We start from the raw sequence: 55775 nt of genomic DNA on the forward strand, positions 1-55775 counted from the left end.
GACCGTGCCGCCGGTGCCGGGTGTCGTTCTGGAAGAGTATTGCCAGCTCATCGAACGCCGCTTTTCCAATCCGAAGATTGGCGACACCGTTCGCCGGCTGTGCCTCGACGGCTCCAACAGGCAGCCGAAATTCATCATTCCGACCATCGCCGACCGGCTGAAAGCAGGAGCTGGCATAACGGGCCTCGCGCTCGAATCCGCGCTCTGGGCTCGCTATTGCTTCGGGACCACCGATTCAGGCGCGGCGATCGAACCAAACGACCCCAACTGGGATCGCTTGCATGCAACCGCAAAGGCAGCCCGAGGCGTGCCCGAGACCTGGCTCGCCATGGAAGACATCTACGGCGAGGTCGGCAAGTCGCCGATCTTCGGCAAGGCCTTCAGCCATAGTCTCGATACGCTTTGGAAGCTGGGGACCAAAGAGACGCTGACGCGTTACCTCGGCGACAGTCTGTGAGCCAAGTCCAAGCTGCCGCTGACCGCTGGAATTACCAATGACCCGCATATAGACTGCGCGTCATGGCTTTGATTTGCGCACTTTTACATCAGGTGAAATTGCGACCAACTCCGTCCGGCAGCAGCAGTCGGCACGGGCTTTGCAGGGCGTTGTCATCCTGATGGCGGCCTATCTTTGTGCCGTCGACGTGGGCACGGGCAGCGCGCGCGCCGGCATTTTCGATCCCGCAGGCAAGCTGCTCGGCCGCGCCGAACATCCCATCGCCATGAACCGCTCGATATCGGGCCAATGCGAGCACGATTCCGAAAACATCTGGCAGGCGGTCTGCGCGGCAGTGCGTCTTGCGCGCGCGACCGCTGACGTTGAGCCGGGCGCCGTTGCCGGCATCAGCTTCGACGCGACATGCTCGACGGTGTTCAGGGGCAAGGCTGGCGAGCAGGTTGGCGTGTCGGGCTGCGGTGAGGACCGCTGGGACACTATCGTCTGGCTCGACCATCGCGCCTTGGCGGAGGCCGACGAATGCACGGCGACCCGCAACGACGTGCTTGATTATGTCGGCGGCGTCATGTCACCGGAGATGGCGACGCCCAAGCTGATGTGGGTCAAGCGTCATCTGCCGGAAAGCTGGGCCCGCACCGGTCAGCTCTTCGACCTTGCCGATTTCCTCACTTACAAGGCATGCGGCTCGCTCGCCCGCTCGCAATGCACGCTGACCGCCAAATGGACCTATCTCGCCCACGAGCGCGAAGCATGGCGTCACGACTTCTTCGCAGCGGTTGGCCTTGCCGACCTCTTCGAGCATGCCGCATTGCCTGGGCGGGCAAGTCCTGTCGGCTCCGATCTCGGCCCGCTTACGCCAGCTGCCGCCTCGGCGCTGGGGCTCACGATTGCTTGCCGAGTCGGCGCTGGCATGATCGACGCATTTGCAGGTGCAGTTGGCGTCATCGGCGGCCGGCCCGGGATCGAACGCCATCTCGCCTTGATCGCCGGCACCTCGAGCTGCGTGATGGCCATGTCAGCGGAACCGCGCCCTTTTGCCGGCGTATGGGGGCCGTATTTCGGCGCGGCGCTGCCTGATCTTTGGCTGAGCGAAGGTGGCCAGTCGGCAACAGGCGCCCTGCTTGACCACATCATCCGCTGGCATGGTGCTGGCGGCGAGCCCGACGTTGCGATGCACCAGCGCATCACCGAACGCATCATGCAACTGCGCAGCGTCGAAGGGCTCGATCTGGCCGGACGTCTGCATGTGCTGCCCGATTTCCACGGCAATCGCTCGCCGCTGGCCGATCCGCATGCGCTGGGCGTGATCAGCGGGTTGACGCTGGATGCCTCCTTCGACAGCCTGTGCCGGCTCTACTGGCGCACGGCCGTTGCGATAGCACTTGGCCTTCGCCACGTGCTCGACGCGCTCAACGCCAATGGCTACGGCATCGACACGCTGCATGTCACAGGCGGCCACACCCGCAATCCGTTGCTGATGGAACTCTATGCCGACGCGACGGGCTGCACCGTCGTCGAGCCAATTGGCGGCGACGCCGTGCTTTTGGGCACGGCAATGGCTGCGGCAGCCGCGAGCGGCCTCTATCCAAGCCTCACCAAAGCTTGTGCGGCGATGCGCCAGGAGGGCCGCGCTCGGCGACCCAATCCAGCGGCTCAGCCGCGCTTCGACCGCGATTATCGCGTGTTCCTCGAAATGCACCGCCAGCGCCGATTGCTCGACGAGCTCAGCTAGATTCGAGTCCATTGTTCCCATTTCGATGGGACCTAAGTCGCTTCCCCACGCAACCTGACGCGCATATTGGTTGAAATGATGTGGAACGCCTGACGGGCGTTCCATCGCTGGGCTTGGGCTGGGTCAAACAGGGAGCAAGCGCTGTCATGATCCGTCTCGCAGTTGTCGACGACCACCCTCTCCTCCGCGAAGGCGTCGTGCGAAGCCTGACCGAGATCGGCGGGTTTGAAATCATCGGCGAAGGCGCGTCCTCAAACGACGCCCGCAAGCTCGCCCAGGAAGAGCCAGAGATCATCCTGATGGATATCAGCATGCCTGGCGGCGGCATGAATGCCGCACGTGACATCCTCGCCGAGCAGCCCGGTCTCAAAGTCGCTTTGTTGACGGTTTCGGAAGCCATCAGCGATCTTGTCGAAGCGCTGCAACTTGGCGTGCGCGGCTACATTCTCAAAGGTGTCGGATCGCGATCGCTGGCCGAGATATTGCACAGGATCGCCAGTGGCGAAATCTATGTGGCGCCGGTGCTTTCCGCGCGGCTTGTCGCCGATCTGGAGTCGCGGATAGCCAAGGACAGTGGCAGCAATCTGCTGCATCGATTGACCCGGCGCGAGGATCAGATCCTACGTCTCGTCGGCAATGGGCTCAGCAACAAGGAAGTGGCCATGCGACTGAGCCTGCACGAAAAGACGGTCAAGCATCACATGACCAAGGTCTTTGCCAAGCTGGGCGTTCGCAACCGGACCGAGGCGGCGATGATCATGCACGAAATGAGCGCAGGCGCCCGCTGAGATGAAGACCTCGACCGGCATGCCCGGCAAAAGCCGATTGTCCTTGAGCTCGGCAAGCTCCTTCACCGTCACCGCGACATCGGCGACTTCGGCGCCGCCGTATTACCGACGTCGCCTCGGCGATCTTGATCTTCGTGAGTATGAACTCCAGGTCGGCTTTGTTGACATTGAAGCTGGTCGGCATGATCGTTACTGCGAGACGTTCGTTTGTTGGGGGACATGCGACGGGATCCTCGCGCCATATGAACGCGGCGCAACCAGCATTTTCGTATTCGTTCAGTCGACCGGGCTTGGAATTCAGAAACCAGCTTCGGTCAGGATCGCAGGAATTCGCACCACCATATTCTCGCCGGGAAGGACGCCTTGGTAGATAACAAGGTCTCATCAAATGGGGACACCTTGGTCTCGCCCCGCCCACTGACTTTCGGTGGAGGGGAACACGCGACCAATGATCCGGCCGCTGGCGGGACCGATGGCCAGGAGCGCATAGGGCTTTGGGCTCGTCTCAAGGACCCTTTCAGCTACTGGCACAGGCTTAGCCTGACAGCGCAATTTCTGACTGTTGCAACGCTGATCGTTTGCGGTTCGATGGCCATTCTCGGCCAATGGCTGAGTTCCCAGATCGAGGCCGGGCAAGTTCGCAGCCGGGCCGAATCCGCCAGCCTGTATATGCAGGGGTTCCTCGCCCCCCACATCCGTCATCTCAACGAAAATCTGGAAATGTCCGAAGCGCATATTCAAGAGCTGGATCGGATGCTCGTAAGCACGGATCTCTCGGAGAGGGTCGAAGGAGCCAGGATCTGGCGCCAGGACGGCACAGTGGTCTACAGCACCGAAAAGTCGCTCATAGGCAAGTTGATGATGACGGCCGATGTCGAAAGCGCCTTTGCCGGCACCATCGTTGCGCAGCTTGAAAGGCACCCCGACGACGAGGACGGAGTGAACAGGTCTTACCCCCTGCTTGAAATCTACGCCCCCATCTACCGCACCGAAGAAGCCGGGGTTGTCGCGGTGGGCGAGTTCTACGAAGAAGCCGGCCCTTTCATGGAAAGCCTGGCGAGCGCGCAACGCCAGGCATGGGCAGTCGTCGGGCTCACCACAGCGGCCATGATGGCGCTGCTGTTCCTGATCGTCAGACGGGCAAACAGGCTGATCACGTGCCAGCAGCACACGCTCGCCAGCCAGCTGGCCAATGCACAGGAACTCGCCGAACAAAACAGTGCGCTCGGCGCCATGGCCGACAAGTTGCGAATAGCTGCCAGCCAGGCCAACGAGCGCCTGCTCAATCGCATCGGCGCGGACCTCCACGACGGTCCCGTGCAGCTGCTCAGCCTGCTGATATTGCGCCTCGGCCAGTCGCCCTACAAAATGCGCGGCACATCGGCCCAAGCGCAGCCGTCGCAAGACACAGGCCCCATCGACACTGGCGCCGAGGGATTGGCCAAGCAGATCTTGTCTGAACTTCGCGACCTGTCGGGCGGACTGGTTTTGCCCGAGATCGGGAGCCTCAGTCTCGAAGAGACGCTCAACCTTGCCATCGCGCGCCACGAACAAGCGACCGGAACGATGGTCGAGACAACGTTTGACGAGCTTCCGGAGCAGATAGATCCTTCCTTGAAGATCTGTCTCTTCCGCGTCATTCAAGAAGGGCTCAACAATGCATTCCGCCATGGCGAAGCGCAACAGCAGCACGTCTTAGCCCGCTCCAGCGACACGTCCATAACCGTGATCGTCTCGGATTCCGGACCTGGGCTAGCGGTGCGAACCGATCCGCAAGGACGGGTCAATCCGCTCGGACTTCAGGGCATACGCAACCGCGTCGAAGTGTTCGGTGGCCGGGTTCAGCTGCGCCCCCGGCAACCACGTGGCGCTGAACTGTTCGTGGAAATCCCGCTGGCCGCCCTTCCAGCTAGCGCGGTAGACCTGAAGGTATCGACGACGACTTGAGCACCGTGCGTCTGGACGCGCGCAAGAGTCCGACGCGTTAGTGAAATGCCGGCTCCCGGTCGCTCCGGCTCTCCGCTTCCATTTTTTGCGCGGCGATAACCACCTCAAGGCGGTTTCGCGCCTGCAGCTTCTGCATCAGCACGGTCATGTAGTGCTTGACCGTCTTTTCGCTGATCCCGAGCGAGACTGCGATTTCCTTGTTGGTTCGGCCCCTCAGCAGCAGACGGATGATCTGCTCCTCGCGAATGCTGAGCTTGATCGCCTGCGCTGCGATTTTCCGCAGCGACGCATTTCTCAAGGCTGAGATGACTTTGCTGGCAAAACCCTGCGTGATGTAGACCTCGCCGCCATAGACGGCGCGCACGCCCCTCAGCACCTCGTCGGAACTGCTGCCCTTGAGGATGTAACCACTTGCGCCCGCTTCGAGCGCCCGGACAGCCGCCTCAATGCCCGTCGATGCGGTGAAGGCCACCACTTTCGTGTTTTCCGACCTGGAAGCGATTGCCGCGATGGCATCGAAGGCATCGCCGGGCAGGCTTAGATCAAGGATCAGAACATTGGGCAGATGCCGAGCTACAATTTCGATGGCATCAGCCGCCGTCCCGCCGCATGCCACGACATCAAAGTCGCCTTCCATTTCGAACATTCGAGCAACGCCAGAAAGCAACAGCGGATGGTCATCGACCAACGCGATGGAGATCGTCATGTACGCAAACCCCTACCCCTTACGCCGCTTACGTAGTGTAAGCGCGTAGGCTCCTCGCGTAAACAGATGTATTAGCAATTAGTTAACCACCAGCGTTTCGGCGACGGCACCGGCACGATCAAGGTCGTTTCTGGCAGGAATCTTTGGCGAAACTAGACCGAAAACCCTATCCGTATTGGGTAGCTTCACCGTGTTGCCTAAGCACAATGGTGGAGGGTAGTGGGTGAAACTACCCCTTTTGGGGTACAAAGACGTGCCCTTGCCTGAGCCGAAATGGTGCAGCCAAGCGTGCTGCACCATCGCGGCGATCTCATGCCGTGCGGAAGCGACTTTGCCGCAAGCCTTTGCGGTTCAGCCACCAACTGCTGATCGTTGGAAGCGCATAAACCGAAAGCTGGACCGCGACGATCGCGATGCAAACAATGATCAGGTAAGCCAGTAGGATCGCCGAGGCGGGAACGGTGAAGTTGAACTGCACCAGCGCCCCCAGCGCCACCGGGACGTACCAGGAGGCGACCGAAATCGCTCCCGATGCCAAAAAGGCATGCCGCTGCCGATTGCTCATCGACAAAAACAGCGGCTTGCCGACCTGTTCTGCTATGCGCGGCAACACCACAGCGTGGATGAAGACGCCGTTGACGCTTAGCACCCAGACTATGGCGAGCTTGGCCCAGATCTTTTCATTGGTCAGCTTCACCGGCTCGCAAATTGCGTAAAGCACGAGAAATCCAAGTCCGGTCAGCCAGAGGATAAGCAGTCCGACATTGACCAATCTGGAGACGAACTTGAACACGATCCATTTTTCGGGCGTGATCTTTTCGCTGACAAAAAACCGCATCAGCATCAGGTCGAGCACCGTGGCGCCGCCCAGGCCAAGCGCCAAACCTATGAAATGAACGAACCGCAAGACCGTGCGGGTAGCCAAGACAACGTCGGCACAAAATGCTTGAAGTAGAAGGCTCATCGCGTTTCCCTCACAAAATGAGAAATCAGGAAAGCGCGCAGTCCCGCCGATGCCTCGAGCCTCTCATGGCAAAAGGCTTGCACGCAGCGTCAGGACAACGCGCACAAACCCCGCCCGATGAACTGTGAAGAATGGGCAATAGATGCCCTGAGACAGCCGAAACATGGCTGCCGTTGCCAAGCCGCCCGACGCCTGCCTTTCCAACTGACCACTGCCTGCGGCTCAGTCTGAATCGGCAATCCGACGACGCCCGGAAAGTGCAGCACGCAAAGCAGCGGTGAAACCGGCCCGCGACCTATGCTGCAGAAAGCGGGACTTTGTGAGGGAGGAGCCGGACCTTGGTCCGACACGGGCATATGGGGTCCTCGAAATGGCCTACCGCCTCGCCCTCGTCGAGAACGCAATCGCAAGGCTTTCATCGAAGAAATTGGCGCGGCGGCCCGCCAGGAGCGCCGCGCCAGGGCGCTTGGTTAAGCTGCCGCGAATCCGTCACGGCACAGGCCGTTGAGCTGTTCCAGCGACATCGAGTCGAGGTCCAGTGCTGCAAGAAGGTCGTTTTCGGCATTGAAGTCGCGGCCATACATTGCCGAGAAGATGCGCACGCCGGATTCGTGCAGCTCGGCGGGGTAGCCGGCGAGACGACCGATCTTGGCGGTCGCGACCAGGCCGAACGGCACGTCTTCGGTGACATAGCGGCTGTCGGCCGTGGTCGGGCCCTGTCCGCCATTTCCGGCTTCGTGCATCTCCTGGTTCATCTGCGAGATCGAGCTCATCGGCACGTGGAACGACAGGTGGAAGTGCTGGAAGATGTTGCGCACCTCAAGGCCGAGCTTGGTGGCGATGGCGATGCGTTCCTGGTCGAGGTCTTCGAGCAGACGGCCGACATTCGGCGTCACGTTCTGGCCCTGGCTCCAGGTCTCGCCACGCTCCATGCGCGTCATGTTGCCGAGCGCGATGCCCATGTGGTTCTGCGGGTTGAGGTTGGACAGCGCGATCGCCATCAGGCTGCCCCGGTCGACGAAACGGTCGCCAAACAGCGTCTGGCAGACAGCAAAGCCATCGGCACTGCGCGAGGCCGGCACGGTGGCGAGATCGACCTTCTTGCGCACGGTGTTGACGTTGACCAGCGTCGGGCTGAGCTGTCGACCCGACACCACTGTCGTGCCCCAGCCAACGATCGGCGCGACAACGCCGCGTGCCGCAAGCAGGCGCGACAGGTAGAGCGCGCCAAAAGAGGCATGCGAGGAGATGATGATCGTCTGGTCGGCCCTGATGTAAGGCGCGATGGCGTCGAGAACGGTCTTGTGGCCATAGGCCGGCAGCGCGATCACGATCGCCTCGGAACCGGCGACAAGCGCTTCGGCACTGGCCGCGGCCGAAGGATGGAAGGTGCCTTCGACGGCACCCTGGGCGACCAACGCCTCGCCCTTGGCCAGCGCCTTGGTACGCTCGCCCGATGGCGACCACAGCGTCGCGTGATGCCCCTGCTGTTCGAGAAACACCGCCGTTCCAAAGGCGATAGAACCCGCGCCGACAATACCTACCTGCATTCCAATATTCCTTTTTGGATCAATATCATTTCAGTTCCGGTGGCCCGCCACAGGCTGGTGCCGCCGGGGTCGTTTCATTTCGGGCGTATCAACGCCCGCGTTGTGCTGCTGCCGACCTCGCCCGATGCCACCACCAGGAAAGCCCGCGCTCCGACCGAGCTGGCGCTGGTCAGCGAATGCGGTACGTCGCCGGCGTAGCGCGCCGTCTCACCGGCACGCACGATCATTTCATTGCCCGCGCTGCGCACGACGATCTCACCTTCCGTACAGTGGAGATGCTCGATGGTTCCCGCACCATGCGGGTCGCTGATCAGCTTGCCCTCAGGCTCGAAGCTCAGCAGATACCATTCGATCAGCGGCACCATGCCAGCTGGCGACAATATCTGCAGCGTGCAGCTGCCATCGGCACTTCGGATGGTCGGCGTCAGGTTCTCCGGCTGCAGGTCGATGCGATCGCCACGCTCTTCGGAAGCGCCGCTGATCAGGTTGTTGAGGTCGATGTTGAGTGCCCGGGTCAGATGCCACAGCGTGCCGTAGGTTGGGTTGGCGTTGCCGCGCTCGATCTCGGACAGCATCGAGCGCGACACGCCCGACCTGGTCGCGAGGTCAGCAAGCGTGAGCTTTTGCTGTTTCCGGTACGCCTGCAGGCGCGGCCCGATTTCCGGCGGATTGACCGAATGCATGTTCATTCCGATGCTCCTTCCGACGCCTCGGGCAGTTTATTCGGCGAGCGGCTCTCCAAGCGTGTGCATGAGCCGGTTGGCCCAGCCGAATAGGGACGACGACAAGATCAGGTCGAGGATCTCGTCCTTGCCGAGGCCGGCATCGACCAGCGCCTGCATGTCCGAGGCATCAGCGTCGGAGGGGCACTTCGACAGCTTGACGGCGAAGTTGAAGATCGCCTTGAGCCGGGGGGCGATCTCAGCATCGACACCGTCGGCGAAGATCGCCGCAATGACGGTCTCGTCCTTGGTCAGCTGGTTGTAGCGGTTGGCGTGCACCGCTGCACAATAGATGCAGCGGTTGACGATCGAGGCACCGACGGCGCCGATCTCGCGCTCGGCGCGCGACAGCCCGCCCTTGTTGTACATCACGCCGTTGAACAGCGGCGAACGGTGCGTCAGCGTTTCGACGTCATGCGCCAGCACCAGAACATAGTCCGACACCTTGGTGTTGGACGGTGTGATCTTCAGCGCTTCGAGCTGTGCGGGGCTCGCCTCGGCAAGGTCGAGCGGCCTGACATAGGGCTTCCACTCGGGAATGGTGGTGGTGAATTCGTGGACAACCTTGCTCATGCCAATCCCCGCATCAGCCGCAGCCCGGCGGCGACCCTGATCTGATAGCTGACGAATGCGACAAGCTCCGACAGACGGACGATGTCGGCATCAGTGAGGCCCGCTTCCTGCAGCAATTCGATGTCGCGGCGCGTCGCATCCTTTGGGGCATGCGCAACCAGGTCGACATGCCGGATCAGGGCCTTGAGACGCGCATCGTTGCCACCGTCGAACCAGATGTCGGCGATGCGCGCGGTGTCGCCGGACGCGCCGGCCTTTTCGAGCAGGGCTTCGAAATGTTCCTCGAAGTCCTTGTCGTCGTTGATCTTGGCGATACGGCAAGCGAGAGCCGCGCGTTCGGCATGCGACAGCCCGCCTGGCTCGACCGGCGTCAATGCGCCGTCATGCGTCTGCTGCGTCAACGCCATGATGTCGGCGCGGCCAGCCACCACCTCGGCCAGCGCGCTGCCGGGTTCGATGCCGACGATCGCGGCGATCACGTCCTCGTTTTGTGCCATGCCGTTCTCCTATGCCTGCTTGCGGGCAGCCGCCCGCTCATCGTCCGGCAAGGGCGATGCCGTCCACTCGTCGCCACGCAGTTCGGGCGTGTCGTAGTCGAGCAGGCGCTGCCAGTACTGGCCGAAATTCTCGGTGTAGAGCTTGGCGGCGATCTCGCGCGCCAGCCACGCCGCACCTTCGCTGATACCTGGAATGTCGCCGCTCATCTTGCCAAGGCTTGCTGCGGCACCGGAATTGAAGCTGTGGATGTTGGCGAGCCATGGCGCCTGCCCAGGCTCGCGCTCCAGGAAGGTGAAGTCGCGCGCAAGGTAGGGATAATTGCCGAGCTCGCTGTTTTCCTGGCCCTCGGGCGGTGTGAAACGGTCCTGCCACAGCAGGATCTTGTCGGCGTAGCCGTCGAGTTCCTTGCGCGCCAGCGGATCGACACCGAAGCCGGTGCCGAGGATCAGGAAGTCGGCGCGAACGGCCTTGCCCTGCGATGTCGAAATGACGATCTCCTCGCCATCGAGCTCGGTCTGCTCGACCGCCGCATCAAAATGGAAAAAGGCATTCGGGTGCTGGCTGACGCGCATCGTCGAACCACGCGGCGCCGGCGTCTGCGTGCGCAGCGAGTAGTTCATGATCTGCCAGCGCCTGGCATCGCCCAACTGCGGGAATGCAGCGGTGAAGCCGAACGAGCCGATGCCCATCAGCTTGTTGATGCAGGGCATCTCCTTGCGGCGGATGAGGTGGCGCACTTCGGCCGCCCCTGCTTCCAGCGCCTCGGCGGCATTGTCGACGGCGGATGCCCCGACGCCGACCACCACCACTCGCTTGCCGCGCAGTGCGGCAAAGTCAATTTCATGCGAAGAATGCGCCCAGTATTTCTGGGGCAAATTGTCGACGAAGCCGGGAATGCTGGGATGTCCCATGCCGTCGCGGCCGGTCGCCATCACCACCTTGCGGGCAAGCACCGACGTTTCGCGCGCGCCCTCGCCAGCAAGCGTCAGCCGCATCAGCTTGCCTTCCGGCAGGATGGTCTTGACCTCAACGCCGTTTTCCACCGGCAATTCAAGCACCTTGCGGTACCAGCGCAGATATTCCATCCACATTGGGCGCGGGATCTTGTCCAGTTCCGCCCACGTCTCATTGCCGAACTGGGCGACATACCAGGCGCGGAAGGTCAGCGACGCCATGCCATAGGCCGGGCCGGTCAGCTGCTTGGGCGAACGCAGCGTTTCCATGCGCGCATAGGTCAGCCACGGCCCCTCGAACCCCGCCGGGCTGCGGTCGAAGATGCGGATATTCTGGATGCCGGCGCCGATCAGCGCGAAGCTTGCGACCAGGCCGCACATGCCACCGCCAATGACGACGACGTCGTGGACATGGTCTTCAGCAGCCGTCGGAACAACCCAGTTTGCCGGCGGATAGCACAGGCAGGCCAAGTCGTCGCGAACGCGCTGTTCGAGTTCTTCCAGTCCGCCGGCGGCGGACTGGAGCGGTGCGGATACGTCAAACGCCATGGTGATCTGCCTGTTGCCCACGCCAAGCGGCCCGGGCGTCCTTCCTCAGTTATGTGCGTGGCGGTCGGGAATGACCGTCGTGGTCTCGGGTTTCCAGCCGACCCAGACGTCGTCGCCGTTGAGCTGGTTGACATCGGAGGGGTGGACCAGCGCGTTGAGCATCGTGCCGTCGCCGACCTCGACCGAAAGCGAGGTGTGGTTGCCCTTGAACACGCGCTGGCGAATCTTGCCCTTGATGCGGTTGCCGGTCGTCGGCTCGTCGGCCGAGCAATGAATCGCCTCGGGACGCAGCACGACATAGAGATGGTCGCCGGCCTTGGGCGTCAGCCCGCCTTGGGTTGCCTTGATGGTGATGCCGTTCCAGCTCAACGCCGCATTGTCGCCCTCGGTGCCAACGACCGTGCTGCGCAAAAGGTTGGTCTCGCCGATGAAGTTGGCGACGAACACCGAGCCAGGACGCCCGTAGAGCGTGTTCGGATCGCCCATCTGCTCGATGCGGCCCTTGTTCATGACCACGATCGTGTCGGACATCGTCAGCGCCTCTTCCTGGTCGTGGGTCACGAACATGAAGGTCTTGCCGGTCTTTTCCTGGATCGACTTGAGCTCGATCTGCATCTGCTGGCGCAGCTTGGCGTCAAGTGCCGACAGCGGCTCGTCGAGCAGCAACACGTCCGGATCGGGTGCCAACGCACGCATCAGCGCTACGCGCTGGCGCTGGCCACCGGACAGTTCCGCTGGCAAGCGCTTGGCAAAGTCTTGCAGTTGGACCAGCTCGAGCAACTCGCTGACCCGGCGATGGATGTGCTGGTTGTCCAAACCCTTCAGCTCGAGGCCAAAGGCGATGTTCTTGGCGACGCTCATATGCGGGAAGAGCGCATAATCCTGGAACACGATGTTGACGTTGCGCTTGTTGGGCGGAACACGCGTGACGTCCTTGCCGCCAAGCAGGATGCGGCCGGAATTCGGCGTCTCAAAACCGCCGAGCATGCGCAGCGAAGTGGACTTGCCGCAGCCAGACGGGCCGAGCAGCGTGACGAACTTGCCGCCCTCGATGCTCAGGTTCAGGTTCTCGACGGCAACATGCTTGCCGTAGCTCTTGGTGACATTGTCGAACTGAACGACGGGTTGCATCAGCGGGTCCTCGCGCGGCGGGTAAGGTACTCGGCGTACAGTCCGACGGCGGCGGTAACCACCAGGACGAGTGTCGCCATTGCGTTGATTTCGGGAGACATGCCGCCCTGCACCTTGGCGAAGATCAGCATGGGAAGGGTCGGGCGATAGCCGCCCAGGAAGAAGGTGCGGACGAAGTCGTCGATCGACAAAAGCACGCAGAAGATCATGCCGCCCACAAGGGCCGGCCCAAGATAGGGCAACGTGACGCGGAAGAAGGCAACGACGCTGTCGGCGCCAAGATCACGCGCGGCATCGACGAGATTGCTTGGCATCGAGCGCAGGCGGGTCAATGCCATGACCACCACGAAAGGCACGGCATGCACCGTGTGGCCCAAGATGATGGCGGCGGTTCCCGTCGGCATGTCGATGGTCGAGATGAAGATGCGCAGCGAAATCGCGGAAATCATGCCGGGCACGACGGCCGGAAGACAGGCGAGCGCAAAGATGATGACCTGGCCCTTGATGCCTTCGGCAACGATCAGCATGGCAATCCATGTACCAAGCGTGGTCGCAGCCAGCGTCGAGGCGGCGGCGATCATGACCGAATACAGGCAAGCCTCCAGGAACTGCTTGTCCTGCATGACCTTGGCGTACCAATCGAACGTCCAGTCGCCGATCGGGAAAGCGACGAAATTGGCATCCTTGAAGCTCATCGCCATCATCAGCGTCAGCGGCAACAGCAGATAAAGCAGGAAGGCCCAGTAAATCGCGGTCAGCGTGGTGCGCGGGGCGTCGGAAAACATGTTGCGCATCAAAATGCACTCCTTTTCTTGCCGCCGACGAGGCGCATGAAGATACCCGCCGTGATCAAGGCGGTGACCAGCATGATCAGTGCGAAGGCAGCACCCACCGGCCACTTGTCGCTGGCACCATGGAAGAAGCCGCTGATCGTTTCGGGGAACAGCACGGTGTTGGGCCCGCCCAGCAGCATGGGGGTTGCGAAGACGCCGATGCAGGTCAAAAACACCAGCGAACAGCCCGACACGATGCCGTCCTTGGACAGCGGCAGGATGATCTTGCGGAACCGTGTGAACGGCCCCGCGCCGAGATCGGCAGCGGCATCCAGATACTGCGACGGAATCTTCTCGATCGCCGAATAGAGCGGCAAAAGCATGTACAAACAGATCAAGTAGACAAGGCCGAAGCCGAGCGAAAACGAGGTGTAGAGCATCGGGATCGGCTTATCGATCAACCCGACCTCGCGCAGCAGCACGTTGAGCGCACCGCGATTGGCCAAGAGCATGATCACCGAGAAGGTGCGGATCAGCTCGCCGGCCCAGAACGGCACCAGCAGCAGCAGCAGCGCTTTGGAGCGGCCCTCCGGCTTGACGATCTTGGCGACGTAGTAGGCGACCGGATAGACCACCACCAACGTGATAGCCGTCGCTGCCGTTGCAAAGATGAAGCTCTTGATCAGCGGCGTGAAATAGAGCGATTCACTGAAGAAGATCGCGTAGTTGTCGAAGGTGTAACGCGACTCCACGCCCGGCTGGACCGGGTAATGGGACATCAGGCTGATCTTCAGCATCTGGTAGATCGGCCCGACATGCAGCATGGCCAGCCAGATCAGCGGCACGCCGGCCAGAAGGATGACCCTGCCGATCCGCGACTCCACCGCAGCCCCCAGCGTGTGCCGGTAAAGTGCCGAATTGACCACCTTGGCTATGCCGGTCGAATATTTGGGCACGGACGCGTTGCGCACCGCCCCATATCCGGCTGTCGTGTTGCTACTCACCATCAAACAATCTCGGTTGGCGCAGCCCGACTGGTACCGCGCGGCGAGGCCGGCGGTCAGTCATTGCGCGTTGTGGGCTTGGACAAGCTTGGCTGCCTGTCCCGGAGATCGTCGCAGCGCTCCGGGACAGACTGCAGGCCGTGCGAGGCCTAGCCTCGTCAGGCCGCTTTGACCTCTGCGGTCGCGCGGTCGATCATCTCGTTCTTCATGTCGCGATTGACCGACGAGAAGAATACGATGCGCTCGAGCTCTTCCTGCGGCAGCGTCGCGGCGAGCTTCTCACGGTCGTTGAGCAGGTCGCCGACGCCGTTGATCGTCGAGCTGTAGCCCGACTGGCGGGTCATCGCGGCACCCACTTCTGGGCTTGCCAGCACTGCGTCGAGCAGCTTGTAGGCGTTCTCGGCGTTCGGCGCGTTGTTGACGACGTTGAGCGTGTAGCAGAAGCCGAACGTGCCTTCCTTCGGCACCGACAGCTGGATCGGATGACCGTCGAAGATCAGCTTGGCAGCGGGACCCGACCACGAATGGGCGAGGTAGATGTCCTCGTTGATGAACATCTGCTGCACTTCCGAGCCCGCTTCATAGTACTTGCGGACCATGTCCTTGTTCTTGATCAGGAAGTCGCGCGCTTCGTTGGTTGCCTTCAGGGCGACTTCAGGCTTGCCGGCATAGGTGACGAAGTCGCCGTCATGGCCGAGATACTGCATGACGATGGTCATGAAGTCGCTGACGATGTAGGAGGTCTGGCCCTTGTACTGCGGATCGAACATGATCTCCCAGCTCGGCGCTTCCTTCACATAGTCGACGTTGCGGGCGAGGCCCTCATAGCCGGCGAGGATCGGCAGGCCCCACAGATTGCCATCGACACGCGCCCAAGGAGCATCCTGATAGGCGGTGTTGAGGTTCTTCCAGTTGGAGATCTTGCCGGTGTCGAGCGGCTGCAGCAGCTTCGAGCTGATGAACTGCGTATAGCGGTGGCCGGCAACGGTGACGATGTCGGTCGAAGGATTGGCTCCCTCGGCGGTGAGCAGGTTGTACTGCTTGCCCTGGTCGTCGGTCAGCCGGATATTGACCTGAATTCCAGTGTCCTTCTGGAACTTGTCGAGGAATTCCTGCGGCAGGAATTTGTCATAGGTGGTGATGTTCAGCACGCCGCTCGCCCAGCTTTGGGTCGGGCGAATGACATAGGGCATCGCCAGAGCGGCAGCGCCACCACCAAGCAGCTTCAGCGCGGTACGGCGGTTTGGTACCAGAATATTGTTCATTATGTTCCCCATTGGATAATACGAAGCATGCTCGCGGAGTTGACCGCGCAATAAAACCCGCCCTCGCCCAGTCAAATGGACTGTGCGACCGACAAGCCGGCAAAAAAGTGTACTCGTAGAGATTTACAGACAGCTATGAACTGGCGCCAAGTCCTCCACTAAGCCAGCCACGAATTCCGACATTCCGTCCGCAAATTCCACTAAACTGGAATTTTTCTGTAAACCGGCCGATTGTCAAGCATTGTTAGAAAAAATCTGTTCGCCCACCAACATCTGATGGCGGTCTGGTTGGCCATAGCTGTGGATGAAGCCGGCTAAGCCTCGGTCGAGACGCTGAGTTCGACGCGATCCGCGACAAAGCGGGTTTCTGCATACTGAACTGGCACGCCTTCGGCATCGACATTGACCGCAACGGCGACAAGCACGATTGCGCCGGCCGACAGCTTGAGATCGGCCAGATCGGCGGTATCGGCATGCCGCGCCGAGACCAGCGTAGAACGGCGGAAATAGTCCTCGATTCCAAAATGCTGGAAACTGAGTGTGATCGAACCGGTTTCGGCATAGATCTTCTCGAAACTTGGGAAGCGTTTCGCCTCAAACCAGCTTGTCGCGCGCGAAACCGGCCTGCCGTCGGCCTCACTGAGCGTTTCCAGCCGGATCACCGCCGCTCCCGCGGCAAGGCGCAGCGATTCGGCGACCCGCGTGCCTGCTGGCTCAAGCGCGTGCGCCAGAAGCGTACTGCGGCGTTCGCGCGTTTGCTCGCGCAGTCCGGTCGAAAAGCGCGTGCGTGCCGAAATCGGATAAGACAGCTTCTGCCGGCTCTCGACAAAGGTGCCCCGTCCCTGCTCGGCGCGCAGGACGCCTTCCTGGACAAGTGCTGCAATGGCGCTGCGCAGCGTGTGGCGGTTGACGCCGAAACGCTCGGACAACGCCACTTCAGTCGGCAGTCGGCCATCGGCACCCAACGTGCCGGCTGATATCGCCTGCCTGATCTGGTCGGCGATCTGACGCCACAGCGCCACGCCGCTCTTCCGCGTTACCGTTGATTCCGGTTCGTTCAAATCCCCAGCCCCTGTCATGCACCCGTCACGGAGCCTCTCTACAAGCCCGTTGTATGTTGTTCGTTTGTATAGAACAATAGACAAATAAAGCGAACGGAGCGGCGATGAAAATGGATCGACGGCAAGAACGAGAAATGGAGGCAGCGCGCAAGGTCGCGATGGCAGCGCTGGCCATGGCCCCCACCGACGAGTTGAAGCGCCTGTGTGCGGCCGCGGGCGTGACCAACGACGCTGAATTGCTGCGCGGCCCCGAAACCGGGCTGGTGTCGGTGCGCGGCCGGATCGGCGGCGGCGGAGCACCCTTCAATTTCGGCGAAGCGACGGTGACGCGTGCGACCGTGCGCTTGCCAAGCGGCGAGATCGGCCATGCCTATGCGCTCGGCCGCGACAAGGAAAAAGCGAAGCTCTCGGCCATCACCGATGCTCTCTGGCAGAACCCGGGCCGGCGCGCCGACATCGAGCAGAAGATCATCGCACCTCTGCGCGCGGCACAAGTAGCCGCCGATACGACCCGTCGCGCAGAAACGGCGGCGACCAAGGTCGACTTCTTCACCATGGTGCGCGGAGAGGACTGATGGACCAGATGGACGTGATAGACGGCGGCTTTTCCGCTCCCGTATTCGACGCGCAGTTCGTGTTCCGCGCCGTGATGGACGCCATGGCGCGACCGGGTACCATTCAGCCTGTGCACGCCCTCGCGCAGCCACCCGCACCGCTTTCGCCAACCGCTGGTGCGGTCGCGCTGACCTTGTGCGACCACGACACCCCGCTTTGGCTCGACACCGGACTGCAGGTCTCGGCTGCGGTAAAATCCTGGCTCGGTTTCCACACGGGCGCACCGCATGCCGGAACACCGGCCGACGCGCATTTCGCACTCGTTGCCAACCCAGCCAACCTGATCGCGCTCGAAAACTTCGCGCAAGGGACGCAGGAATATCCCGATCGTTCAACAACGCTGATCCTGCAGGTCGAGAGCCTGACTTCGGGCGCGCCGCTTCGCCTCGAAGGTCCCGGCATCGAGACCTTTGCGACCATCGCGCCGACGCCGCTGCCGCGCCATTTCGTCGAGCAGTGGAAGCAGAACGGTGCGCGCTTCCCGCGCGGCGTCGACCTGATCCTTGCGGCTCCCGACGGCGTTGCCTGCCTGCCCCGCACCACCCGCATCAAGACGACGGAGGCCTGACATGTATGTGGCAGTCAAAGGTGGCGAAGCCGCCATCGCCAACGCCCACCGCCTGCTCGCCGACCGTCGCCGTGGCGACCGCTCGGTGCCTGCGCTGCGCATCGACCAGATCGTCGAGCAGCTGGCGCTCGGCATTGACCGCGTCATGGCCGAAGGCTCGCTCTACGACCGCGAACTCGCGGCCCTTGCGGTGATGCAATCGCGCGGCGACCTGATCGAGGCGATCTTCCTTGTCCGCGCCTATCGCACGACCTTGCCGCGCTTCGGCTACACCAAGCCGATCGACACCGCCGCCATGCAGGTCGAGCGTCGCGTTTCGGCGACCTACAAGGACCTGCCGGGCGGCCAGCTGCTCGGACCGACCTTCGACTACACGCACCGTTTGCTCGACCCCGAACTCGCCGGCGATCCAGTTGTCGCTGAGGCAGAACAACGCGAGTCGGACGACCAGCGTATGATGCGGGTATCGGAAATCCTCGCCCATGAGGGCCTGATCGAAGCCGACGGCGAACTGCCAGAGGATCATCTGACTGGCGACATCACCCGCGAACCCCTCGAATTCCCGCTGGCCCGCGACAGCCGCCTGCAAGCGCTGTCGCGCGGCGACGAAGGTTTTCTGCTCGCGCTCGGCTATTCCACGCAGCGCGGCTATGGCCGCAGCCATCCCTTCGTTGGCGAGGTTCGTATCGGCGAGGTCGAGCTTGAGCTCGACGTACCGGAACTGCCTTTCCCCGTAACCCTTGGCCGCATCCGCGTCACCGAGTGCCAGATGGTCAACCAGTTCAAGGGTTCGGCCAAGGCGCCGCCGCAATTCACACGCGGTTACGGCCTTGTCTTCGGCCAGTCCGAGCGCAAGGCGATGGCCATGTCGCTGTGCGACCGTGCGCTGCGCGCCGGCGAATTGGGCGAAGACATCACCGCACCCGCGCAGGACGAGGAGTTCGTGATTTCGCACTCCGACAACGTCCAGGCCACCGGCTTCGTCGAACACCTGAAGCTGCCGCACTATGTCGACTTCCAAGCCGAACTCGACCTCGTGCGGCGCATGCGCGGCGAGCATGAAAAGCGCAACCAGACGAACGAAACCGACCAGCGCGAGGCGGCAGAATGACCATCGCAGCACCAGAAATCGCAACCTACAACTTCGCTTATCTCGATGAGCAGACCAAGCGGATGATCCGCCGGGCGATCCTCAAGGGCATCGCCATCCCCGGCTATCAGGTGCCCTTCGCCAGCCGTGAAATGCCGATGCCTTATGGCTGGGGCACTGGCGGCGTGCAGGTGACCGCCGCGATCATCGGCCCTGACGACGTGCTCAAGGTCATCGACCAGGGCGCCGACGACACCACCAATGCGGTGTCGATCCGCGCCTTCTTCCAGAAGGTCGCCGATGTCGCCGTCACCACCGAAACGGCGAAGGCGACGATCATCCAGACCCGTCACCGCATCCCTGAACATCAGCTGACGGAAGGCCAGACGCTGGTCTACCAGGTGCCGATCCCCGAGCCGTTGCGTTTCCTCGAACCGCGCGAGACCGAAACGCGGAAAATGCACGCGCTTGAGGAATATGGGCTGATGCACGTCAAGCTCTACGAGGACATCGCCAAGCACGGCCGCATTGCCACGACCTATGCCTACCCGGTCAAGGTCGAGGGCCGTTACGTGATGGACCCTTCGCCGACGCCGAAATTCGACAATCCAAAGATGCACATGTCGCCGGCACTCCAGCTGTTCGGCGCAGGGCGCGAAAAGCGCATCTATGCCGTACCGCCCTTCACCAAAGTGGTCAGCCTCGATTTCGAGGACCATCCCTTCGAGATCCAGAGCTTCGACCAGCCTTGCGCCCTATGCGGCGCCGAGCAGGTCTATCTCGACGAGGTCATCCTCGATGACAAGGGCGGACACATGTTCGTCTGTTCCGACACCGACCATTGCGAGACACGCCAGGCCTGCGGCCATCGCGGCCACCTCTCTCCCGATATTCTGGAGCAAGCCCAATGACCGACGAACCGCTCCTGCGCGTCACAGCGCTGTCCAAATATTACGGCTCGCGCATCGGCTGCGAGGACATCTCCTTCGACCTCTGGCCGGGCGAAGTGCTGGCAGTCGTCGGCGAATCCGGCTCGGGCAAGACGACGCTGCTCAACTGCCTCGCCACCAGGCTTTTGCCAACCTCGGGCACCGCAAGCTACCGCATGCGCGATGGCCAGTGGCGCGACCTCTACCGCATGAGCGAGGCCGAGCGTCGTTTCCTGATGCGCACCGACTGGGGTTTTGTCCATCAGAACCCCGCCGATGGACTGCGCATGACCGTGTCTGCCGGCGCCAATGTCGGTGAGCGGCTGATGGCCGTCGGCGACCGCCACTATGGCAACATCCGCGCAACGGCCGTCGATTGGCTCAGCCGGGTCGAGATCGATGAGCAACGCATCGACGACGAGCCGCGCGCCTTTTCGGGCGGCATGCGCCAGCGCCTGCAGATCGCCCGCAATCTGGTCACCGGCCCGCGCCTGATATTCATGGACGAGCCGACCGGCGGCCTCGACGTTTCGGTGCAGGCGCGCCTGCTTGACCTGCTGCGCGGGCTGGTCACCGACCTCGGCCTAGCTGCCATCGTCGTCACCCACGACCTCGCAGTCGCCAGGCTTTTGTCGCAACGCATGATGGTGATGAAGGACGGCCATGTCGTCGAGGCTGGTCTCACCGACCGCGTGCTCGACGACCCGCGCGCGCCCTACACCCAGCTTCTCGTCTCCTCCATTTTGCAGGTCTGAGCATGATCCCGAAAAGTGGTTCCCGGTTTTCGGACAAGATCATGCTCACCAAGGAAAGACCCTAACATGGCCACCCCACTCATCGTCTCTGAGGTCGCCAAGGCCTTCATCATGCACTTGCGCGGCGGCATCCGCCTGCCCGTCGTCGCCAATGTGTCGTTTTCGGTCAGGGCGGGCGAATGCGCCGTGCTCGGAGGCCCTTCGGGTGCCGGCAAAAGCTCGATCCTGAAGATGGTCTACGGCAATTACGGCGTCGACCAGGGCCAGATCATCATCGAGCATCGTGGTGCGCTCGTTGATCTTGCCACTGCCAATCCGCGCACGGTGCTCGAAGTCCGCCGCGACACCATCGGTTATGTCAGCCAGTTCCTGCGCACCGTGCCGCGCGTTTCCGCCCTCGATGTCGTTGCCGAGCCCTTGGTGGCGCGCGGCATTGACCGCAAGCAGGCGCAGGACCGCGCCGCCGACCTGCTCGGTCGGCTCAATCTGCCGGAAAGGCTGTGGTCGCTGCCGCCGGCAACCTTCTCCGGCGGCGAACAGCAGCGCGTCAACATCGCGCGCGGCTTCATCACCGATCACCCAGTGCTGCTGCTCGACGAGCCGACAGCCTCGCTCGACGCGACCAACCGCGAGGTGGTGATCGGACTGATCGACGAAAAGAAGCTCGCCGGCGTAGCCCTGCTCGGCATCTTCCACGACGCCGACGTGCGCGAGGCGGTCGCCGACCGGATTGTCGACGTTACCGAATTCGCCACGGGAAAGGTCGCAGCATGAGCCGCAAACTCTCCGAACAGCCCTGGATCCACCCGACTGCCGAGGTGACGCAATCGACGCTTGGCCGCTGGACCGAAGTCTCCGAGCGCAGCCGCATCAGCGAAAGCGAACTCGGCGACTATTCCTACGTCATGCAGGATTGCAGTCTGTGGTGCGCCAAGGTTGGCAAGTTCTCAAACATCGCAGCTGCCGTGCGCATCAATGCCACCAACCACCCAACCTGGCGGCCGACGCTGCACCACTTCACCTATCGCGCCTCGGACTATTGGGACGACGCCAGCCACGAGACCGAGTTCTTCGAGTGGCGCCGTTCGAACGCGGTCACCGTCGGCCATGACAGCTGGCTCGGCCATGGCTCGACAGTGCTGCCCGGCGTCACCATCGGCGACGGCGCGGCGATCGGTTCGGGTGCAGTGGTCACCAAGGACGTCGCCCCCTACACCATTGTCGCCGGCGTGCCGGCCAAGCCGCTACGCGAACGCTTCGACCGCAGGACCGTTGAACGTTTCCAGGCACTTGCCTGGTGGGACTGGGACCACGCCAAATTGCGTATCGCCCTCGACGACTTCCGCAATCTGTCGGCGGAAGAGTTCCTGGAAAAGCACGGCGGGTAAAGCAGCCCTACCGCGCCAGGAAGAGCTGGATCGCCACCATATTGACCAGGTCGACGAAAAACGCAGAGACCAGCGGCAAAATGATGAAGGCGTTCGGTGACGGGCCATATTGTTTGGTCACCGCCGTCATCGAAGCAATCGCCGTTGGCGTCGCCCCCAGCGAAAGGCCGGTGAACCCCGCGCTCAGCACCGCCGCCTGATAGTCCCTGCCCAGAAGCGGGAAAAGCACGGGCAGGATGAAGGCGACCGCGAGAAGCGCCTGCATGACGACAACCACCAGCAACGGTCCCGCGACCCCGGCCAGCGTCCAAAGCTGCATGCTCATCAGCGAGATGGCGAGGAAGGCCGACAGCGAATAATCTGAGATCAGCGACATTGCCGGCGAGCGCGCCGGCCATGGCAGACGGGGAAAGATGTAGGGGATCGTGTTGGACAACACGACGCCCATGATCAGGCAAGGCACGAAGAGCGGTAGCTTGAAACCCATCGCACTGACCGGACCGTGAACCAGATAGCCGAGCACCACGGCAAAGTTGACCAGCAGCAATGCCTGCATGAAGTTCATCTTGTCGATCGGCGCGGCCTCCTTCTTGGCGGCGGCCCCCTCGCCCTCGGAATCTGCCACGTCGGCAGTCAGCTTGCCGCGCTCGATCAGGAATTTCGCCACCGGTCCGCCCAGCACGCTTGCCACGATGAGCCCGAGCGTCGCCGCTGCGGCGCCGACTTCCACGGCCGCTGGAAAACCATGCTCGGCGGCGATCGCCGGTGCCCACGCAATCGTGGTGCCGTGTCCACCGACAAAGGCGATCGATCCCATGATGATCCCTGCCGCCGAGGGTAGGTCGAACAGCCAGGCACCGAGCGTGCCCACGCCATTTTGCAAGAAGACAAAAAACACGGTCAGCACGCACAGCACGGCCAGTGCCCGCCCGCCGACCAACAGGTCGGATAGCCGCGCATTGACGCCGACGGTGGCAAAGAAGATGACCAGCAACCTGTCGCGGGTGGTCATCTCGAAGACGACTTCCATGCCCGACAGCTTGAAGAACACCCATATGGCGGCAGCGGCCAGAAACCCGCCGGTCACCGGTTCGGGGATGTTGTAGTTGCGCAGGAAAGAAACGTGGCGCGTCACGATCACGCCAATGAAGTAGACGATGATTCCGAGCGTAAGCGTCAAGAAATCAGGCGAAATGAGCGTGTTGGCTGCCGTCGTCATCCGAGCTTTTATGGTCGCGAGAAATGGAATCGCGGATCGGCGGACCCCAGCCTATCCAGGCCCTCAACCTTGCCTAGAATATCAAGCAGGGCAATCGTAATTCGGCCATGGCCGCTGCCCAAACAAAAACACCCGCCATCGTCCCTCAAAGGGGCGATGGCGGGTGCTGGAGAACTCAGTGGGAAGTAATCAGGCCTCCTGGATAGCCGACAGCTGCCAGTCGCCGCCGTCCTGTCGCACGAAGGTCCACAACTCGGTGGTCTCGGTCGGCTTGTCTGCGTCACCTTCGACGATCTCGCCCGTGGCGCGGTTGCGGGTCACGTCGATCGAGGAATACTGCAACGCCGCCGTGGCGTAGTCGCGGTCGCCTTCGTTCCAGCTCTCGGCGATGTCAGCCTGCAGCAGCTGAACGTCGGACACGTCGTTGCGCACGCCATTTTGGGCGTTGTCGGCGAGTTCTTCCGACAGATACGACACCATCTCAGGCGTCACCAGCCGGCGCAGCGCCTTGTGGTCCTCGCGGCCAAAAGCCTCCTGCACCTCGGTCAGCATGCGCTGGAAAGTGTCCAGGTCTTCACCGGATACGGTGATGTCGCGGCTCACCGGCTGCTTCGGTGCTGCCTCAGTGCGGCTGCCACCGATGCTCGGGATGCTGAACGAGCGGCTGCCACCATTGGTCTGGCCGGTTTGTTCAGGTGCCGCATCGCGATAGTTGAAGTTGCCACCACCGGCACCGGCTCCAGCCATCGCCGGACCGGAATTGACCGCCTGCCGTGAGCGGAAGAAGCGCAGGGCGAGCCAGATGGCGCCGCCGATCAGCAGCACCTGCATCAGCATGCCGAACATGCCGGCGAGGCCGCCGAAACCCTGGCCCATCATCATGCCGAGCAGGCCGCCCATCAACAGGCCGCCGATCATCGCGCCACCGAAGCCACCCATGAAGCCAGGGCGCTGCTGGGCTGCGGCGCCAGGGCGCGCGGCATTGGCGGCCGGGTTCGCGGCCTGGCCGGTGTTCGGCGTCATCGAGCGCTCGACCGGTGCAGCCGGCTGCGGCGCTGTGCGGGTCGGAGGCGCTGCCTGGAACGTGCGCGCGCCACGGCTGCCGAAGCTGCCGCCCCGGCGGGCGTCGGCCTGGTCCACGGCGACCATGGAGAATGCAAGGAACAACCCTGCGAAAAGCGTGGCAAATCGGGTCGTTCGGGACATTTTCATCAGCGGTTCCTCAAAGTGACGTCAGCCCTCATATAATGACTAACAAGTGTAGTGTCAGGGCTTGCAGGATTTTTTTCTTGGCACTGCGACATCTCATCAATTCAGGCATATCGGCGTTTCCTGGAATTGCCGATACACTGCCGCCAACCTTGCGCCCCGAACGACTGTTGGACGATGCAGATGATCGGCAGCACGATTCTCGGAATCGCCTTCATAGGCGGGACGATCCTCCTGACGCTGGGCTCTTATCTGGCCATGCGTTTCGTCACCGGTGGCGACCCCGAAGGCAAGGACCACGAACTGGCAGCGTCCGTCGTCGTGCGTATCGCCGCCTTGCATGGGCTGATCCTTGCGCTGGTGTTCGCGCAGGAAATGATCGAATACCAGCAGCTCAAGAACGAAAGCGCCATCGAAGCCGACGCTATCGCCGATGTCTATTATGACGCCGAACGCTACGGCCTGGAACAAGGTCTCGCCATCCAGCAGGCGCTATCTGGATATCTGCGCGTGGTGATCAACCAGGAATGGGCGGAGCTGGGTTCCACTGGCGAACTGTCACAGACCGCATGGGATCAATGGGACGTCGCCTATCGCGCGGTGCTCGATCTCGTTCCCGCAACCGGGCGCCAGACAAGCTTGCGCGATCATATGCTGAGGCAAATGCAGGCGATCGCCGAAGTTAGGGTCAAGCGTGACAATCATGGCCCCGATAGCATCAACGTGATGTTCTGGTTCGCCGCGGTGTCGGGCGTGGTCCTGGTTGCATTTGGCTATTACCCCTACGCGCCCGAGCGGCGCAGTCTCATGCTGCTGTCGGTCGTTGGAGCCTACACCGGCATCATCCTGTTTTTGATCTACGCGTTTTCCAATCCTTACAGTCCGCCGGGAGCGCTCAATCCGGGCGCCTACGAGCGGCTGCAAAAACAGATTGCAGCGCCACCGGAAGGTGGCTGAGGAGAGGAAATCGCATTTGCGATGGCCTGCGGCACTCGGCGGGATGCGCTTGAACAAAACGTACCCCGCCGAATACCTGGCATCGGGATGCGGTTCTGCACCCGACTATCAAGCGGAGTCTACTTCGCGCACACCTTCCAGACAGAGCCATTTGTGCTTGCTGTTCGGCCAGTGGAGCATGACCGGCGCCGGAAACTCCCGGTCCTCCAAACAGCCAGCCGACACCGAAAGCGCAGCCGTCAGCGCTTCTGCCCGCATGAAGACGACCGATCCGCAAGTGACGCAGAAAGTCTGCTCCAGCCATTGTCCCGACGAGCCGGCTCGTCGCCAGGATCTGGTCTCGCCTTCCTGGCTGACGACGGCGGCATCCGCATAGATGGCGCGGTAGGAGAATGCCGCCCCGGTGCACCGCTGGCACTCGGTGCAGCTGCATGCGTAAACGCGTCGCGGCTCCCCGGCGAGGACGAGTTTCACACTCCGGCATGAGCAGGTCGCGGTACGCCTCACCTCGCCGTCATGCATGCGCCGGCTCCCCGCAATGCTGTTCGGAGCCATTCCGAAACAGTGGGAAAAGCGATGCGAAATCGTCGGCCTCGTTCCCGAGCGATAGCGCCTTCTGGAAGATCCGGTCCATGGCGTGTGGCACGGAAGCGTTGAGGCCTTGCTCCTCACATGCCTCGAGCAGGTGCTTGAAGGCGCTGTAGTGGGCACCCAAAGAGGCGAGCGTTGCGTCGTCGCCGGCAAAACGGCGCGCCCTTGTGCGATCCACCACATCGAACAGCGCGCCGTCGACAACCGGCTTGAACGCCGAGAGATGGCTCCTGAACGTCTTCAGGTCGAGCCCCTCGGCTTCGGCGACAGCCATGCCCTGGAGCACGCCGAAAAGCCCACCCCACATCTGGGTGAGCAGCGCCGTGTCGAGCGCCGAGGCTTGGCCGGGCACTTCCCCGACATAGCTGGTACCGCCGCCGAGCGTAAGAAGCAGCGGCTTGTGCTTCTCGTAGACCTCGCGAGCGCCTGAATAGAGCAATGTTGTCTCTGGCTTGCCGATAAAATCCGGGGTCGCCATGATTGCCCCGTCCAGATAGCCGGCACCATGGGCCTCTACCCATTGCGCTTCATCCCGGGCCAGACGCGGCGAACCGGAGGTGAGCTGGATGATGGTCTTGCCGGCCAATGCCGAAGCGACATTGTCGGGCCTGAGCAAGGCCTCGCTTGCGGCATAGTCTAAGACATTGATGATCACGACGTCGGCCGCCCTGATAGCGTCCGCCACTGAAGCGGCGACCCTGGCGCCCAGGGCAGCCAAGGCTTCACTTTTTGCGGCCGTCCGGTTCCAGACCGATGTGGGGTAGCCCCGCTCGAGCAGGGTTCGAACAATGGACGAGCCCATGCGGCCCGCGCCGAGCACGCAGACATTTGATTTCACGATGATTTCTCCGACAAGCGAAATGCCCCTCGCAACGAGGGACCGGTTTATGTTTGGCGCGCGCTTGGTCCGAACATATTTACTGTCACCGCGTTGAGAAGTACGCACCTTGAAGTAAGCTACTGATATCATGACAGGAGTTGCCAGATGAGGCCCAAGGAACCAGACAGCTGCGGATTTGCCTCCGCGATGCAGGCCATCGGCGGCAAGTGGAAAACCTCGCTGCTGTGGGAACTGCACCTGCGGCCACACCGCTTTGCCGAACTTCGCCGGCAACTGCCCGGCATCAGCGAAAAGGTGCTGACGCAGCAATTGCGGCAGATGGAGGCTGACGGGCTCATCAGCCGGCACGCCTATGACGAGGTGCCGCCGCGCGTCGAATATTCGATCACACCGCTGGGTCTGAGCCTGAACGATGCCGTGACCGCGATGTCGGCATGGGGCAAGCGGCACGAGAGCTGGAAAGATCAGCGGCAGGCGGCCTGACGTAAGCTACGATGAAGGCCAGCCACAGCTGCAGTTAACGATACCCAGATTTCAGAAACGGGATTCCCGAAACAGCTATATCGGCCCGCAAAAGCCGCGTTTTTCGCACCTCACCCTGTGCATCGTAACAAAACTGACATGGTCCCGACATTGCAGCTTCATGTCCCGGGTCTAGGCCGATGCCTGAAAAGGGCGAAAGCCTTGACAGGACAGGGAAGCCACGATGCTCGAAATCCGCAACGTCACGCGCCGCTTTGGCAAGAGCGTCGCCGTCAACGGCGTCAACCTTCAGATCCAGCAGGGCCAGATGGTCGGCATCATCGGCCGCTCCGGTGCCGGCAAATCGACCTTGCTGAAAACCATCAACCGCCTGATCGACCCAAGCCAGGGCTCAATCGTCTTCGAAGGCACCGAAGTGTCGTCGCTGCGTGGGGTAGCCCTCCGTCGCTGGCAGCGCGACTGCGCCATGATCTTCCAGCAGTTCAACCTGGTGCCGCGCCTCGATGTTTTGACCAATGTGCTGCTCGGCCGCCTGAACCACCGCTCGACCGCGCTCAACCTGCTTTCGATCTTCTCCCGCGAAGAGCGCATCCGGGCAATCGCCGCACTTGAACGCCTTGACATCGCCCGCACGGCACTTCAGCCAGCCGGCACGCTGTCCGGTGGCCAGCAGCAGCGCGTCGCCATCGCGCGCGCCTTGATGCAGGAGCCGAAGCTCATTCTCGCCGACGAGCCGATTGCCTCGCTTGATCCGCTCAACGCCAAGGTGGTGATGGACGCGCTGCAGGACATCAACCAGCGCGAAGGCATCACGGTCATCACCAATTTGCACACGCTCGACACCGCGCGCACCTATTGCAACCGCATCATCGGCATGTCCGCCGGTGCGGTCGTCTTCGACGGCCCACCTGAAGAGCTCAACCGCGATGCCGTGCGCATGGTCTACGGCGCCGACAGCGACGGCGCTGAAATCTCCGAAGCCATCACCTCCACCAGCATCCGTCCGATGAGGGCGAAGGCTGCGATATCCGCCGCACCTCTCGAGCCCGCATACGCTTCGCTCTGAGGCCGTCCGCGTTCGCCTCGCCCGCGTCAAGGGCCCGCAATCAGCAACTGCAATGACCCAGCAAGATGCTGGGCCAACCTGGAGACTTGTCATGTTCAAGAAAGCACTTTTGAGCGCCGTTTCGCTCGCCGTCCTGGCGATCGGCTCGGCTCATGCCGCAGACCTCAAGGAATTCCGCATCGGTCTGATCGGTGGCGAAAACGAAGCCGACCGCCTGCGCAACTTCCAGTGCCTGACCGATCAGCTTCCGGCCGTTCTCGGCGTCGAGAAGGTGTCGCTGTTCCCGGCTGCCGACTATGACGGCACCATCCAGGGCCTGCTTGGCGGCACCCTCGATTACGCCGAACTCGGCGCGTCGGGCTATGCCAAGATCTACCTGCAGAACAAGGATGCGGTCGAGCCGATCCTGACCACCGTCCAGACCGACGGCGCCACCGGCTACTACTCGATCATGGTTGCCAAGAAGGATTCGGGCATCACCAAGCTCGAAGACCTCAAGGGCAAGAAGCTCGGCTTTGCCGATCCGGACTCGACCTCGGGCTATCTGATCCCGGTCACTTCGCTGCCAAAGTCGCTCGGCGGCACCGCCGTGAAGGACTATTTCGCCGAGACCGGCTTCGGTGGCGGCCACGAAAACCTGGTGCTTGAAGTGCTCAAGGGCACCTTCGACGCCGGCACGACCTTCGGTTCGGGCGTCGGCAACTTCAAGGACGGCTACACCTCGGGCAACCTCAAGAAGATGGTCGACAAGGGCATCCTCGACATGGACGACCTGGTCGAAGTCTGGAAGTCGCCGCTGATCCCGAACGGCCCGCTGGTCGTGCGCACTTCGCTCGACGCCGACATCAAGTCCAAGTTCAAGGACTATCTGATGAAGCTGCCGCAGACCGATCCGGCCTGCTTCTCGGCCATCCAGGGCGGCGACTTCAAGAGCTACACCGAAGTCACCCCGGAATTCTACCAGCCTGTCATCGACGCCCGTAAGGCGCAGATCGGCAGCTAAGCTCTCAGGCAGCATCGACGCGCCGCGGCCCCATCGCGGCGCGTCTTTTCTTGTATCCGGGACCGGACGAAAAATTCATGACAATGCCCCTCTCGGAAGCCGGCCTGACGGTCGAGCGCCACTGGCGCGAACTCGCCAGCCGCCGCCGCCTGCACACCATAGGTGGCTTGATCCTGCTGTTTATCGCCCTGTCGGGCTCGCTCTGGTTCGCCAACGAGAGCAATGCCGGCAAGTTCTTCGACCGGCTGCCGCATTTTTTCGACTTCACCGACCAGCTGATGCCGCGCGATCCCTATGAGATCGGCCGCGCGCTGTTCGACCTGCCTTCGCCCTATGCCGACGGCAGCCTGAAATTCGACTACCCCGAGGGCCGCGTCTACATCGCCGGCTCCTTCTACATGCCCGAATACGTCTACAAGATGCTGGAAACGATCAACATCGCGCTCGTCTCCACGATCATCGGCTTCACCTTCGGCTTTCTGCTTTGTTTCCTCGCTGCCTCCAATCTGGTGACCCAGCGCTGGCTGCGCTTTTTCGTCCGTCGTTTCCTCGAAATCCTGCGCGCCTTCCCCGAGATCGTCATTGCGGGCTTTTTCCTGGCCATCCTGTCGATGGGTGCGATCCCGGCGATCATCGCGGTATCGCTGCACACCATCGGCGCGCTCGGAAAGCTGTTCTTCGAGGTCGTAGAAAATGCCGACATGAAGGCCGACGAGGGCCTGCGCGCCGTCGGCGGCAACTGGCCCGAGCGCGTCTGGTTCGGCATCGTGCCGCAGGTCATGCCGAATTTCCTGAGCTACGGCCTGCTGCGGCTTGAAATCAACGTGCGTGCCTCGACCATCATCGGCGCGGTCGGCGGCGGCGGCATCGGCGAAGCGCTGCGCCTGTCGATCAGCCGCAACCACGAAGCCAAGACGCTGGCCATCATCTTCCTCTTGTTCTGCACCATCGTTGCCGTCGACCAGTTGTCGGCCTGGCTGCGCAAAAAACTGGTCGGCGAGCAGGCCTTTGCCTTCGGCCGTGGGAACTAAGACATGACCACTCTTTCCATGACCGAAATGCAGGCGATCTCCGACCGCCACCCCGAGCTTTTCGCCGGCTCTTGGCGCAAGAGCTTGACGGGTTGGGCGGTGGGCGCCGGCACCATTGCTTATCTCGCTTTCGCCTGGTGGTTCTTCGCCGTCGGCGCCGTGATCGCTGCGGGCAACTGGGGCATTGCCGGAACCTATGTCGCCGACTGGGTCAGCTACGAGATCCGGCCGCAGGTCACCTTCAGGCAGGATCGCCTCGACATCGGCTATCCGCGCTTCTCGTCCTACCGCGCCGACCGGCATCCTGAATGGCTGAGCTTCGACCAGCCCGCAGCAGCAGCGGCGGCACCTGCCGCCAACAAGGCATCGGCCAGCCGCGTCAGAGCCCATATCGGCCGCAACAACACGGTCGATGTCACTCCGACCAGCGTGACGGTGACGTACGGCGCAGAAACGCTCGAAGTCGCAGTCGTGCCCGAGACCAGCATCGCCGTCGTCGGCACCCTGCCCGCCTGGGCGACGCAGAAGGCGCCGGGCGAAAAAATCGTTGTCGATTTCGGCTTTGCCGGCAGCGTCCAGATCAACGCCGACGACGTCAAGATCCGCCACCGCTTCCTTGGCTGGCAGAATTTTGTCTTCGACGCCAATTCGCCCTACTGGGGCAAGTCGACGAGCGAGGTCCTGTCGCTGGTCATGTCCGACGCGCGCATCGATCCCAAAATGTCGAATGCCGCCCTTGCCTGGGACAACATCGTCAACAACTCCGAATGGCAGCATGGCGACGTCTGGGTGAAGCTTTTGCAGACCATCGTCATGGCCTTCGTCGGAACGCTGTTTGCCAGCGTGCTCGCCTTCCCGCTGGCCTTCCTTGCGGCCCGCAACATCACGCGCAACCGCCTCGTCAACCAGGTCGCCAAGCGTTTCTTCGACTTCCTGCGCTCGGTCGACATGCTGATCTGGGCTCTGTTTTTCACCCGCGCCTTCGGCCCCGGCCCCATTGCCGGCATGTCGGCAATCTTTTTCACCGACACCGGCACCTTCGGCAAGCTTTACTCCGAGGCGCTGGAAAACATCGACGACAAGCAGCGCGAAGGCATGCGTTCGGTCGGCGCCTCACCGGCATCCGTCCAGCGTTATGGCGTGGTGCCGCAGGTGCTGCCGGTACTGATCAGCCAGTCGCTCTATTTCTGGGAATCGAACACGCGCTCGGCCACCATCATCGGCGCGGTCGGCGCCGGCGGCATCGGCCTCAAGCTTTGGGAAGCGATGCGCACCAATTCCAACTGGGCAAACGTCGCCTATATGGTGCTCTTGATCCTGATTGTGGTGTTCATCTTCGACAATATTTCCACCGCATTGCGCCAGCGCCTGATCGGCGGGAAGGCCAGCCACTGAACATCTGCGGCCGGCCATTGCAAATCTTGAGAAGTCGGCCACTACTTCGTCAAACTGTCACGCAAATCATCTATCGGGCAATCGCCCTGGGGACTTCGCGCCATGCGCTACGCCATCTACTTCACGCCCGAACGTGACGACCCGCTGTGCCGCATCGCGGCCGGCTGGCTCGGGCGCGATGCGTTTGGCGGTGTTGCGACCCCCGCCAAGGCCTTCGGCGAATTGTCGGCAGCGGAAGTCGCGTTCCACGCGGCCGCAGCCCGCCGCTACGGCTTCCATGCCACGCTCAAGGCCCCGTTCCGCCTTGCCGACGGTGTTTCCGAGGCGGAGCTCATCGACGCGGTTTCAACTTTCGCAAGCGACGCTACGCCCTTCGATATCCCGCGCCTGAAGCTCGCGCAGATCGACGGCTTTTTCGCCCTGATCCCGGCGGAGCCCCTGCCCGAACTCGACCTCTTCGCAGGCGATGTGGTGAGGGCGTTCGAGCCTTTCCGTGCGCCGTTGAGCGACGCCGAGATCTCCCGCCGCAATCCTGAATCTCTGTCGCCGCAGGAACACAGCAACCTCAGCCGGTGGGGCTACCCCTACGTGTTCGACACCTTCCGTTTCCACATGACGCTGACCGGCCGCGTGGCGGCCGAGGAGGCACCGCGCGTACGCGCCGCAATCGAGGAATGCCTGGGCAACGTGCTCGACAAGCCTGTGCCGGTCGACGGGCTGGCGCTGTTTGTCGAGCCTTCGTCGGGCGCGCCGTTCGAGGTGCGGGCCTATAGCGCGCTGGGCAATCAAGCCGAAAGAAAGACCGCCTGAGATGACCGACCTTGTCTTGAGAAACGCCCGCCTGGTTCTGGCCGACACCGTCGTCGACGGTTCGATCGTCGTGCGCGACGGCAAGATCGCCGAAATCTCCACCGGTCCGAGCGCCGTTGGCGAGGACATGGGCGGCGACTTCGTCATTCCCGGCCTGGTCGAACTCCACACCGACCATCTCGAAGGCCACTACGCGCCACGCCCCCGCGTGCGCTGGAACCCCATTGCCGCCGTTTTGGCACACGACGCCCAGGTAGCCTCCGCCGGCATCACCACCGTCTTCGACGCCCTGCGCGTCGGCATGGACGAAGACGCCGACATGACCTCCACCGACATGCGCCTGCTCGCCGATGCGATCGAAGACAGCGTGCGCGCCGACCGCGTCCGTGCCGACCACTTCATCCATCTGCGCTGCGAAGTCTCGGCCGGCGACTGCCAGGACAGCTTCGCGGTTTTCGACGGCGACGACCGCGTCAAGATGGCCTCGCTGATGGATCACGCACCGGGCCAGCGCCAGTTCGTCGACCTCGAAACCTACGCCTATTACTACCAGCGCAAGCTGAAGCTGAACGACGTCGAATTCCAGGCCTTCTGCGACAAGCGCATGGGCGATTCCGCCCGCAACTCCAGGCCGAACCGCGATGTCATCTCGGCCGCCTGCCATGCGCGCGGCATCGTTTTGGCGAGCCATGACGACGCCACCACGGCCCATGTCGACGAAGCGATCGCCCAAGGCATTCGCGTCGCTGAATTCCCGACCACGCTCGAAGCCGCCAATGCATCCAAGGGGGCCGGGCTCGGCGTCTTGATGGGCGCGCCCAACGTGATGCGTGGCGCCTCGCATTCGGGCAATGTCTCCGCTCGCGCCCTTGCCGAGCACGGCCTGCTCGACATCCTGTCGTCGGACTACATCCCCTTCAGCCTGATCCAGTCGGCCTTTTTCCTCGGCGAAGTCGTTGAAGGCATCTCGTTGCCGCAGGCGATGGCGATGGTGTCGAAGAACCCGGCCGATGCCGTCGGCCTCACCGACCGTGGCGTCATCGAGGCCGGACGTAGGGGCGATCTGGTGCGCGTACGGGTCGACGAGCATGTGCCCGTCGTTCGCACCGTCTGGCGTGAAGGCCGCCGGGTCGCTTAGGCCTCGACCTTCTCTTCGTCGTTGAGGTTGATGAGCGTCATTTCCATATCGGGTTCGTCGCCCGAGCAGACGCACAGCATCTCGGCGTCGCCCTCGCCCACCGAGAGATAGGCGTGGCCCATGGTGGAATCGATGTAGACGCTTTCGCCTTGCTTGAGCCGCACCGGCGCATATTGCTCGGTGTGGACCTCGATCTCGCCTTTCAGCACGAACAGGAATTCCTCGCCGGCATGCTTTGTCAGCGGGCCGAATTGCTCCAGCGTGCGCGCCCGGGCATCGGCGACGATCGGCACCATGCGCTTCCGCACCAGATCGGTGGCGAGATAGTAGTAGTCATAGTTGCGCGTCAGCTGGCGCAGCGTCGTTGCCTTCGATGTGACCGAGCGCCGGGTGCGCGCCGAAGGCAGCTTGGAATCCCCGCTCAACAGCTCGGTGACGTGGATGCCAAGGCCGCCGCATATCTGCAGCAGCTTGTCATAGGTCAGCGACATCTGGTCGTTTTCGACCTTCGACAGCGTCGACACCGCCACGCCGGTAAGATGGCTGACGTCCTGAAGCGTCCAGCCATGCTGCTTTCTCAGATTTCGCAGGCAGTCGCCGAGATTCGGTTGTTCCGACATGGCTATCTCCATCACCCGTGATTCATTAGCTATTCTAACTCCCTCTGCGCCGCAAGATTCGCCAACATTTTTCCTATCCGCTAAATATTGACTGCATCAGAAAATGATTTTACGAATGGCCATGCATTCCAAATCCCGCACCCAAAAAGTCATCGTCATTGGTGGAGGCATCGCCGGCCTCTCGCTCGCAGCCGCCGTCCAGCAATGGGCTGAGGTCACCGTGATCGAACGCGAAACCCAGCTCGGCTATCACGCCAGCGGACGCTCCGCCGCCCTGTTTTCCGAGACCTATGGCAACGCGACCGTGCGTGCGCTTTCGGTGGCGAGCCGGCAGGCCATCATCGACGGCGGCTTCGTCGAGCATGTCAGAGGCGCCTTGCATTTCGGCGGCCCCGAAGACACCGATGCCATCGACCAGTTGGCCGAGGAACAAAAGGCCTTGGTGCCAAGTGTGCGGCGACTGTCGCCGGACGAGGTCGAGGCCATGGTTCCGGCCATCGCAGCGGAACGGACCTGCGGCGCGGTCTACGAACCCGGCGCGGTCGATATCGATACCGGCAAGATGGTCCAGGCCCAGGCATCAGCGCTCAAGGCTGCTGGCGGCAGTGTCGTCACCGGCGCGGAAGTGCTGGAGATTTCGCGTGGCGCCAACGGCTTCAGTGTCACGACCACTTCAGGCGTCTACGACGCCGACATCGTCGTCAATGCCGCCGGCGCCTGGGTCGACGTCATCGCTGAACGTGCTGGCTTGTCCGGACTGGGCTTCGCGCCCAAGCGGCGCACCGCCTTCCTGTTCGACCCGCCCGCAGGCACCGACGTCCGCAACTGGCCGCTGGTCGTCGACCTGCACGAGCGCTTCTATTTCAAGCCGGACGCCAGCCGTCTGATCGGCTCGCTCGCCGACGAGACCGATAGCGAGCCTTGCGACGCCTATCCCGAAGACATCGACGTCGCGACCGCCGCCTACAACATCGAGGAGGCGACAGGCCTGAATGTCGGCCGTCCCTCGACGCCATGGGCTGGCCTGCGCACATTCTCGCCCGATCGTACGCCGGTGGCGGGCTTCGATCCGCGCCTGCCCGGCTTCTTCTGGCTCGGCGGCCAGGGCGGCTACGGTTTCCAGGTATCGCTGACACTCGCGCGCCTCGGCTCGGCCTTGATGCGCGGTGAGCCGCTGCCTGCTGACCTTGTCCAACTCGGCGTGACCTATGGCGCGCTCGCGCCGGATCGTTTCGTGCAATCGGCCAACGCGCGCGCCGAGCACGCCATGAGCACGTAGACCTCAGAAGACGTAAGGCTGGCGTGGCGGGAGGAGAACCGGCGAACGTCAGCATCGACAATCAAAAATGGGAGCGATTGCAATGACATCTTCAGCCATGATTCTGCGGACGGCGCTTGTCGCCTCGACCATGCTGTTCGGCGGACAGGCCTACGCCAAGACGCTGGTTTACTGCTCGGAGGCCAGCCCCGAGACCTTCAACCCGATGCTCACCGTCGCCGACTCCACCATGGATGCGGCAGCCAAGACGATTTTCAATCGCCTCGTCGAGTTCAAGCCCGGCACAACTGAAGTCGGACCCGCTCTCGCGGAGAAGTGGGACGTTTCCGAAGACGGCAAGGTCTACACCTTCCATCTCCGCAAGGGCGTCAAGTTCCACTCCAACGAGACCTTCACCCCGTCGCGCGACTTCAACGCCGACGACGTGCTCTACACCTTCAATCGCCAGCGCGACTCCAGCAACCCGTACTACAAGCTCGGCAACGCCTCGTATGAGTATTTCAACGGCCTCGGCATGGGCTCGATGATTGCAAACATCGAGAAGGTCGACGACTACACGGTGCGCTTCACGCTACCGACGGCGAACGTCACCTTCCTGCCCGGCATCGCGCTCGACTATCTCTCGATCCTGTCGCTCGAGCAGACCGAAAAGATGGTTGCTGCCGGCACGCCCGAAGTCATCGACCAGAAGCCGGTCGGTACCGGCCCCTTCGTGCTCCAGGCCTACCAGCAGGACGCGCAGATCCGCTATTCCGCCAACAAGGACTACTGGAACGGCGCGCCGAAGATCGACACGCTTATCTTCGCGATCACGCCCGAACCTGTCGTCCGCGTCACCCGCGTCAAGGCCAACGAGTGCCAGGTGGCCGCCCCGCCGCCGGCTGCCGCCCTTGCCGAGCTCAAGGACAATCCCGACGTCGACATCCTCAGCCAGCCGGGCCAGAACATCGGCTCGGTCGGCTTCAACACCGAGCACAAACCGCTGGGCGACGTGCGCGTGCGCACTGCCCTTGCCAAGGCGATCAACCGCCAGGCGATCGTCGAGGCGGTCTATCAGGGCGCCGGCAGCCTTGCCGGCTCCGTCGTGCCGCCCATGCAGCTTGGCGCGGTTACGGACGCGGCAATCGACTACGACCCCGAAGGCGCCAAGAAGCTTCTTCAGGAAGCAGGCCTGGATGCCGGCACCAATATCAAGCTGTGGGCGATGCCGGTGTCGCGCCCCTACAACCCCAATGCCCGCCGCATGGCCGAGATGATCCAGGCCGACTGGGCCGCGGTCGGCGTCAAGTCGGAGGTCGTCACCTTCGAGTGGGGCGAGTACCTCACCCGCACCGGCAAGGGCGAGCACGACGCCTACCTGCTCGGCGGCTCGAGCGACAATGGCGACCCCGACAACATGCTCTCCTTCTCCTTCGCCTGCGACGGGGTGAAGGGTGGCTCGAACCGCTCGCGCTGGTGCAACGAGGAGTTCGACAAGCTGCTCGAAGCAGGCCGCGTCACCGCCGACCCCGAGAAACGCGCAGAGATCTATCGCAAGGCGCAGGCGATCCTGAAGGCCGAGGTGCCCGAGGCCCCGATCGCCCACTCGGTCGTCTCGATCCCGGTCCGCAAGAGCGTGCTCAACTATGTGATGGATCCGTTCGGCCGGCAGAATTTTGCTGCTGTCGACATCGCCGAATAAGACAAAATACGAGGAAGGCAGACAGTCATGCTCGAAGACCTGAACCGTCTGCTTGAAACCTACCGCACCGATGGCGCGGTAGGTGCTTCCCTTGCCTTCGCCCTTGGCGACGGCGAGGTTGTTACCGTCACGACAGGCCTGTCGGATAGGCCGCGCAATCTGCCCGTCACGCCAGACCAACTGTTCAAGATCGGCAGTTGCACCAAGACCTTTGTCGCCGCAGCCCTGATGAAGCTTGCCGAGGAAGGCAAGGTCGATCTCGGCGGCCCGTTTGCGGCCTGGTTCCCCGATCTGCCGCGCGCCAGCGAGATATCGGTGCGCCAGCTGGTCAATCATCGCGGCGGCCTGCCGGAGTTTGAATACGACATTCCAATGGACCCAACCTTGGTGTGGACGCCGGCCAAGCTTGTCGACCTCGCCTTCAGCGTCGGCGGCCAGACAGCACCGGGCGGTCCTGCCGTATACAACAACACCGGCTATGTGCTGGCCGGCATGCTGATCGAAGCCGCCTCGGGCCTCAGCCTCGGCGAGTATGTCAGGCGAAAAGTACTCGAACCGCTTGGCCTCAAGGACACCTGGTCACCGGCGACGGAAAGTTTCCCCACCGAGCGCATGGTGCGTGGCTACTACCACCGCCCGAAACCCGCACCCGACGCCGCGACTGGCCTCTCTGAGGGCGGCGAGATGTGGCGCATGGACGGCGTGCTACCCTACTCCGACGAGTTGCAGGATTCTTCGGAAAGCTTCCCCTTCTCGGGCGCTTATGGCTGCGGCGACATGGTTTCAACGCCGACCGACATGGTGAATTTCATGCGGGCGCTGTTTTCCGGTCGGCTGCTGCCCGCACCCCTGTTCCGCGAGATGAGCGAATCCCGCATCGCGGTCAGCTTTCCGGGAACGCGCATGCGCGAGACCGGTGCCGGCCTGTTCATGAGCAGCTATGCCGACCGCTTGGTCTTTGGTCATCAGGGCAGCATTCCAGGTTACGTCACCGTCATGCAGCATGAGCCCAAGTCGGACCTGACGATCGCCATGACCAGCAATGCCGGCGCTGGCAACCGGCTGTCTTTCTACGCCAGCGGGCTGCACCCGGTGGTCGACGAGGCAATGCGGATCATCCTGCGCGGATAACAGCCATCAGACGCCGAAGCGGGCGGCCATCTGGCGAAGGTCAACGCCAAGTTCGGACGTCACCTCCAGCGTGCGGTCGTCGTGCGCTGGAGCGTGATTTTCAGGCCGGTGGGCGGCGAGCACCCGGTCTCTTTCGCGGATCAACGTCCCGATTTCTTCGGAATAAAGCGCAAGCACCGTACTCAGCCAGCGATTGACCAGATAGGACGGCCTGGCGAAATGCAGGTCGAAGCGCGGCAACAGTTCGATCGTCGCCTCCGCATCCAGCCAGTTATCGCCGACAACCCACTGGTTGACCGTGAACAGTCGCAGCAGCCGGCCATAGGCATCGACACCGACGGCAACCAGGTGATGGATAGGCCCGTTAACGCCCTCGGGCCTGACGAAGCAATGGAAATGGCCATGTTCGGTCTGGCCCTCGGCCGGCGGATGGCTGTGATAATACCACTGCGCGCCTGTCTCGGTATCGAACACATCGCCTGATGGAAAATGTTCCCAGACGGCAACGGACTTGGCCTCGCGCAGCGTCTCGAGCAGGACGTTGCTGCCAGACTTCGCCAGCACCTGCTCGCAAAACAGCGCCTGGCGCACCGCATCTGCTTTTGCCTCGTCCATCTCAGGTCTCCTTGCGCCAGCTTGCGCTATTGCGGCTGGGCCGCGCAAGGCGAAGCGGCGGGTGCTGCGGCACAAGGCGAAGCCGCAGCGCACGGTGCCATCGCCGCGCATGGCGCGGGTGCAGCCGAACAGGGCGAAGCTGCCGCGCAAGGCGCGGACGCCGCCGCACACGGAGACGCCGCCGAACAGGGTGCAGATGCGGCGCATGGCGATGCTGCCGAGCAAGGCGATCCAGCAGCACAAGGCGACCCGGCAGAACAGGGCGTTGCCGGTGCGCTGGCGGCCGGCACGGGCTTGGGTGCCGCCGCGAAGCGATAATGATCGGCGGCGATGGCCGATGTGGCGGCGAGGAAAGCCGTGCCGAAGAGAAGCGTGTTGCGCGTGCTCATTTCGTCTTGAACCCATCGAGGCCAAACAGCGGGCGCAGCGCCACGCCACCGAGACTGCCCAAAAACGCCGAGGCAAACCACAGCCAGCCATGCACGCTGCCCGAGGCGATGCCGGAAAACAGCGCGCCGACATTGCAGCCGAAGGACAGCCGTGCGCCGTAGCCCATCAAAACGCCACCGATGGCGGCAGCGAGGAACGAGGCCAACGGCACCTTGACCTTGGGCGCGAATTTTCCGGCCAAGCCTGCGGCAAGGGCAGCGCCCAGGATGATGCCGAAATTCATCACCGAGGTGACGTCGGCGAGCACGCTGGAGCCTAGCGCCTTTGCCGGTCCGGGCCAGTTCCAGAACGCCCAGGTTTCGACCGGGACGCCAACCGCCTGCGCCACCTTCGCGCCCCACAAGCCAAAGCCGAAGGTGACAGACCAGGGATGGCCAGCAGTCAAAAGCGTCGCAATGTTGAGCCCGGCAAGAGCAAGCCCTGCGCCAACGAGCGGCCACGGACCATGCAACAGCCGGGCAAGCCCGCTGCGCGGCGCCGGCTTGGTCTTTTCGATACCGCCATGGGCGCGGCGCTCGACCAGAACGGTCGCCGCGGCCACAGCACCAAGGCCTACGAGCGTGACGATCACCCCGCCCGGCACACCGAGCGTCTTGCCGAGGCTGATCTCGGGCAGCGATGGCAGGGCCAGCCACCACGGCAGATGTGCCGTGCCGATGACGGCACCGACGATGAAGAAGATGAGCGTGACAAGCATGCGCGAGCTGCCGCCGCCGACGGTGAACAGCGTGCCCGAGCCGCAGCCGCCGCCGAGTTGCATGCCAAGGCCGAACATCGCAGCCCCCACCAGTACCGACACGCCGACCGGCGCGAAGGCTCCGACCAGTGGCTGGCCGTTGGCGCTGCCGAGCGCCAGAAGCGGGATGAAGACCACCGAAGCAGCAGCGATCATCAGCATCTGCGCGCGGATCGCATTGCCACGCTTTTCGACGACGAAACGCCGCCAGCCGCCAGTGAAGCCGAAGGAGGCGTGGTACAGCGTCAGGCCCAACAGGCCTCCGATGACAAACAGCACTGCCTGGCGGGGGCTGATCGCCTCGCCGATGGCAGGCGCTCCAAGCACAAGCGCCACCGCCACAAAGATGACGGGGCCCTTGTCGAGATAAACCGGCGCGGCAGAGGCAGGCGCGGTTGCAGCAATCTGGGTCATTTCAATTCAGTCGCAATTTGAATGAGAACATGCATCGCCCGTTCAACGAAAGATGTCCAGGATCGCTCCTGGACATCTCTAGTGTCGGACCTGCGCTCGCCGGCGATCAAGAGCCGGGCTGCACCGGGCGTGCCGGATCGGCAGCCCACTCGGCCATCGAGCCGTCATACATCTTGGTGTTCTTGTTGCCTTCGATCTCGCTCAGGCCGAACCAGACCACCGAAGCCCAGTGGCCGGTGTTGCAGAAGGCAATGTTCTTCTCATCGGTGCCGAGGCCAACGCCCTTGGAAAGGGCAGCGACTGCGTCCTTGGAGGCGAAGGAAGCCTTGTCGGCGTCGTAGAGCTTGGTGTTTTCGAGATTGGCAGCGCCTGGAATGGTGCCGGGAACGCGGACGACCGGGCTCTTGGCCTCGCCGCGGAACTGCGCTGCCGGGCGGCCGTCGATCAGCTTGGTGCCATCGGCGCGCGCCTTTTCAACGTCGGCGGTGGTCGCCAAAAGTTCTGTCTTAAGCTCGCCATTGAAGGCGGCAACAACCGGCGTGGCCGCTTCGGTCGAAACCTCGCCACCGGCTACTTCCCAAGCGCGCTCGCCGCCGTTCAGGATCGACACCGCGTCGTGGCCAAGCACCTTGAAGGTCCAGTAGACGCGGGTCGCAGCGCCGAATTCGGACGAGTCCGTACCCTGCGGCACGATCACCACATGGCTGTCATTGCTCACGCCCAGCGCGCCGATAGTCTTGGTGATCGTCTCCAGCGGCGGCAGCATGCCTGGCACGCCGTTCACCTCTGCACGCCAGCCGGCAGTCGAATAAGGCGCGCTGACCGCACCAGGCACATGGCCCTTGGCATAGGGGTTGTTGCCATCCTTGGCCGCGTCGCGAACGTCGAGCACAACGAGGCTCTTATTGCCGAGGTTCGACTTCAGCCAAGCGGCATCAACCAGCGGTTGGTCAGTCAGGCGTTCCGCCTGGGCGCCCGTGGCCAAGGCCAAGCCGGCAGTAATAACTGCGGCAAACAGAGAAAAACGCATCGGACAACTCCAGGAAAAAGATTCTAAAAACAGGCAGCGACCACATTTATAATCCAACAAGGACCGACGGACACGGCAAGCGAGCCCTAAATTAGCGCCAAGAACGGAAATCCATGCGCAAAAATGCCAATTGAGCGAAATTCCATTCCTCCGATCAAGTCGCATGTCCATATTCAGAATAAAGAATATAACCCCTTCACAAATCAGCGCTTTGCGACGATTTTCTGATCGACGCCGCAGTGCCGATGATATGGGCCGCAGCAAGACGGCTCATGAAGGGACGAAGGCATGCGTTTGCTCAAGGCGATGGCCGCAGCGATGGTCGGCGCGGTTCTTGCCGTCTCCGTCGCCTTTGCGAACACGCCGGCAAATACCCTCATCGTCGCCGACGCCATCGACGATGTCATGACGCTCGACCCCGGCGAGGTCGGCGAGGTCGGCGGCGTTCTCACCAGCAGCCAGATCTATCAGTCGCTGGTCAGCTTCGACGTCAACGATCCCACCAAGATCATCGGCGTGCTCGCCGAGAGCTGGACGATTTCGCCCGACGGCAAGACCTTCACCTTCAAGATGAACCCGAAGGCACGCTTCGCCTCGGGCAATCCGGTGACGGCGTGGGACGCCGAATTCTCGCTCAGGCGGGTGGTTCACCTCAAGTCGCGCTCGGCCTTCATCATCGGCCAGTTCGGCTTTTCGCCAGACAATGTCGACGACCGCATCAGGGCCCTCGACGACCAGACCCTGGTCATCGAGATCGCCGACACCTATGCGCCGAGCTTCCTGTTTTACTGCCTGTCGTCCTATATCGGCGGCATCGTCGACAGCAAGCTGGTCAAGCAGCATGAAATAGAGGGCGACTTCGGCAATGAATGGCTGAAGTCGGACAATTCCGCAGGCTCCGGGCCATTCGTGCTCAGCAAATGGCAGCCGAAAGAGTCGATCCTGCTCAAACGCAACGACAATTACTGGGGAGCGACACCCAAGATCGACAGCATCCTCATCCGCCATGTCGCCGAGAGCGCGGAACAGCGCAGATTGCTCCAGGCGGGTGAAGTCGACATCGCCAACAGGCTGGGACCGAACGATTTCGACAGCATTGCCAGCGACCCGAACCTTGCCATCGTCAACGGTCGCTCGGGCAACATCTACTATATGGGGCTGAACGTCCGGAACCAGTATCTGGCCAATCCCAAGGTGGTCGAGGCGATGAAATACCTCGTCGACTACCAGGGCATCGTCGACACCATCTCGCGCGGCACCATGGAAGTGCACCAGACGCTGGTGCCCAACGGTTTTCTCGGCGCCATTTCCTACAAGCCATTCACCTTCGACATTGAAAAAGCAAAGGCATTGCTGACTGAAGGCGGCGTCAGCGGCGAGTTCTCGCTCGACATGGTGGTCTGGGACACGCTGCCTTTCACCGACTTCGCCAAGGCGATCCAGGCATCCATGGCGCAGGCTGGCGTGCATCTCAACCTGCAGATCGTCGGCGGCCGCGAATGGCTCGACCGCTACCGCAATCACGACCTCGACATCTGGCTTGGCTTATGGGGACCCGATTATCCCGACCCGCATTCCAACGCCAAGGCGTTCGCCGTCAACAAGCAGGATGCGCCTGACGGTTCCGACAGCCTCGCCGACCGTTTCGGCTGGAACGCCGGCAAGCTGTCGCCGGATGCCATGGCCGCCGTGCGCGAACAGGATACGGGCAAGCGCAAGGCGATGTATGAGGCGATCCAGAAGGTGCACACCGACACCTCGCCGTTCATCTTGATGTTTCAGGAAGTCCGCAAGGTCGGCGTCAGCGCCCGGATCAAGGGCCTCGTCATGGGCACGACCTTCTCGGACGACCGCTATCAGGCGATTTCGAAATAGCTGAAAAGGCGGCTGCGGCCGTTCCAACGCTCACCGGGCGGCAACCAATCTGGATGCCACCCGGCGCCCTCGCCCCCACCCAACCTATTTGCGGCGAAAATTAACCGCCTTTGCCGCCACCGCCAGCGCCACCCCCAGCGCCGCCACCAGAACCACCACCTGCCCCACCGGAACCGCCGCCGGAACCACCACCAGCGCCACCGCCACCGGAGCTACTGGCCCCGCCACCGCCGGTGCCACCCCCTGCACCTCCACCATTACCGCCGCCGCCGGTGCTGCCGCCGCCGCCACCCCCTGCGCCGCCGCCATTGCCACCGCCAGCGGAGCTGCCGCCTCCGCCCCCACCTGCGCCGCCGCCGTTACCACCGCCAGCGGAGCTGCCGCCTCCTCCGCCACCGTCGCCTCCGCCATTGCCACCGCCGCCGGAGCCCCCGCCTCCGCCGCCACCGGATCCGCCACCAGCACCACCGCCGGCTCCACCGGAACCGCCGCCACCTGCTCCACCACTCCCACCACTGGAGCTACTGCCGCCGGCGCCACCGGAGCCACCAGATCCGCCGGAGCGTCCATTGGAGCCATTGCGGTCACTGCCGCTGCTGCGACCGTTGGCGCCATTGTGGTCGCTGCCAACCAACACCGAGGAGATCAGCGAAGTGGTTATCGGCGGGCATTGCGCCAACTGGTTAGACGACAAGATGCTGCCGCGATTGATCGCGATGCAGCAGAGCTTGTAGTTGCCTTGAGTGAGGGGCTGGCATTGCGCGGCCGTCATCCGCGGACGGATGCTGTTCTGGGCCGACGCCGGAGCGCTGAGGCCGATGGCCGCGAATGCTGAAGATACCAGCAGAATCGTCCTGATCCTGCTCGCGCAGATTGGGTACGTCGTCATTTCTTCCTCCTAAGGGAAAAAATGCGCCCGTCCCCAAACTGGCGCTATGGTGTGAGTGTTTCCGCCATTGGAAACATCACTTCAAGAATACGCGGATTTGAAATCAGCGAGAAGCTAGCTTCAGGGTGCCCGGGCATGCCCAATTTGGAGTAACCACAATCCGCCATTGTGATGCGCCTGCGGGCGCACGCCCCAATTCAATGCGGAAACGCATTGTCCTCGACGATCTTCCATATTTGCAAGTTGATGTCCCTGATCGCCTCGATCGATGCGCCGATGCGATGCATCTCATTGTCGTCGAGTTCCTCAAGCTTGCCGTATCGAACGGCATCCTTGCTGTCGAAGATGCGCATGAGCTGGGTGCTGGCACGGGTACCAGTCTCGTCGAACGAATAGATGCAGTGGCTGTATTTGTTGCGCAGCTTGCCTTGGTGCGTCAGCTGATCAGTCACCGAAAGTATCGCGTCCCGGCAGGCCTGGGGCGTCTTCGCCATCTTGGCGAGGCGTTCGACGAGGTCGAGCCGGGCGCGCGTCGTATTCAGCGTCAGGAAGATGATGATCGCTGTCTCCTTGTCGACCTTGGCCAGACCGGCGATCAGGTAGATGAGCAGGCTCTCAGTGTTGGTCCAGGTGTAGTTGAGCTGGCCAACGGTGAGCAGGACATCCTGGAAGCGCGGCATTGCCGTCTCATGCCAACGGCAGTTGGGTCGGCGAAACAGCCGAAGTGCTTGCACCTCGCCCGCTGACCGCGTCCCGCCGCCCATGATAGATCGCCGCTGCTTCGGTGCGATTGTGGGCGCCAAGCTTGGTGATGATGTTGTGAAGGTGGATCTTGACCGTGTGTTCGGAAAGCCCGAGTGCGGCGGCAATCAGCTTGTTTTGCAAGCCTCGGGCGACCATGCCCAGGATTTGCAATTCGCGGTCCGTCAGCTCGTCGAAATCGTCGGGATCGCTCTCTTGCTGGCGGTTTGCCTTGGCCGGCTCTTCGATGTCGGCCGCAACCGCTCCCCACTTTTGCCCCATGATCGGCTCGAACAGCGACAGCGGGAAATACTCCCCGCCCCGCAGCACCAGCCTGACCACCGACAGCCAGACGTCGAGCTTCAGGTTCATGGGCAGCACGCCGCGCATGTTTCGCACTGCGACCACATCACGGATCAAGACTTGTTGCTGCCCGTCTTCCTGGATCAGCATGATCTGCGCGCCCGGATGCATCTGCATCAATTGCTCGGAATGTCCGGCCACCGCCGGCAACTGCCCGGCCTCAAGCAGGATCAGCGCCACTGGGAAGTCTCGGCGCGCGCAGGCCTCCGCCAAGGTGGGCACCTGCTCCACAACGACCCAAGGGAACTCCCGCTCGATTGCAAAGACCAGGCTCTCCGACACGAAATCGTCAGGAGCAACGATCAGCAATGTCTTGCAGGCTTTCTGCGCGGAGCCATCTGCTCCGCCAGCGCGGCGCGCGCTGGGAATTGCCACCCGATACATGAGTTCTCCCGCCCACTGTTCGTAAACACGCAACATCCCCACTAGCCGCATCATGGGGCCTCATTCAGCAACCATACACCTGCCGTTAACGGTTCGGTATAAGCAAGACGGGCTATAGCGAGCTACGGCCTACTCCTCTTGGGGGGCTCCCCCAGCACGTTTGAGCTATCGTGCCGGAACTGCGGGCTGGCGATGGAAGCCGTCATACGAGCTATTGGCATTGCCGAGCCGAGCCTCGCGCAAGATTTCCCGCCCCACTGCCCGCTTCTGAAAATGCTTCGCAATTCTACATATATGGCATCTGCCTAATATATGAGTGAGCACCCACGCTGCTATATCTAGATCATCACAGGCAATGCTCGGCACGATCCACCGAACTGCCTAGCGCGAACTGCTAGCTTACAATTCTCAGGCCACAGCGAGAGACTTCACCGGTTCCATCAGCATGGGCGTGGCGCATACGGGGCTTCAACATTGGACATCGGGGGCCGTTTAAAAGGGCAAGATGTTCACGGCATTGTGAAGATTCCGACCGCCATCCCAGGCACAGCCAGGGAGGTACTCGGCCATTCAGACACGATGCAGGATCTTCAGCCAGTAGTCCCCTGGGCATGACGATCCAAACAATCTCAGCAAATGCAAATTGGCAAAGCGTCCGCGTGAAGCCCATGACCGTGTGAAAGATGAAAACGGTCCAGCTATCGCGGTCCCAACCGAGGACAAGACGATGTCTGATCGCAATTCCAACACTCTGAATCCGTTTGGCCTGCAATATGCAGGGAACGAGTACGATCCGCACAGCAAAGACGGCGACAACTCCAACAGTAATGAAAATACCAATACAACAGACAATACGAACGGAAACGATAATACGAGCAACAATACTAACGACGCGTACAACAGCAACGAAAACGAAAATAGCAACGAATCGGAAAACAAGAACGAGAATAAGAACGAAACCAAATCTGAGAACGAAAATAAAAACGAGTCCGAAAACAAGAACTCCAACGAAAACAAGAACGAGACCAAGGTCAACGTCGACGTCGGCGTCAAGGTCGACCTTCAGGCTGAAGGCCTCGGCCACGACGATCATTCCGACAACCGCTTTGCCGACATCAACAACACTGGTGGCACCATTCATGATCTGCTGTTCACCAAGGACGGCACCATCAGCTACCACACCGGCGATGAGGTAAATTTCAACGACGTTCTCAACAATTCGATGAACGGCGGAGGCAACAACAATGCCTTCGTCATGAACCAAAGTGCCAAACTGTCGGACAACGACACGCTGTCGAACGCAACCGTCTCAAACAACGCACCATTTACCCAGACCATGGACGCCAAGGGCGGCCACGCAACATCCGGTGACGGCGTCGTATCCGGCGGCGGCGGCGGCATTGGCGGCAATGCCAAGGCCGATGGCGGCGACGGCGGCAATGGCGGCGACGCCAAGGGCGGCAAGGCCGATGGCGGCGACGGCAATGGCGGTATTGCAACCAGCAGTGCTAACGGCGGCGACGCCACGGGCGACGTCAAGGCCAATGGCGGCGAAAGCGACGGCGGCGATGCCAAAAACGTAGCCGACGGCGGCAAGGGCGAAGGCGGCGACGGCGGCAATGGTGGCGCAGGCACGGGCCTCGGCCTCGGTCTCGGCCTCGGCCTGGGTGTCGGCTTGGGTGCGGGTCTTGGCGGCGACTCCAAGGCCGAAGGTGGCGATGCCAAGTCCGAAACCGGCGATGCCAAGGCCAACACCAGTGACGCCACGGCTCATAACGGCGACGCCGGAGACGGCTCGTCGGGTGGCGACAGCGGCCATTCGGAAGGTGGCAATGCTACTGGCGATGGCGGTAACGGCATCGACGCGTTCGTACCCATCCTGCCGATCCTGAATTTCGGCGCTGGCGGCGATGCCAATGGTGATGGCGGCAATTCCGGCAACACCGGCGATGGCGGCGGTGGCGGCGGCGGCGGCGGAGTCGGCCCGTCCACGGCGACGACTGGCGCAGCCGATGTGGCTAGCGGCGCAGCTGATGCAACTGGCGGCGGAGCTGCTTCGGCTGGCGGCGCTGGCACGGGCACTGGCACCGGCTCCGGCACGGGCTCCGGCTCGGGCACGGGCGCTGGTAACGGTGGTGGCGGCGGCGGTGGCGGCGACGGCACTGGCGGCCATGCGACGAATGGCGATGCGACTGGCGGCGCCAGCACCGGCGGCCTCGCCGGGGCATGGGGCGGCAACGGCGGCAGCGCCTTGAGCGGAGCCTGGGCTGACGGCCATGGCGGCGACGCCTTGGGCGGCACTGCATTCGCTGGCGCAGGCGGCATCGGCGGAGCGGGCGGCATTGCGACGGCCGGCGACGGCGGAGCAGGCGGCGACGGCGGCACCTGGGGCTCGAACAATGGCCATGACGGATACGTCACCGGCACGAGCACGGCGCATTCCGACGCCCTTATCGACCCGAGCTCGTTCAACCAGTCGATCGTGATGGGCGCAAACCTGCAAGGCAACACGGTCAACATGACCGTGGTGGGTGGCGACTACCACCACATTCTGACTGGCGAATCCTCTACCGACCACACAACGCTGTAACCGTCTACTCCCGAGGCCTCGTCAGATACGAGACCACTCAAGCTGGACTGCGCGGAGACCCCGCGCAGTCCTTCCATGGCCGGTGGAGCCCGTACTCAGCCTCACCGCGCCTGAACTCCGGGCGGAGGCGATACTATGTACACCGCGTATTTCGGTAAGGTCACCGAGGCGATCGTTCATTTCATCGGCTTGTTTGAGACGTCGGGAGAAGAGGCCCGTCTCAAGCTGGCCTATGACGAGTTCAGGGCAGCGCACAAGACTGATGAACAGCAGCCCGATCGCCCGACAGTCAACATCAAGGTCGACGTCACCCACAAACTGGAGGATTTCGATCCCTACGTGCCATATCTGCCGGTCAAGCCGGGCATCGAAATGGCCTCGGTATTGCCATACGTCCACCTCGCGCCGCCGGAAGTTCCCATTCCCGATAGCCAGTACATTTCACCACCAGACCATTACTTCCCGCGAGCAGTTCATGTTTATGAAGATGGTGATCAGGTCCACCTGCCGACGATCGACCCGCCAGGCTCGATCGCCTTCATCCTCAACCAGGAGATCCGCCTTTCAGACGACGACTATGTCAGCGTCGGTGGCAGCGGGTTGAAGTTCACACCGCCGCCGGTGGACAACAGTTTTCTGGACGCGCTGCACCAGGCAGCGTCCAACATCAGTCCGATCAACGATCTGACGCTTCCCGGCAGCGCTCACGAAATGGCGCAGTTCGTCACCACAGCGATTGCGCGGCTCGACAGCTTCAGCGCCGACGGCCATGGCGATGCGGAGATCTTCACCACAAAAGGCACCTCCATCGACGGCACCTACCTCAACGGCAAGCTCATCAACGAAGCCGATACGCCCAAGATGGAGGACTATGTTGATTACCTGAAGGTCAAGGATACGACCCAAGGCACCCCGAGCGCTCCGCTGAATACAACGGTTGCGCCCGACTCTGGCCAGTTTATGCATGGCTGGGGCGACGGAACGGTCAGTCCGAGCGTCAATATTACGACCGGCGGCAATACCGTCATCAACTCTGCCACGGTGATCAACAACTGGGCTTCGTCCAGCGTGATGGCCGTCATGGGCGACCACGTCTCGATTCACGCGATCGTCCAGGTCAACGCCATATCCAGCAGCGACAGCATCGGCACGTCGGTCGGCGGCTGGCAGGCCAATCAAAGCCCTGACCAGAGCTTCAACATCGCGATGTTCAAGCACATCGATCCGACCGCCGATCACGCCCCGGCCGCAGCTCCCGCAGACTTCCCGGCCTACTATGTGGTGACGCAGATTACCGGCGATCTGTTGATGATGAACTGGATCAACCAGGTCAGCTTCGTCTCCGACAACGACGTCATTATCGCGGCTTCGTCAGGCGTTCACACGGCTGTATCGACTGGCTCCAACACCTCGTTCAACAGCGTCGACCTCAACGAACTCGGCCACAACTACGATCTCATCATCGTCGGCGGCAGTGTCTATGACGCCAGCCTCATTCAGCAATCCAACGTGCTGGTCAGCAACAACATAATCGGTGCCGTCTCGGACTTTCAAACGACGGGGCATGGCTCGGTATCGACCGGCGGAAACCTGACATGGAACCAGGCAAACATCGTCAACGTCGGTAACGGCACCTACCAGACGCTGCCGGATGGCTACAACCAGTCGGCGAGCGATCTTGCGGCGGGCAAGCACGACCTTGCCACGTCGATCCTGCACGATCCTGCCTTCGCCGGCGCTGGCCTGCTGCGCGTCCTCTACATTTCGGGCGACGTCTACAATCTGCAATACATCAAGCAGACGACGGTCATGGGCGACAGCGATCAGCTGGCACTCGCCATGAGCAAGCTCGCTCCCGACCCCAATGCCACCTGGTCAATCACCACAGGCCACGACCAACTGGCCAACCAGGCAACCATCGTCAGTGTCGATGGCGCCAACAAGATCTACGTCGGCGGCAACCACTACTCCGATGAAGTCCTGATCCAGGCCAACCTCGTTTCGAGCGCTCCCGACCATTTGGGCGCGCAGAACCCCGACACGCTCGTCAACGAGGCTGTCGCCTTTTTGACCGACACCACCCACGACACGAGCAGTACGCCTCATCAGGACCATATCACGCCGCAACCAGCCGATTCCGCATCGGGCGACGTCATGCAGCACATGCTGGGCTAAGCCCTCCAGAGGATTTCGAACATGACTGACGACCGCGAGCAGGGCTGGGGTGTCTTCCACACTGCGCCAGATGACGACTACCAGGGGGAAAGCCCCCGGCCGCGTCCGACGCCAGTGCAGGCCAAGCCCCTACCGGAAGAAAAAGAGAAGTTGTCGAGTGCCGTCGCGTCCCAGGAAGAGGCTCTCGACCGCCTCGAACGCTACATCGACAACGTCATCGGCGAATTGCACGAGGCAGTCGACAATAAGGCTGCAACCGCAACGGCGCACCCGCAAGCTGATGTCGTCGTCCCGGCCTCCGCGCCGCCCGCGCGCCCATCGGCCGCCGCGCCATTCGTGACATCTGCCGAGCGGATCATTCCAGCACAAGGCGCCTCCCAGCCCCCTGCTGAAGTCGTGCCGCCGTCCCAGCTTCAACCGGCCCAGCGCGCAAATTCCGAAACTCAGGCCGCTGAACGGCAGGGCCCTGTTTCGCCCCGCCCGATACCCGTCGAGCCAGCGCGCGAGACACAGGCCGCACCAGAAAAGACCCCTCCTCCCGAAATGCGCATTGCCGAGCCGCAAGCCAAGACCGAGATGAAGGGCAAGCCCGCAACGCCGGTCGGCAAGGTGATCGATGCCGACAACGGGCCGATCAAAGCCAAGGAGAAACTGCCCGACACCAACGGTCCGACAGGGGGCAACGTCGATGGCGGCGGTGGCGGTGGTGGGGGCGGCGGAGGTGGCGGGGGCGTCTTTCACAAGCGCCTGGGACCGGTCGATTTTTCCGCCTCGCTCAAGACTGGCCTCCAGGTTGTCAGGCGCAACCTCTTGATCGTCATGCTCTTCACCTTGGCGAGCAACGTCCTGGTCCTGGCGATACCGCTCTATCTCTTCCAGATTTCCGACCGCGTGCTGACCAGCCGCTCGGTCGACACGCTGATCATGCTGACCATCGTGATCGTCGGCGCGGTGGTGCTACAGACAATCTTCGATGCCATCCGGCGTCTGATCCTGATGCGCACCGCCGTTGAGGTCGCAGCCCAACTCGGCGCGCCGATCCTGAGCGCTGCCGCGCGTGCGGCGCTGCATTCGAACGGGCGCGAATACCAAACCCTGAGCGACCTCCAGCAGCTCCGCACATTCCTCGTCTCGGGTACGCTTCTGACGCTGCTCGACGCACCGCTGGCGCCGTTCTTTGTGCTCGCCGTGTTCCTGGTGCATCCGCATCTCGGCTTCATCGTCGTTGCGACGTCGCTGATCCTGCTGGTCATCACCATCATCAACCAGCGCGCGACCGAAGCGCCTTTCAGCGAAGCCAACACCTTCAACAGCAAGGCCAACCTGCATCTCGACTCGATGGCGCGGAATTCGCAGATCATCAATGCGCTCGCCATGATCCCCGAGGCGGTCCGCATCTGGGGCAAGGACACGGCAAGCTCGCTGCGCGCGCAGGTCATCGCCCAGGACCGCAACATCGCCTTTGCCTCGGCGTCCAAGGCAACCCGTTTGCTCACCCAGATCGCGATGCTCGGTTGGGGCGCGCATCTGGCGCTCGACGGGCAACTGAGCGGCGGCATGGTGATTGCGGCATCGATCATCGCCAGCCGTGCGCTTGGCCCCATCGAAGGCGCCATCGAAGGCTGGAACCAGGTCATCCAGTCGCGCGCCGCCTATGGCCGCATCGCCAGCCTGCTCGAGGCCTCTCCGCTCAATTTCGAGCGGCTCAACCTGCCGCGCCCCGAAGGGCGCCTCGACGTCGAGCGGCTGCTGTTTGTGCCACAAGGCACCAAGCGGGTTGTGCTCAACGGCATCACTTTCGCGCTGGCACCAGGAGATTCCCTGGCCGTCATCGGCAATTCGGGCGCCGGCAAGACCACGCTTGGCAAGATGCTGGTCGGGTCGATCCTGCCGACGTCGGGCAACGTCCGCCTCGACCTGATGGATCTCCGCAACTGGGACCAGCGCCAGTTCGGTGAAAACATCGGCTACCTGCCGCAGGACGTGCAGCTGTTCCCCGCCTCGATCAAGGCCAACATCGCCCGTATGCGCGACGATGCCACCGACGCCGAAATCTACCAGGCAGCCCAACTCGCAGACGTGCATGAGATGATCGCCACCTTGCCGCATGGCTACGAGACATTTGTCGCGGCCGACGGAGCCCCGTTATCAGGCGGCCAGAAGCAGCGCATCGCGCTTGCTCGCGCCTTCTTCGGCAACCCGCGCATGGTCGTGCTGGACGAGCCGAACTCCAATCTCGACGCGGCCGGCGACGTCGCCCTTGCGCGGGCGCTCCAGCACGCCAAGGAAAACAAGATCACCGTCATCACCATCACCCAGCGGCCGGCACTGCTGCAGAGCGTCGACAAGATCCTGCTGCTGGTCAACGGCACGGTGGCGTTGTTTGGCGCGCGGCAGGACGTCCTCCAGGCTCTCGCCCAGCGCGGCCTGAGCATTGAAGGCGGTTCCTTCGGCCATCAGATCCAATAGGCGGGCAATGCAATGAGCGACTCGGCAATCGTAAAGGTCCACGATCTCGAATGGTACGCAGACGTGCCGCGCTCGATCAGCAAGCAGACCAAGGTCGGCCTGCTGCTCATTGCCCTTACCTTCGGCGGCTTCGGCACCTGGGCTTTCACCGCCCCGCTCGCTGCGGCCATCATCGCCCAGGGTTCATTCGTGGCTTCGGGCCAAAACAAGATCGTTCAACATCTGGAGGGCGGCATCATCAAGGACCTTCTGGTCAATGAAGGCGACCGCGTCCGCTACGACCAGCCATTGATCCGACTCGACGAAACGGCAGCGAAGGCGACCGAGCGGCAGTTGTTCCTGCGCCAGGTGCGCCTGGATGCCATCGCCGCCCGCTTGACGGCCGAGGTCACCCAAGCCCTGCAAATATCGTATCCAAAAGACGTCACCGACAACATGGACGATCCCGAGATCAAACCAATCGTCGACAGCCAGCAATTGAATTTCGACGCGGCTCGCAACAAGCTCCAGAGCGAGATTGACCTTCTGCAACAAAACATCTCCGGCTACCGTTACCGTTCCGACGGCTATCAGCAGCAGCACGACGCGGTCGTGCGACAACTGGAGTTGATGAAGGAAGAGTTTGCCGGCAAGAAGACGCTGGCCGACAAGGGCCTTCTCAGGGCGACCGAGCTCAAGTCGATCCAGCGCGCCATGGCCGATGCCGACGGCCAGATCGGCCGGCTCGCAGCCCAGGTGGCAGAGACCGGTGCCGAGATCATCAAGCTCGACCAGCAGATCAAGCAGGCACAAGAGGCCTACAAGCAGGCCGCGCTCGACCAACTTCAGAATCTTGAAGGTGATCTCGACACGGTTCGCGAGCAGCTGCGCCAGGCGCAGAGCGTACTCAACCGCGTCACCATCAACGCACCGGTAGCCGGCACAATCGTGCGGATGTACTACCACACCTCAGGCGGCGTCATCGAAAGTGGCAAACCGATCCTGGAAATCCTGCCATCGGACGTTCCGCTGGTGATCGAAGCGCTGATTTCCCGCGGCGACATCGACAATGTGCGCGTCGGCCAGAGCGCGGCGGTGCGGCTTTCCGCACTCAACCGGCGCACCACGCCGGTCCTCAACGGCCAAGTGATTTATGTCTCCGCCGATGCCCTGCCCGATAGTTCGAGCCCCGTGGCGCGGGAAGTCTATCTTGCCCGCGTGAGCCTGCCGGCGAGCGAACTCAGCCGGGTACATGGCTTCACGCCAACACCCGGCATGCCAGCCGAGGTGCTGGTCCAGACCCAGTCGCGCACCTTCTTCAGGTATCTCACCAAGCCGATCGCCGACTCCATGTCGCGCGCATTCATGGAGCGGTGAGCGAGAGCAAGGCAACGAGTTGGGGGCCATCATGCAGATCGACGTCATCACCGACCCAGCCAAGCTCGACGAGATCAGGGAAAACTGGGATCGGGTCTACGACGAAGACCCGGAAGCCCAGTTCTTCCTGTCCTGGACCTGGCTTTCCCGGCACCTGCGGCTTTATGACGGCACATGGTTCGTTCTCGCTGCCCGCGAAGGGGGACCGGGAACGCCCTATGCCGGCTTCATGCCATTGCGCCTGCGTATCCGCATGGACACCCAGACAGGGCAATTCTCCAACGAGATCAACATGGCCGGCAACTATGCCGCCGACTACACCGGCGCCATCTGCATGCCAACCTCGGCGTTGCAGGCGATGCAGGCCTTCGCCCGACACGTGCGCGACATGGCTTGGACAAACATCCACCTCGAAAACGTCCGCATGTCGGACGAGCGGCTGCTGGCCTTCCTGGGCCAGTTCCCACGCGAGACGTTGGCGTTGCGCGAGTACAGCCGCATCAATACCGATGACAACGTCAACAACTGCCGTTGCTTTGCAGCCAGCCTGCCCGACAGTTTCGCCAGCTACCTGGACAATGTGCTGAGCACCAACACGCGCCAGAAGCTGCGGCGCTTCCTGCGCAAGGTCGACGCAGGCGAATTGCGCATCACGCATGCCAACGCCGAAACGCTTGATCACGATATCGACATGATGCTCGATTTCTGGCGGATCCGCTGGGGCGCGCGCAAGGGCAACAGGCTGCAGTCGATCATTCGCCACAACAAGGTGGTGCTTCAGACCAGCTTCGAGACCGGTTCGCTTTTCATGCCCTTGCTGTGGCAGGGCGACCGGCCGCTCGGTGCGCTGGCAAGCTTCATCGACCCGGTCAAGCAACAGATGCTGTTCTATATCTCCGGTCGCGATGAGACGGCAACGTCAATACCTGTCGGCCTGATCCTGCATGGTCATAGCATCCAATCTGCCATCGAACGCGGCATCGGCACATACGACTTCCTGCGCGGCGACGAGCCCTACAAATTTGCCTTCGGCGTCACCGAGAGCAAGATCCGTTGCGCCATCATCTACACCAAGGACGGACTGAACGTCGGCAACCGGCTCGATCCGCGTTCGCTCGACGGAATCTTCGCCCAGGTGACGCGCTTCCATCGAGAGGGCCAATTGGCGCGTGCCGAAAGCGGCTATCGCCAGATTCTCGGCACCGATCCGCTGCAC

The 55775-nt window shown here is 62.4% G+C and carries 53 protein-coding genes (2 of these 53 only partly in view); 30 read left to right on the top strand and 23 right to left on the bottom strand.

The window, feature by feature from the left end; all coding sequences use genetic code 11:
• From AC1DLV_RS19335 to AC1DLV_RS19355, 5 genes are all read left to right on the top strand, one after another.
• Positions 1-457, top strand: partial view of a mannitol dehydrogenase family protein gene (locus tag AC1DLV_RS19335; RefSeq protein WP_476801544.1) — the 3' portion only. Its footprint begins 1022 nt before the window's first position; the window shows 457 of its 1479 coding nt (coding positions 1023-1479); the start codon falls outside the window, past its left edge; its stop codon occupies positions 455-457.
• A gap of 160 nt (positions 458-617) precedes the next feature.
• Positions 618-2189, top strand: a complete 1572-nt coding sequence (locus tag AC1DLV_RS19340; RefSeq protein WP_476801545.1) for an FGGY-family carbohydrate kinase — start codon at positions 618-620, stop codon at positions 2187-2189.
• A 146-nt stretch (positions 2190-2335) separates the two neighbouring features.
• Positions 2336-2977, top strand: coding sequence for a LuxR C-terminal-related transcriptional regulator (locus AC1DLV_RS19345; protein WP_476801546.1), 642 nt, complete (start codon positions 2336-2338; stop codon positions 2975-2977).
• A 1-nt stretch (position 2978) separates the two neighbouring features.
• Positions 2979-3347, top strand: coding sequence for a hypothetical protein (locus tag AC1DLV_RS19350; RefSeq protein ID WP_476801547.1), 369 nt, complete (start codon positions 2979-2981; stop codon positions 3345-3347).
• 218 nt (positions 3348-3565) lie between these two features.
• A complete protein-coding gene (locus AC1DLV_RS19355) occupies positions 3566-4924 on the top strand; it encodes a sensor histidine kinase (RefSeq protein WP_476801548.1) in 1359 nt (452 codons plus the stop codon).
• Between the two features lie 37 nt (positions 4925-4961).
• On the opposite strand, the gene AC1DLV_RS19360 is transcribed toward AC1DLV_RS19355, so the two are convergent.
• The 12 genes from AC1DLV_RS19360 to phnF all read right to left on the bottom strand — a co-directional run bounded on the left by AC1DLV_RS19360 (position 4962) and on the right by phnF (position 16691).
• Positions 4962-5630: a response regulator gene (locus tag AC1DLV_RS19360; RefSeq protein WP_476801549.1), complete on the bottom strand. Its 669-nt coding sequence runs from the start codon at positions 5628-5630 to the stop codon at positions 4962-4964.
• A 310-nt stretch (positions 5631-5940) separates the two neighbouring features.
• A complete protein-coding gene (locus tag AC1DLV_RS19365; protein ID WP_476801550.1) occupies positions 5941-6594 on the bottom strand; it encodes a hypothetical protein in 654 nt (217 codons plus the stop codon).
• Positions 6595-7064: 470 nt separating this feature from the next.
• Positions 7065-8144 (bottom strand): NAD/NADP octopine/nopaline dehydrogenase family protein, encoded by a 1080-nt coding sequence (locus AC1DLV_RS19370; protein ID WP_476801551.1) that lies wholly within the window; start codon positions 8142-8144, stop codon positions 7065-7067.
• Between the two features lie 74 nt (positions 8145-8218).
• Positions 8219-8833 carry a helix-turn-helix domain-containing protein gene (locus tag AC1DLV_RS19375; RefSeq protein ID WP_476801552.1) on the bottom strand — a complete coding sequence of 205 codons (615 nt, stop codon included), beginning with the start codon at positions 8831-8833 and terminating at the stop codon, positions 8219-8221.
• A 30-nt stretch (positions 8834-8863) separates the two neighbouring features.
• Positions 8864-9439, bottom strand: a complete 576-nt coding sequence (locus AC1DLV_RS19380) for a peroxidase-related enzyme (protein ID WP_476801553.1) — start codon at positions 9437-9439, stop codon at positions 8864-8866.
• The gene (locus AC1DLV_RS19385; protein ID WP_476801554.1) at positions 9436-9936 is read right to left on the bottom strand and encodes a CMD domain-containing protein; all 501 of its coding nucleotides are present in this window, start codon (positions 9934-9936) and stop codon (positions 9436-9438) included. The genes AC1DLV_RS19380 and AC1DLV_RS19385 overlap by 4 nt, the downstream gene beginning before the upstream one ends.
• Positions 9937-9945: 9 nt before the next feature.
• The gene (locus AC1DLV_RS19390) at positions 9946-11439 is read right to left on the bottom strand and encodes an NAD(P)-binding domain-containing protein (protein ID WP_476801555.1); all 1494 of its coding nucleotides are present in this window, start codon (positions 11437-11439) and stop codon (positions 9946-9948) included.
• A gap of 45 nt (positions 11440-11484) precedes the next feature.
• Positions 11485-12570, bottom strand: coding sequence for an ABC transporter ATP-binding protein (locus AC1DLV_RS19395; protein ID WP_476801556.1), 1086 nt, complete (start codon positions 12568-12570; stop codon positions 11485-11487).
• Complete coding sequence (locus AC1DLV_RS19400; RefSeq protein WP_476801557.1) at positions 12570-13364, bottom strand: ABC transporter permease; 795 nt, start codon at positions 13362-13364, stop codon at positions 12570-12572. The genes AC1DLV_RS19395 and AC1DLV_RS19400 overlap by 1 nt, the downstream gene beginning before the upstream one ends.
• Positions 13364-14350 (bottom strand): ABC transporter permease, encoded by a 987-nt coding sequence (locus AC1DLV_RS19405; protein WP_476801558.1) that lies wholly within the window; start codon positions 14348-14350, stop codon positions 13364-13366. The genes AC1DLV_RS19400 and AC1DLV_RS19405 overlap by 1 nt, the downstream gene beginning before the upstream one ends.
• 155 nt (positions 14351-14505) lie before the next feature.
• Entirely contained in the window at positions 14506-15612 is a 1107-nt protein-coding gene (locus AC1DLV_RS19410; protein WP_476801559.1) for an extracellular solute-binding protein, read from the bottom strand.
• Between the two features lie 314 nt (positions 15613-15926).
• Positions 15927-16691: a phosphonate metabolism transcriptional regulator PhnF gene (phnF, locus tag AC1DLV_RS19415; RefSeq protein ID WP_476801560.1), complete on the bottom strand. Its 765-nt coding sequence runs from the start codon at positions 16689-16691 to the stop codon at positions 15927-15929.
• Between the two features lie 86 nt (positions 16692-16777).
• Between phnF and phnG the strand changes: the two genes are divergently transcribed.
• The 7 genes from phnG (at position 16778) to AC1DLV_RS19450 (ending at position 22018) form a co-directional block, all read left to right on the top strand.
• Positions 16778-17248 carry a phosphonate C-P lyase system protein PhnG gene (gene phnG, locus AC1DLV_RS19420; protein WP_476801561.1) on the top strand — a complete coding sequence of 157 codons (471 nt, stop codon included), beginning with the start codon at positions 16778-16780 and terminating at the stop codon, positions 17246-17248.
• Positions 17248-17856, top strand: a complete 609-nt coding sequence (gene phnH / locus AC1DLV_RS19425) for a phosphonate C-P lyase system protein PhnH (RefSeq protein WP_476801562.1) — start codon at positions 17248-17250, stop codon at positions 17854-17856. The genes phnG and phnH overlap by 1 nt, the downstream gene beginning before the upstream one ends.
• A 1-nt stretch (position 17857) precedes the next feature.
• Positions 17858-18967, top strand: a complete 1110-nt coding sequence (locus AC1DLV_RS19430) for a carbon-phosphorus lyase complex subunit (protein ID WP_476801563.1) — start codon at positions 17858-17860, stop codon at positions 18965-18967.
• Positions 18964-19857: an alpha-D-ribose 1-methylphosphonate 5-phosphate C-P-lyase PhnJ gene (locus tag AC1DLV_RS19435; RefSeq protein WP_476801564.1), complete on the top strand. Its 894-nt coding sequence runs from the start codon at positions 18964-18966 to the stop codon at positions 19855-19857. The genes AC1DLV_RS19430 and AC1DLV_RS19435 overlap by 4 nt, the downstream gene beginning before the upstream one ends.
• The gene (gene phnK, locus AC1DLV_RS19440) at positions 19854-20630 is read left to right on the top strand and encodes a phosphonate C-P lyase system protein PhnK (protein WP_476801565.1); all 777 of its coding nucleotides are present in this window, start codon (positions 19854-19856) and stop codon (positions 20628-20630) included. The genes AC1DLV_RS19435 and phnK overlap by 4 nt, the downstream gene beginning before the upstream one ends.
• A gap of 66 nt (positions 20631-20696) precedes the next feature.
• The gene (phnL, locus tag AC1DLV_RS19445; protein ID WP_476801566.1) at positions 20697-21404 is read left to right on the top strand and encodes a phosphonate C-P lyase system protein PhnL; all 708 of its coding nucleotides are present in this window, start codon (positions 20697-20699) and stop codon (positions 21402-21404) included.
• A complete protein-coding gene (locus tag AC1DLV_RS19450; RefSeq protein WP_476836213.1) occupies positions 21401-22018 on the top strand; it encodes a DapH/DapD/GlmU-related protein in 618 nt (205 codons plus the stop codon). The genes phnL and AC1DLV_RS19450 overlap by 4 nt, the downstream gene beginning before the upstream one ends.
• 7 nt (positions 22019-22025) lie before the next feature.
• Here the strand turns inward: AC1DLV_RS19450 and gltS are convergent, their stop codons facing one another.
• Positions 22026-23237, bottom strand: coding sequence for a sodium/glutamate symporter (gene gltS / locus AC1DLV_RS19455; RefSeq protein WP_476801568.1), 1212 nt, complete (start codon positions 23235-23237; stop codon positions 22026-22028).
• Between the two features lie 189 nt (positions 23238-23426).
• Positions 23427-24449, bottom strand: a complete 1023-nt coding sequence (locus AC1DLV_RS19460) for a Tim44 domain-containing protein (RefSeq protein WP_476801569.1) — start codon at positions 24447-24449, stop codon at positions 23427-23429.
• A gap of 180 nt (positions 24450-24629) precedes the next feature.
• Between AC1DLV_RS19460 and AC1DLV_RS19465 the strand changes: the two genes are divergently transcribed.
• Positions 24630-25403 carry a bestrophin-like domain gene (locus tag AC1DLV_RS19465; RefSeq protein WP_476801570.1) on the top strand — a complete coding sequence of 258 codons (774 nt, stop codon included), beginning with the start codon at positions 24630-24632 and terminating at the stop codon, positions 25401-25403.
• 108 nt (positions 25404-25511) lie between these two features.
• On the opposite strand, the gene AC1DLV_RS19470 is transcribed toward AC1DLV_RS19465, so the two are convergent.
• The gene (locus AC1DLV_RS19470) at positions 25512-25925 is read right to left on the bottom strand and encodes a GFA family protein (RefSeq protein WP_476801571.1); all 414 of its coding nucleotides are present in this window, start codon (positions 25923-25925) and stop codon (positions 25512-25514) included.
• Positions 25918-26964 (bottom strand): NAD(P)-dependent oxidoreductase, encoded by a 1047-nt coding sequence (locus AC1DLV_RS19475; protein ID WP_476801572.1) that lies wholly within the window; start codon positions 26962-26964, stop codon positions 25918-25920. Before AC1DLV_RS19475 ends, AC1DLV_RS19470 begins: the two co-directional genes overlap by 8 nt.
• A 57-nt stretch (positions 26965-27021) precedes the next feature.
• Between AC1DLV_RS19475 and AC1DLV_RS19480 the strand changes: the two genes are divergently transcribed.
• The 7 genes from AC1DLV_RS19480 (at position 27022) to AC1DLV_RS19510 (ending at position 33761) form a co-directional block, all read left to right on the top strand.
• Complete coding sequence (locus AC1DLV_RS19480; RefSeq protein ID WP_476801573.1) at positions 27022-27318, top strand: winged helix-turn-helix transcriptional regulator; 297 nt, start codon at positions 27022-27024, stop codon at positions 27316-27318.
• A gap of 223 nt (positions 27319-27541) precedes the next feature.
• Positions 27542-28384, top strand: coding sequence for a phosphonate ABC transporter ATP-binding protein (gene phnC, locus AC1DLV_RS19485; RefSeq protein WP_476801574.1), 843 nt, complete (start codon positions 27542-27544; stop codon positions 28382-28384).
• 91 nt (positions 28385-28475) lie between these two features.
• Positions 28476-29387 (top strand): phosphonate ABC transporter substrate-binding protein, encoded by a 912-nt coding sequence (phnD, locus tag AC1DLV_RS19490; protein ID WP_476801575.1) that lies wholly within the window; start codon positions 28476-28478, stop codon positions 29385-29387.
• Positions 29388-29464: 77 nt separating this feature from the next.
• Positions 29465-30418, top strand: coding sequence for a phosphonate ABC transporter, permease protein PhnE (gene phnE, locus AC1DLV_RS19495; protein ID WP_476801576.1), 954 nt, complete (start codon positions 29465-29467; stop codon positions 30416-30418).
• Positions 30419-30421: 3 nt separating this feature from the next.
• Entirely contained in the window at positions 30422-31813 is a 1392-nt protein-coding gene (phnE, locus tag AC1DLV_RS19500; RefSeq protein ID WP_476801577.1) for a phosphonate ABC transporter, permease protein PhnE, read from the top strand.
• 102 nt (positions 31814-31915) lie between these two features.
• Positions 31916-32623, top strand: coding sequence for a DUF1045 domain-containing protein (locus AC1DLV_RS19505; protein WP_476801578.1), 708 nt, complete (start codon positions 31916-31918; stop codon positions 32621-32623).
• 1 nt (position 32624) lies between these two features.
• Positions 32625-33761, top strand: a complete 1137-nt coding sequence (locus tag AC1DLV_RS19510) for an alpha-D-ribose 1-methylphosphonate 5-triphosphate diphosphatase (protein WP_476801579.1) — start codon at positions 32625-32627, stop codon at positions 33759-33761.
• Here AC1DLV_RS19510 and AC1DLV_RS19515 read toward each other — a convergent pair.
• Positions 33758-34381: a helix-turn-helix domain-containing protein gene (locus AC1DLV_RS19515; RefSeq protein ID WP_476801580.1), complete on the bottom strand. Its 624-nt coding sequence runs from the start codon at positions 34379-34381 to the stop codon at positions 33758-33760. The genes AC1DLV_RS19510 and AC1DLV_RS19515 overlap by 4 nt on opposite strands.
• 115 nt (positions 34382-34496) lie before the next feature.
• Between AC1DLV_RS19515 and AC1DLV_RS19520 the strand changes: the two genes are divergently transcribed.
• The 3 genes from AC1DLV_RS19520 (at position 34497) to AC1DLV_RS19530 (ending at position 38472) form a co-directional block, all read left to right on the top strand.
• Positions 34497-35660: an NAD(P)/FAD-dependent oxidoreductase gene (locus AC1DLV_RS19520; protein WP_476801581.1), complete on the top strand. Its 1164-nt coding sequence runs from the start codon at positions 34497-34499 to the stop codon at positions 35658-35660.
• Positions 35661-35742: 82 nt separating this feature from the next.
• Positions 35743-37341, top strand: a complete 1599-nt coding sequence (locus AC1DLV_RS19525) for an ABC transporter substrate-binding protein (protein ID WP_476801582.1) — start codon at positions 35743-35745, stop codon at positions 37339-37341.
• Positions 37342-37368: 27 nt separating this feature from the next.
• On the top strand, positions 37369-38472 hold the full coding sequence (locus tag AC1DLV_RS19530; protein ID WP_476801583.1) for a serine hydrolase domain-containing protein: 1104 nt from the start codon (positions 37369-37371) through the stop codon (positions 38470-38472).
• 6 nt (positions 38473-38478) lie between these two features.
• Here the strand turns inward: AC1DLV_RS19530 and AC1DLV_RS19535 are convergent, their stop codons facing one another.
• A complete protein-coding gene (locus AC1DLV_RS19535; protein ID WP_476801584.1) occupies positions 38479-39087 on the bottom strand; it encodes a DUF6969 family protein in 609 nt (202 codons plus the stop codon).
• A 21-nt stretch (positions 39088-39108) separates the two neighbouring features.
• Here AC1DLV_RS19535 and AC1DLV_RS19540 point away from each other — a divergent pair, with 21 nt between their 5' ends.
• The gene (locus AC1DLV_RS19540; protein WP_476801585.1) at positions 39109-39405 is read left to right on the top strand and encodes a hypothetical protein; all 297 of its coding nucleotides are present in this window, start codon (positions 39109-39111) and stop codon (positions 39403-39405) included.
• A 67-nt stretch (positions 39406-39472) separates the two neighbouring features.
• Here AC1DLV_RS19540 and AC1DLV_RS19545 read toward each other — a convergent pair whose 3' ends face one another.
• On the bottom strand, positions 39473-40687 hold the full coding sequence (locus tag AC1DLV_RS19545) for a YeeE/YedE family protein (RefSeq protein WP_476801586.1): 1215 nt from the start codon (positions 40685-40687) through the stop codon (positions 39473-39475).
• A 106-nt stretch (positions 40688-40793) separates the two neighbouring features.
• Complete coding sequence (locus AC1DLV_RS19550) at positions 40794-41717, bottom strand: sulfurtransferase (RefSeq protein ID WP_476801587.1); 924 nt, start codon at positions 41715-41717, stop codon at positions 40794-40796.
• Between the two features lie 288 nt (positions 41718-42005).
• Between AC1DLV_RS19550 and AC1DLV_RS19555 the strand changes: the two genes are divergently transcribed.
• Positions 42006-43592, top strand: a complete 1587-nt coding sequence (locus tag AC1DLV_RS19555; protein WP_476801588.1) for an ABC transporter substrate-binding protein — start codon at positions 42006-42008, stop codon at positions 43590-43592.
• A gap of 84 nt (positions 43593-43676) precedes the next feature.
• On the opposite strand, the gene AC1DLV_RS19560 is transcribed toward AC1DLV_RS19555, so the two are convergent.
• From AC1DLV_RS19560 to AC1DLV_RS19570, 3 genes are all read right to left on the bottom strand, one after another.
• Entirely contained in the window at positions 43677-44162 is a 486-nt protein-coding gene (locus AC1DLV_RS19560; protein ID WP_476801589.1) for a hypothetical protein, read from the bottom strand.
• A 516-nt stretch (positions 44163-44678) separates the two neighbouring features.
• Complete coding sequence (locus tag AC1DLV_RS19565; protein WP_476801590.1) at positions 44679-45161, bottom strand: hypothetical protein; 483 nt, start codon at positions 45159-45161, stop codon at positions 44679-44681.
• 7 nt (positions 45162-45168) lie between these two features.
• On the bottom strand, positions 45169-45969 hold the full coding sequence (locus AC1DLV_RS19570) for a helix-turn-helix transcriptional regulator (RefSeq protein WP_476801591.1): 801 nt from the start codon (positions 45967-45969) through the stop codon (positions 45169-45171).
• 727 nt (positions 45970-46696) lie between these two features.
• On the opposite strand from AC1DLV_RS19570, the gene AC1DLV_RS19575 reads away from it, so the two are divergent.
• From AC1DLV_RS19575 to AC1DLV_RS19595, 5 genes are all read left to right on the top strand, one after another.
• Complete coding sequence (locus AC1DLV_RS19575) at positions 46697-48559, top strand: hypothetical protein (RefSeq protein WP_476801592.1); 1863 nt, start codon at positions 46697-46699, stop codon at positions 48557-48559.
• A 135-nt stretch (positions 48560-48694) separates the two neighbouring features.
• Positions 48695-50734 carry a type I secretion protein gene (locus tag AC1DLV_RS19580; protein WP_476836214.1) on the top strand — a complete coding sequence of 680 codons (2040 nt, stop codon included), beginning with the start codon at positions 48695-48697 and terminating at the stop codon, positions 50732-50734.
• A gap of 21 nt (positions 50735-50755) precedes the next feature.
• A complete protein-coding gene (locus AC1DLV_RS19585) occupies positions 50756-53203 on the top strand; it encodes a type I secretion system permease/ATPase (RefSeq protein WP_476801594.1) in 2448 nt (815 codons plus the stop codon).
• Positions 53204-53215: 12 nt separating this feature from the next.
• The gene (locus tag AC1DLV_RS19590; protein WP_476801595.1) at positions 53216-54559 is read left to right on the top strand and encodes an HlyD family type I secretion periplasmic adaptor subunit; all 1344 of its coding nucleotides are present in this window, start codon (positions 53216-53218) and stop codon (positions 54557-54559) included.
• A gap of 31 nt (positions 54560-54590) precedes the next feature.
• A protein-coding gene (locus AC1DLV_RS19595; protein ID WP_476801596.1) for a GNAT family N-acetyltransferase crosses the window boundary here: on the top strand, positions 54591-55775 show its 5' portion. 435 nt of this gene lie beyond the right edge of the window; the window shows 1185 of its 1620 coding nt (coding positions 1-1185); the start codon lies at positions 54591-54593; the stop codon falls past the right edge of the window.

It is taken from the genome of Aminobacter sp. 01T433, assembly GCF_056398585.1.

Excerpts from the sequence above, each read along its gene's own strand:
- AC1DLV_RS19340 (WP_476801545.1), top strand. The coding sequence starts at position 618 with ATGGCGGCCTATCTTTGTGCCGTCGACGTGGGCACGGGCAGCGCGCGC.
- AC1DLV_RS19345 (WP_476801546.1), top strand. The coding sequence starts at position 2,336 with ATGATCCGTCTCGCAGTTGTCGACGACCACCCTCTCCTCCGCGAAGGC.
- AC1DLV_RS19350 (WP_476801547.1), top strand. The coding sequence starts at position 2,979 with ATGAAGACCTCGACCGGCATGCCCGGCAAAAGCCGATTGTCCTTGAGC.
- AC1DLV_RS19355 (WP_476801548.1), top strand. The coding sequence starts at position 3,566 with ATGGCCATTCTCGGCCAATGGCTGAGTTCCCAGATCGAGGCCGGGCAA.
- AC1DLV_RS19360 (WP_476801549.1), bottom strand. The coding sequence starts at position 5,630 with ATGACGATCTCCATCGCGTTGGTCGATGACCATCCGCTGTTGCTTTCT.
- AC1DLV_RS19365 (WP_476801550.1), bottom strand. The coding sequence starts at position 6,594 with ATGAGCCTTCTACTTCAAGCATTTTGTGCCGACGTTGTCTTGGCTACC.
- AC1DLV_RS19370 (WP_476801551.1), bottom strand. The coding sequence starts at position 8,144 with ATGCAGGTAGGTATTGTCGGCGCGGGTTCTATCGCCTTTGGAACGGCG.
- AC1DLV_RS19375 (WP_476801552.1), bottom strand. The coding sequence starts at position 8,833 with ATGAACATGCATTCGGTCAATCCGCCGGAAATCGGGCCGCGCCTGCAG.
- AC1DLV_RS19380 (WP_476801553.1), bottom strand. The coding sequence starts at position 9,439 with ATGAGCAAGGTTGTCCACGAATTCACCACCACCATTCCCGAGTGGAAG.
- AC1DLV_RS19385 (WP_476801554.1), bottom strand. The coding sequence starts at position 9,936 with ATGGCACAAAACGAGGACGTGATCGCCGCGATCGTCGGCATCGAACCC.
- AC1DLV_RS19390 (WP_476801555.1), bottom strand. The coding sequence starts at position 11,439 with ATGGCGTTTGACGTATCCGCACCGCTCCAGTCCGCCGCCGGCGGACTG.
- AC1DLV_RS19395 (WP_476801556.1), bottom strand. The coding sequence starts at position 12,570 with ATGCAACCCGTCGTTCAGTTCGACAATGTCACCAAGAGCTACGGCAAG.
- AC1DLV_RS19400 (WP_476801557.1), bottom strand. The coding sequence starts at position 13,364 with ATGCGCAACATGTTTTCCGACGCCCCGCGCACCACGCTGACCGCGATT.
- AC1DLV_RS19405 (WP_476801558.1), bottom strand. The coding sequence starts at position 14,350 with ATGGTGAGTAGCAACACGACAGCCGGATATGGGGCGGTGCGCAACGCG.
- AC1DLV_RS19410 (WP_476801559.1), bottom strand. The coding sequence starts at position 15,612 with ATGAACAATATTCTGGTACCAAACCGCCGTACCGCGCTGAAGCTGCTT.
- phnF (WP_476801560.1), bottom strand. The coding sequence starts at position 16,691 with ATGACAGGGGCTGGGGATTTGAACGAACCGGAATCAACGGTAACGCGG.
- phnG (WP_476801561.1), top strand. The coding sequence starts at position 16,778 with ATGAAAATGGATCGACGGCAAGAACGAGAAATGGAGGCAGCGCGCAAG.
- phnH (WP_476801562.1), top strand. The coding sequence starts at position 17,248 with ATGGACCAGATGGACGTGATAGACGGCGGCTTTTCCGCTCCCGTATTC.
- AC1DLV_RS19430 (WP_476801563.1), top strand. The coding sequence starts at position 17,858 with ATGTATGTGGCAGTCAAAGGTGGCGAAGCCGCCATCGCCAACGCCCAC.
- AC1DLV_RS19435 (WP_476801564.1), top strand. The coding sequence starts at position 18,964 with ATGACCATCGCAGCACCAGAAATCGCAACCTACAACTTCGCTTATCTC.
- phnK (WP_476801565.1), top strand. The coding sequence starts at position 19,854 with ATGACCGACGAACCGCTCCTGCGCGTCACAGCGCTGTCCAAATATTAC.
- phnL (WP_476801566.1), top strand. The coding sequence starts at position 20,697 with ATGGCCACCCCACTCATCGTCTCTGAGGTCGCCAAGGCCTTCATCATG.
- AC1DLV_RS19450 (WP_476836213.1), top strand. The coding sequence starts at position 21,401 with ATGAGCCGCAAACTCTCCGAACAGCCCTGGATCCACCCGACTGCCGAG.
- gltS (WP_476801568.1), bottom strand. The coding sequence starts at position 23,237 with ATGACGACGGCAGCCAACACGCTCATTTCGCCTGATTTCTTGACGCTT.
- AC1DLV_RS19460 (WP_476801569.1), bottom strand. The coding sequence starts at position 24,449 with ATGAAAATGTCCCGAACGACCCGATTTGCCACGCTTTTCGCAGGGTTG.
- AC1DLV_RS19465 (WP_476801570.1), top strand. The coding sequence starts at position 24,630 with ATGATCGGCAGCACGATTCTCGGAATCGCCTTCATAGGCGGGACGATC.
- AC1DLV_RS19470 (WP_476801571.1), bottom strand. The coding sequence starts at position 25,925 with ATGCATGACGGCGAGGTGAGGCGTACCGCGACCTGCTCATGCCGGAGT.
- AC1DLV_RS19475 (WP_476801572.1), bottom strand. The coding sequence starts at position 26,964 with ATGATATCAGTAGCTTACTTCAAGGTGCGTACTTCTCAACGCGGTGAC.
- AC1DLV_RS19480 (WP_476801573.1), top strand. The coding sequence starts at position 27,022 with ATGCAGGCCATCGGCGGCAAGTGGAAAACCTCGCTGCTGTGGGAACTG.
- phnC (WP_476801574.1), top strand. The coding sequence starts at position 27,542 with ATGCTCGAAATCCGCAACGTCACGCGCCGCTTTGGCAAGAGCGTCGCC.
- phnD (WP_476801575.1), top strand. The coding sequence starts at position 28,476 with ATGTTCAAGAAAGCACTTTTGAGCGCCGTTTCGCTCGCCGTCCTGGCG.
- phnE (WP_476801576.1), top strand. The coding sequence starts at position 29,465 with ATGACAATGCCCCTCTCGGAAGCCGGCCTGACGGTCGAGCGCCACTGG.
- phnE (WP_476801577.1), top strand. The coding sequence starts at position 30,422 with ATGACCACTCTTTCCATGACCGAAATGCAGGCGATCTCCGACCGCCAC.
- AC1DLV_RS19505 (WP_476801578.1), top strand. The coding sequence starts at position 31,916 with ATGCGCTACGCCATCTACTTCACGCCCGAACGTGACGACCCGCTGTGC.
- AC1DLV_RS19510 (WP_476801579.1), top strand. The coding sequence starts at position 32,625 with ATGACCGACCTTGTCTTGAGAAACGCCCGCCTGGTTCTGGCCGACACC.
- AC1DLV_RS19515 (WP_476801580.1), bottom strand. The coding sequence starts at position 34,381 with ATGTCGGAACAACCGAATCTCGGCGACTGCCTGCGAAATCTGAGAAAG.
- AC1DLV_RS19520 (WP_476801581.1), top strand. The coding sequence starts at position 34,497 with ATGGCCATGCATTCCAAATCCCGCACCCAAAAAGTCATCGTCATTGGT.
- AC1DLV_RS19525 (WP_476801582.1), top strand. The coding sequence starts at position 35,743 with ATGACATCTTCAGCCATGATTCTGCGGACGGCGCTTGTCGCCTCGACC.
- AC1DLV_RS19530 (WP_476801583.1), top strand. The coding sequence starts at position 37,369 with ATGCTCGAAGACCTGAACCGTCTGCTTGAAACCTACCGCACCGATGGC.
- AC1DLV_RS19535 (WP_476801584.1), bottom strand. The coding sequence starts at position 39,087 with ATGGACGAGGCAAAAGCAGATGCGGTGCGCCAGGCGCTGTTTTGCGAG.
- AC1DLV_RS19545 (WP_476801586.1), bottom strand. The coding sequence starts at position 40,687 with ATGACCCAGATTGCTGCAACCGCGCCTGCCTCTGCCGCGCCGGTTTAT.
- AC1DLV_RS19550 (WP_476801587.1), bottom strand. The coding sequence starts at position 41,717 with ATGCGTTTTTCTCTGTTTGCCGCAGTTATTACTGCCGGCTTGGCCTTG.
- AC1DLV_RS19555 (WP_476801588.1), top strand. The coding sequence starts at position 42,006 with ATGCGTTTGCTCAAGGCGATGGCCGCAGCGATGGTCGGCGCGGTTCTT.
- AC1DLV_RS19560 (WP_476801589.1), bottom strand. The coding sequence starts at position 44,162 with ATGGACGCTCCGGCGGATCTGGTGGCTCCGGTGGCGCCGGCGGCAGTA.
- AC1DLV_RS19565 (WP_476801590.1), bottom strand. The coding sequence starts at position 45,161 with ATGCCGCGCTTCCAGGATGTCCTGCTCACCGTTGGCCAGCTCAACTAC.
- AC1DLV_RS19570 (WP_476801591.1), bottom strand. The coding sequence starts at position 45,969 with ATGTATCGGGTGGCAATTCCCAGCGCGCGCCGCGCTGGCGGAGCAGAT.
- AC1DLV_RS19575 (WP_476801592.1), top strand. The coding sequence starts at position 46,697 with ATGTCTGATCGCAATTCCAACACTCTGAATCCGTTTGGCCTGCAATAT.
- AC1DLV_RS19580 (WP_476836214.1), top strand. The coding sequence starts at position 48,695 with ATGTACACCGCGTATTTCGGTAAGGTCACCGAGGCGATCGTTCATTTC.
- AC1DLV_RS19585 (WP_476801594.1), top strand. The coding sequence starts at position 50,756 with ATGACTGACGACCGCGAGCAGGGCTGGGGTGTCTTCCACACTGCGCCA.
- AC1DLV_RS19590 (WP_476801595.1), top strand. The coding sequence starts at position 53,216 with ATGAGCGACTCGGCAATCGTAAAGGTCCACGATCTCGAATGGTACGCA.